General features: G+C 41.4%; 44 protein-coding genes, 4 pseudogenes and 2 CRISPR repeat arrays (1 of these 50 only partly in view). Of the genes and pseudogenes, 22 read left to right on the top strand and 26 right to left on the bottom strand.

Annotation, left to right across the window (positions count from 1 at the left end; translation table 11 throughout):
* Positions 1–17 precede the first annotated feature (17 nt).
* Positions 18–677 (bottom strand): GntR family transcriptional regulator, encoded by a 660-nt coding sequence (locus ACYRY3_RS25440; protein ID WP_460204415.1) that lies wholly within the window; start codon positions 675–677, stop codon positions 18–20.
* A 97-nt stretch (positions 678–774) separates the two neighbouring features.
* On the opposite strand from ACYRY3_RS25440, the gene ACYRY3_RS25445 reads away from it, so the two are divergent.
* From ACYRY3_RS25445 to ACYRY3_RS25455, 3 genes are all read left to right on the top strand, one after another.
* Positions 775–2,394 (top strand): 2-isopropylmalate synthase, encoded by a 1,620-nt coding sequence (locus tag ACYRY3_RS25445; RefSeq protein ID WP_460204416.1) that lies wholly within the window; start codon positions 775–777, stop codon positions 2,392–2,394.
* Positions 2,395–2,799: 405 nt separating this feature from the next.
* Positions 2,800–3,219, top strand: a complete 420-nt coding sequence (locus ACYRY3_RS25450) for an ATP synthase subunit I (RefSeq protein ID WP_460204503.1) — start codon at positions 2,800–2,802, stop codon at positions 3,217–3,219.
* A 289-nt stretch (positions 3,220–3,508) separates the two neighbouring features.
* Positions 3,509–4,261 (top strand): GDSL-type esterase/lipase family protein, encoded by a 753-nt coding sequence (locus tag ACYRY3_RS25455; protein ID WP_460204417.1) that lies wholly within the window; start codon positions 3,509–3,511, stop codon positions 4,259–4,261.
* 14 nt (positions 4,262–4,275) lie between these two features.
* Here the strand turns inward: ACYRY3_RS25455 and ACYRY3_RS25460 are convergent, their stop codons facing one another.
* The gene (locus ACYRY3_RS25460) at positions 4,276–6,636 is read right to left on the bottom strand and encodes a putative PEP-binding protein (RefSeq protein WP_460204418.1); all 2,361 of its coding nucleotides are present in this window, start codon (positions 6,634–6,636) and stop codon (positions 4,276–4,278) included.
* Between the two features lie 454 nt (positions 6,637–7,090).
* Here ACYRY3_RS25460 and ACYRY3_RS25465 point away from each other — a divergent pair, with 454 nt between their 5' ends.
* A complete protein-coding gene (locus ACYRY3_RS25465) occupies positions 7,091–7,339 on the top strand; it encodes a hypothetical protein (RefSeq protein ID WP_460204419.1) in 249 nt (82 codons plus the stop codon).
* A gap of 261 nt (positions 7,340–7,600) precedes the next feature.
* Here the strand turns inward: ACYRY3_RS25465 and ACYRY3_RS25470 are convergent, their stop codons facing one another.
* From ACYRY3_RS25470 to ACYRY3_RS25480, 3 genes and pseudogenes are all read right to left on the bottom strand, one after another.
* Complete coding sequence (locus ACYRY3_RS25470) at positions 7,601–8,020, bottom strand: hypothetical protein (RefSeq protein ID WP_460204420.1); 420 nt, start codon at positions 8,018–8,020, stop codon at positions 7,601–7,603.
* A gap of 65 nt (positions 8,021–8,085) precedes the next feature.
* Positions 8,086–9,219, bottom strand: coding sequence for a DNA replication/repair protein RecF (gene recF, locus ACYRY3_RS25475; protein WP_460204421.1), 1,134 nt, complete (start codon positions 9,217–9,219; stop codon positions 8,086–8,088).
* 86 nt (positions 9,220–9,305) lie between these two features.
* A pseudogene (locus ACYRY3_RS25480) lies at positions 9,306–10,070 on the bottom strand (cation transporting ATPase C-terminal domain-containing protein); the annotation flags it as partial.
* Positions 10,071–10,486: 416 nt separating this feature from the next.
* Here ACYRY3_RS25480 and ACYRY3_RS25485 point away from each other — a divergent pair.
* From ACYRY3_RS25485 to ACYRY3_RS25495, 3 genes are all read left to right on the top strand, one after another.
* Complete coding sequence (locus tag ACYRY3_RS25485) at positions 10,487–11,914, top strand: sensor histidine kinase (RefSeq protein ID WP_460204422.1); 1,428 nt, start codon at positions 10,487–10,489, stop codon at positions 11,912–11,914.
* 228 nt (positions 11,915–12,142) lie between these two features.
* On the top strand, positions 12,143–12,964 hold the full coding sequence (locus tag ACYRY3_RS25490) for a glycerophosphoryl diester phosphodiesterase membrane domain-containing protein (RefSeq protein WP_460204423.1): 822 nt from the start codon (positions 12,143–12,145) through the stop codon (positions 12,962–12,964).
* 60 nt (positions 12,965–13,024) lie between these two features.
* Positions 13,025–13,642, top strand: a complete 618-nt coding sequence (locus ACYRY3_RS25495; protein WP_460204424.1) for a hypothetical protein — start codon at positions 13,025–13,027, stop codon at positions 13,640–13,642.
* A gap of 6 nt (positions 13,643–13,648) precedes the next feature.
* Here the strand turns inward: ACYRY3_RS25495 and ACYRY3_RS25500 are convergent, their stop codons facing one another.
* The 3 genes from ACYRY3_RS25500 to ACYRY3_RS25510 all read right to left on the bottom strand — a co-directional run bounded on the left by ACYRY3_RS25500 (position 13,649) and on the right by ACYRY3_RS25510 (position 15,650).
* Positions 13,649–14,422, bottom strand: a complete 774-nt coding sequence (locus ACYRY3_RS25500; RefSeq protein WP_460204425.1) for a hypothetical protein — start codon at positions 14,420–14,422, stop codon at positions 13,649–13,651.
* A 145-nt stretch (positions 14,423–14,567) separates the two neighbouring features.
* On the bottom strand, positions 14,568–15,383 hold the full coding sequence (locus ACYRY3_RS25505) for a GUN4 domain-containing protein (RefSeq protein WP_460204426.1): 816 nt from the start codon (positions 15,381–15,383) through the stop codon (positions 14,568–14,570).
* Positions 15,384–15,461: 78 nt separating this feature from the next.
* Entirely contained in the window at positions 15,462–15,650 is a 189-nt protein-coding gene (locus ACYRY3_RS25510; protein WP_460204427.1) for a hypothetical protein, read from the bottom strand.
* A gap of 306 nt (positions 15,651–15,956) precedes the next feature.
* On the opposite strand from ACYRY3_RS25510, the gene ACYRY3_RS25515 reads away from it, so the two are divergent.
* Positions 15,957–16,631: a hypothetical protein gene (locus tag ACYRY3_RS25515; RefSeq protein WP_460204428.1), complete on the top strand. Its 675-nt coding sequence runs from the start codon at positions 15,957–15,959 to the stop codon at positions 16,629–16,631.
* A 110-nt stretch (positions 16,632–16,741) separates the two neighbouring features.
* Entirely contained in the window at positions 16,742–17,248 is a 507-nt protein-coding gene (locus ACYRY3_RS25520; protein WP_460204504.1) for a hypothetical protein, read from the top strand.
* Here ACYRY3_RS25520 and ACYRY3_RS25525 read toward each other — a convergent pair.
* Positions 17,245–18,387 carry an extracellular solute-binding protein gene (locus tag ACYRY3_RS25525; RefSeq protein WP_460204429.1) on the bottom strand — a complete coding sequence of 381 codons (1,143 nt, stop codon included), beginning with the start codon at positions 18,385–18,387 and terminating at the stop codon, positions 17,245–17,247. The two genes, ACYRY3_RS25520 and ACYRY3_RS25525, sit on opposite strands and share 4 nt — an antisense overlap.
* A complete protein-coding gene (locus tag ACYRY3_RS25530; RefSeq protein WP_460204430.1) occupies positions 18,363–18,623 on the bottom strand; it encodes a hypothetical protein in 261 nt (86 codons plus the stop codon). Before ACYRY3_RS25530 ends, ACYRY3_RS25525 begins: the two co-directional genes overlap by 25 nt.
* 242 nt (positions 18,624–18,865) lie before the next feature.
* Between ACYRY3_RS25530 and ACYRY3_RS25535 the strand changes: the two genes are divergently transcribed.
* Positions 18,866–19,246: a hypothetical protein gene (locus tag ACYRY3_RS25535; protein WP_460204431.1), complete on the top strand. Its 381-nt coding sequence runs from the start codon at positions 18,866–18,868 to the stop codon at positions 19,244–19,246.
* Positions 19,247–19,362: 116 nt separating this feature from the next.
* Here ACYRY3_RS25535 and cobT read toward each other — a convergent pair whose 3' ends face one another.
* From cobT to ACYRY3_RS25550, 3 genes are all read right to left on the bottom strand, one after another.
* Positions 19,363–20,487 (bottom strand): nicotinate mononucleotide-dependent phosphoribosyltransferase CobT, encoded by a 1,125-nt coding sequence (cobT, locus tag ACYRY3_RS25540; RefSeq protein ID WP_460204432.1) that lies wholly within the window; start codon positions 20,485–20,487, stop codon positions 19,363–19,365.
* Between the two features lie 67 nt (positions 20,488–20,554).
* The gene (locus tag ACYRY3_RS25545) at positions 20,555–21,178 is read right to left on the bottom strand and encodes a DUF2232 domain-containing protein (RefSeq protein ID WP_460204433.1); all 624 of its coding nucleotides are present in this window, start codon (positions 21,176–21,178) and stop codon (positions 20,555–20,557) included.
* Between the two features lie 88 nt (positions 21,179–21,266).
* Complete coding sequence (locus ACYRY3_RS25550; protein ID WP_460204434.1) at positions 21,267–21,965, bottom strand: Crp/Fnr family transcriptional regulator; 699 nt, start codon at positions 21,963–21,965, stop codon at positions 21,267–21,269.
* Positions 21,966–22,547: 582 nt separating this feature from the next.
* Here ACYRY3_RS25550 and ACYRY3_RS25555 point away from each other — a divergent pair.
* Entirely contained in the window at positions 22,548–27,194 is a 4,647-nt protein-coding gene (locus ACYRY3_RS25555; RefSeq protein WP_460204435.1) for a hypothetical protein, read from the top strand.
* Positions 27,195–27,261: 67 nt separating this feature from the next.
* Here ACYRY3_RS25555 and ACYRY3_RS25560 read toward each other — a convergent pair.
* A pseudogene (locus ACYRY3_RS25560) lies at positions 27,262–27,486 on the bottom strand (carbohydrate ABC transporter permease); the annotation flags it as partial.
* Between the two features lie 285 nt (positions 27,487–27,771).
* Between ACYRY3_RS25560 and ACYRY3_RS25565 the strand changes: the two are divergent.
* The 6 genes from ACYRY3_RS25565 (at position 27,772) to ACYRY3_RS25590 (ending at position 35,286) form a co-directional block, all read left to right on the top strand.
* The gene (locus ACYRY3_RS25565; protein ID WP_460204436.1) at positions 27,772–28,761 is read left to right on the top strand and encodes a CRISPR-associated protein Csx3; all 990 of its coding nucleotides are present in this window, start codon (positions 27,772–27,774) and stop codon (positions 28,759–28,761) included.
* 143 nt (positions 28,762–28,904) lie between these two features.
* Positions 28,905–30,839 carry a Cas10/Cmr2 second palm domain-containing protein gene (locus ACYRY3_RS25570; RefSeq protein ID WP_460204437.1) on the top strand — a complete coding sequence of 645 codons (1,935 nt, stop codon included), beginning with the start codon at positions 28,905–28,907 and terminating at the stop codon, positions 30,837–30,839.
* The gene (locus tag ACYRY3_RS25575) at positions 30,827–31,999 is read left to right on the top strand and encodes a type III-B CRISPR module-associated Cmr3 family protein (RefSeq protein ID WP_460204438.1); all 1,173 of its coding nucleotides are present in this window, start codon (positions 30,827–30,829) and stop codon (positions 31,997–31,999) included. The genes ACYRY3_RS25570 and ACYRY3_RS25575 overlap by 13 nt, the downstream gene beginning before the upstream one ends.
* Before the next feature lie 75 nt (positions 32,000–32,074).
* Positions 32,075–32,902, top strand: a complete 828-nt coding sequence (locus ACYRY3_RS25580) for an RAMP superfamily CRISPR-associated protein (protein ID WP_460204439.1) — start codon at positions 32,075–32,077, stop codon at positions 32,900–32,902.
* 7 nt (positions 32,903–32,909) lie between these two features.
* Complete coding sequence (locus ACYRY3_RS25585) at positions 32,910–33,371, top strand: hypothetical protein (RefSeq protein ID WP_460204440.1); 462 nt, start codon at positions 32,910–32,912, stop codon at positions 33,369–33,371.
* A gap of 163 nt (positions 33,372–33,534) precedes the next feature.
* Positions 33,535–35,286 carry an RAMP superfamily CRISPR-associated protein gene (locus ACYRY3_RS25590; RefSeq protein ID WP_460204441.1) on the top strand — a complete coding sequence of 584 codons (1,752 nt, stop codon included), beginning with the start codon at positions 33,535–33,537 and terminating at the stop codon, positions 35,284–35,286.
* 139 nt (positions 35,287–35,425) lie between these two features.
* Here ACYRY3_RS25590 and ACYRY3_RS25595 read toward each other — a convergent pair.
* From ACYRY3_RS25595 to ACYRY3_RS25615, 5 genes and pseudogenes are all read right to left on the bottom strand, one after another.
* A pseudogene (locus tag ACYRY3_RS25595) lies at positions 35,426–36,241 on the bottom strand (ThiF family adenylyltransferase); the annotation flags it as partial.
* A 145-nt stretch (positions 36,242–36,386) separates the two neighbouring features.
* On the bottom strand, positions 36,387–36,872 hold the full coding sequence (locus tag ACYRY3_RS25600; protein WP_460204442.1) for a hypothetical protein: 486 nt from the start codon (positions 36,870–36,872) through the stop codon (positions 36,387–36,389).
* 177 nt (positions 36,873–37,049) lie between these two features.
* Positions 37,050–37,256 carry a hypothetical protein gene (locus tag ACYRY3_RS25605; protein ID WP_460204443.1) on the bottom strand — a complete coding sequence of 69 codons (207 nt, stop codon included), beginning with the start codon at positions 37,254–37,256 and terminating at the stop codon, positions 37,050–37,052.
* 106 nt (positions 37,257–37,362) lie between these two features.
* Positions 37,363–37,737, bottom strand: a complete 375-nt coding sequence (locus tag ACYRY3_RS25610) for a hypothetical protein (protein ID WP_460204444.1) — start codon at positions 37,735–37,737, stop codon at positions 37,363–37,365.
* A gap of 178 nt (positions 37,738–37,915) precedes the next feature.
* On the bottom strand, positions 37,916–38,488 hold the full coding sequence (locus ACYRY3_RS25615) for a LabA-like NYN domain-containing protein (RefSeq protein WP_460204445.1): 573 nt from the start codon (positions 38,486–38,488) through the stop codon (positions 37,916–37,918).
* A gap of 212 nt (positions 38,489–38,700) precedes the next feature.
* On the opposite strand from ACYRY3_RS25615, the gene ACYRY3_RS25620 reads away from it, so the two are divergent.
* The gene (locus ACYRY3_RS25620) at positions 38,701–39,669 is read left to right on the top strand and encodes a LabA-like NYN domain-containing protein (RefSeq protein ID WP_460204446.1); all 969 of its coding nucleotides are present in this window, start codon (positions 38,701–38,703) and stop codon (positions 39,667–39,669) included.
* An 80-nt stretch (positions 39,670–39,749) separates the two neighbouring features.
* A CRISPR array of direct repeats spans positions 39,750–41,005; the repeat unit is 36 nt; unit sequence GTTTCCAACTAATCCGATTTGACCCAGTCGGTAGGG.
* Positions 41,006–41,707: 702 nt separating this feature from the next.
* Positions 41,708–42,330: direct repeats of the CRISPR family, unit length 36 nt.
* A gap of 323 nt (positions 42,331–42,653) precedes the next feature.
* Here ACYRY3_RS25620 and ACYRY3_RS25625 read toward each other — a convergent pair.
* Together ACYRY3_RS25625 and ACYRY3_RS25630 are read right to left on the bottom strand one after the other, a co-directional pair.
* Positions 42,654–43,247 carry an HD domain-containing protein gene (locus tag ACYRY3_RS25625; protein WP_460204447.1) on the bottom strand — a complete coding sequence of 198 codons (594 nt, stop codon included), beginning with the start codon at positions 43,245–43,247 and terminating at the stop codon, positions 42,654–42,656.
* Between the two features lie 29 nt (positions 43,248–43,276).
* Entirely contained in the window at positions 43,277–44,746 is a 1,470-nt protein-coding gene (locus ACYRY3_RS25630; protein WP_460204448.1) for a TIGR03985 family CRISPR-associated protein, read from the bottom strand.
* A 183-nt stretch (positions 44,747–44,929) separates the two neighbouring features.
* Between ACYRY3_RS25630 and ACYRY3_RS25635 the strand changes: the two are divergent.
* Together ACYRY3_RS25635 and ACYRY3_RS25640 are read left to right on the top strand one after the other, a co-directional pair.
* Positions 44,930–45,217, top strand: a pseudogene (locus ACYRY3_RS25635) (malic enzyme-like NAD(P)-binding protein); the annotation flags it as partial.
* Positions 45,218–45,579: 362 nt separating this feature from the next.
* Positions 45,580–46,959, top strand: a complete 1,380-nt coding sequence (locus ACYRY3_RS25640) for an RNA-guided endonuclease InsQ/TnpB family protein (RefSeq protein ID WP_460204449.1) — start codon at positions 45,580–45,582, stop codon at positions 46,957–46,959.
* Positions 46,960–47,053: 94 nt separating this feature from the next.
* Here ACYRY3_RS25640 and ftsH read toward each other — a convergent pair whose 3' ends face one another.
* Positions 47,054–49,000: an ATP-dependent zinc metalloprotease FtsH gene (gene ftsH, locus ACYRY3_RS25645; RefSeq protein ID WP_460204450.1), complete on the bottom strand. Its 1,947-nt coding sequence runs from the start codon at positions 48,998–49,000 to the stop codon at positions 47,054–47,056.
* Positions 49,001–49,619: 619 nt separating this feature from the next.
* Between ftsH and ACYRY3_RS25650 the strand changes: the two genes are divergently transcribed.
* The gene (locus tag ACYRY3_RS25650) at positions 49,620–50,165 is read left to right on the top strand and encodes an NADPH-dependent FMN reductase (RefSeq protein ID WP_460204451.1); all 546 of its coding nucleotides are present in this window, start codon (positions 49,620–49,622) and stop codon (positions 50,163–50,165) included.
* 79 nt (positions 50,166–50,244) lie between these two features.
* Here ACYRY3_RS25650 and ACYRY3_RS25655 read toward each other — a convergent pair whose 3' ends face one another.
* The 3 genes from ACYRY3_RS25655 to ACYRY3_RS25665 form a co-directional block, all read right to left on the bottom strand.
* Positions 50,245–53,481: an efflux RND transporter permease subunit gene (locus tag ACYRY3_RS25655; protein ID WP_460204452.1), complete on the bottom strand. Its 3,237-nt coding sequence runs from the start codon at positions 53,479–53,481 to the stop codon at positions 50,245–50,247.
* 178 nt (positions 53,482–53,659) lie between these two features.
* Entirely contained in the window at positions 53,660–54,004 is a 345-nt protein-coding gene (locus tag ACYRY3_RS25660) for a hypothetical protein (RefSeq protein WP_460204453.1), read from the bottom strand.
* 110 nt (positions 54,005–54,114) lie between these two features.
* A complete protein-coding gene (locus ACYRY3_RS25665; protein WP_460204454.1) occupies positions 54,115–54,495 on the bottom strand; it encodes a hypothetical protein in 381 nt (126 codons plus the stop codon).
* Between the two features lie 242 nt (positions 54,496–54,737).
* Here ACYRY3_RS25665 and ACYRY3_RS25670 point away from each other — a divergent pair, with 242 nt between their 5' ends.
* Entirely contained in the window at positions 54,738–57,275 is a 2,538-nt protein-coding gene (locus tag ACYRY3_RS25670) for a hypothetical protein (protein WP_460204455.1), read from the top strand.
* A 190-nt stretch (positions 57,276–57,465) separates the two neighbouring features.
* Here the strand turns inward: ACYRY3_RS25670 and ACYRY3_RS25675 are convergent, their stop codons facing one another.
* Positions 57,466–57,671 carry the 3' end of a ferrochelatase gene (locus ACYRY3_RS25675; RefSeq protein ID WP_460204456.1) on the bottom strand. Its footprint extends 910 nt past the window's final position, so the window shows 206 of its 1,116 coding nt (coding positions 911–1,116); its start codon lies beyond the right edge, outside the window; its stop codon occupies positions 57,466–57,468.

Consider the following 57,671-nt stretch of genomic DNA (forward strand, 5'->3'; position numbering starts at 1 on the left):
AGAAATAAACTAAAATATTAACTTCTTGGCTGTAGCTGGTTTGCAGCCAAGTCAATATGTCGCTTCAATATCCTGACAGCAGCTTTTGTATCTTGTTGCCGACAGGCATCCAAAAGTTGATAGTGTTCCTTTTGAGATCGTTCCCAGTCATTAACCTGCCCTATATGTTGGTGAAGGTAGCGAAAAAGATTGGTGTGCAGGTTTTGAATCATTTTGAGTAATCGAGGACGATTTGCTGGGGTGTAGAGTGCTGCGTGAAATTCCCAGTTCTGTTTTGCCCAATGAGTGACATCTGCTAGCTTATGGGTTGCATCCAGGATTGTAGCGGCTGTTTCTAAATCTGATTCAGTTAGGTTGGGAATGGCGATTTGAATTGCTGTCACCTCCAAGGCGCAACGAATCTCGCAGATTTCCTGTACTTCATTTGAAGAAAGTACCGATACCATTGCCCCGCGATTGAGGTGAAATGTCACCAACCCTTCTGCCTCTAGTTGTCGTAGGGCTTCTCGTACAGGGATGCGGCTGACTCCAAATTGAGTGGCAATTTCATCTTGTCTGAGGGACTGTCCTTCCTGAAGAATTCCCCGAAGAATTGCTTCCCGTAAGGTGTCCGCAATTAAATTCGGTGTACTGCGTTGTTGTTGCAGCACGTTGGCTGCTAGGTCATTTAAATCCATAATCTTTTTTATGCATAATGTATATTGTATACGATTTTTTGTATACAATATACAAAAGTTACTTTTCAACCGCTTATTGGCACTCTTGGAGTCAGTTATGAGCATTTCCTCTACAGATCGCATCATTATTTTCGACACAACACTCAGAGATGGGGAACAATCGCCCGGAGCAACACTTAATGTAGAAGAGAAACTAGCGATCGCTCATCAACTGGCTCTTTTAGGAGTTGATGTCATTGAAGCGGGATTTGCGATCGCCAGTCCCGGAGATTTTGAAGCGGTCAGAACCATAGCCGAAAAAGTAGGAGTGGCAAACGGACCCATCATTTGTAGTTTGGCAAGGGCGATTCGAGAAGATATTAAAGCTGCTGCACAAGCGCTACAACCGGCGGCTCATCCTAGAATTCACGTCTTTCTCTCAACCTCGGATATTCACCTGAAATACCAGTTGAAAAAGACTCGAACTGAAGTATTGGCGATCGCCGAAGAAATGGTTGCTTATGCCAAATCCTTTGTAAAGGACGTGGAATTTTCACCAATGGATGCCAGCCGCACCGCTCCAGAATTTCTGTATCAGGTATTAGAGAAGGCAATTGCTGCTGGTGCAACGACGATTAACATTCCCGATACCGTTGGCTACTGTACCCCTAAAGAAATGGAAAAGCTGATTCGGGGTGTTCGGGAGAACGTACCTAACATCGAACAAGTGATTCTTTCAGTTCACACTCAGAACGATTTGGGCTTAGCTACAGCCAATGCACTTGCTGCTATTGAAAACGGCGTGCGTCAGGTAGAATGCACCATTAATGGTATTGGCGAACGAGCGGGCAATGCTGCATTAGAAGAAATTGTCATGGCATTACAGGTTCGCAAACCCTATTTCAACCCCTACTTTGGTCGCCCAGTTGAGAGCGAAGCACCACTGGTAAATATCAAAACTCAGGAAATTTATAAAACTTCTTGTTTAGTTTCCCAATTAACAGGCATCTTAGTGCAGCCAAACAAAGCGATAGTTGGTGCTAACGCATTTGCCCATGAATCTGGCATCCATCAAGATGGTGTGATCAAGCATCGCGAAACATACGAAATTATGGATGCTGCCGATATTGGTATGCCGGAAAATCGCATAGTGTTGGGTAAACATTCAGGTCGCAACGCATTCCGAACCAAGCTGCAAGAATTGGGGTTTGACCTCAACGAAGCAGATTTCAACAAAGCCTTCATCAGGTTTAAAGAAGTTGCGGATAAGAAAAAGGAAATGTCCGATTGGGATATTGAGGCGATTGTCCGAGATGAAACACAAATTAATGTAGAAAGCGGTTTTCAACTGGAACACGTGCAAGTGACCTGTGGTGATTGTACCTGCCCAACAGCAACTATTACTATAGTGACGCCAACTGGAGAAATTTTGACTGATGCAGCAGTGGGTACGGGTCCGGTGGATGCAGTGTATAAAGCGATCGCTCGCATGGTACAGCTTTCCAGCCAATTGATTGAGTTTTCCGTGCTATCGGTAACGGAAGGAATTGATGCTTTGGGAACTGTTACTGTGCGCTTGCGCCATCAAGACCGCATCTTCTCCGGGCAGGCTTCTGACACTGACATTGTTGTTGCATCAGCTTACGCTTATATCAATGCTGTAAATCGTCTCTACCGTTACTTACAATCCTCGGTGGATAAGTCGCAGTACTCCTCTGATTCTACTGTCTTTCACTAAGGGATTTCCAAGAAATAAATGCCCTTGGAATGTGGAACGGGCGTCCTCGCCCGTCCTGTATGACTGGCGGGCTAGAAGCCCGCACCACAAGAAATTTTGGGATTTCTTTACTTGGAAGTTCCCAAACACCTGTATCTTAATCTTTGTGTTCTATGCACTTGAAGCCCACAGAACACATATTGGTAGGCAAAATTTGTAAACTAGATAATACAAGCACGTAGTAAGCCCTTTACCGATTCAAAAAACACCGAGGAAATTATGTTAAGACTCCACAGCGCCATGCTAGAGCGCTCTTCATTAATTGAGTTGGATGAGTTAAAACTGGAGGGCTTTTCTACAGTTAACACAATTCCTACAGAGCCGGTTGCAAATTTTGTAAGCAGCACTGATGAAGCTACTCAACAAATGCCAGCAGAGATTGAGCCAGAAGCTCAATCTGATTCTAAAAACACAGAAGTAACTGGTTCCTCAATGGCAGAGTTCTACCAACTCGTACAAGAGTTATTGCTTATAACCCTAGCATTGATAGGAATTACTTTTACCTGCGTGTGGATTTTTTATTCCCCCAACACTGCCTTAAACTATCTGATTGGGGCATGCACGGGGTTGGTTTACTTGAGGATGTTGGTTAAAGATGTAGAGGGATTAGGCAGAGGAAAAACCCAACTTAGCAAAACTCGCTTGGCTTTGTTGATAGGGTTGATTGTAGTAGCTAGTCGATTGGAGCAACTGCAAATCCTACCCATATTTTTGGGTTTTCTCACCTACAAAATTACAGTCCTGCTTTATGTAATAAGAACTTCATTACCCTCTTTGTCTCGCTGAATGACTACTTATTAAGATCGTGCTAGGCAAAACGTGGAGTGCAAAAGTACACAGGCTGACTGCAACTTCTTAATATGAGAATGGTGGGCAGTGCCCACCCAGCTCTTTCAATACTAACAAATGAACTAATTAGCAGATTCTAGAGAAAATAAGTACTTTCAACTAATTTTTTCTCAGAGTGAATACTCATCGTAGCAAAATATTTTTTGTATACTTAGTTGCTACTATTGCTACTACAAGGAAATGGAATTTGAAGGGGTCAATTGCTTTGCGATTATTTAGTAAAAAAATGCTTCAGGGTCAGTGGGGACTTGCAGGTCTAGCCGCAACAATGCTGTGTTTTCTTCCAGTTAGAGGTGCCAGCGCCGCTACTAAGGTGATGTCCTTGGGAGACTCGCTGTGTGAAGGCAATATTGCCGTCCTGCGGAGTATGGTGGCACGCACCAAACTTAGGTCTACCATAGACTGGGTAGGAACTAAAAAAGACGCTTCATATCAAGACCCCCATCATGAGTGTCATGGTGGTTGGTCGGCGGCGCAAGTATTGCAACAACGGGGTACAAATGTTCGTCTTCCTTCTTGGGAGGGTAAGCCGGGAAGTATTCGGGACTGGGTACAAGCGACCAAGCCTGATGTGGTGCTGATGATGCTCGGCACTAATGATTTCTTTGGTAGTGATGTGCGGGGTGATAACACCTCAGCCTTTCTCACAAAATCCCTGGAAGGCATTATTGATGAGATATTGTTATTACGTCCCAATGCCAGAATTGTGGTTGCCTCAATTCCCCCCTTTAAATGGGATATTCAAAAGGGCGTTGATACCAGTCAACCTAAAGCTACAATCAACAAGTTTCTTAAGGATCGTGTCAAAAAGCTATCTGCACAAGGCAAACGAGTTATCTTTTTGGATATGCATGCAGCAATACTTGCTCGATTTAAACAAGGGGATATTTTTAGTGGCGATGGTCTCCACTTTAATGATGAGGGCAATAAGTTTGTAGCTGAGCAGTGGACTCGCGCTCTTAAAGCGGTACTTCAATGAGTAGATTGGATTCATTAATGCGGATTTAGCTGACGCCGTGCTGCTTCCAAAATGACCCTTTGTTCGGCACGGGCAATTGCTTGATATGTTCGTTCTACAGCTTCCGGTTCGACGGAAATGGAACTTATGCCCCATCTCACCAGTTGGTCAATAATTTCAGGATAGATCGCTGGTGCTTGACCGCAAATAGAACAAGGAATATTGGCATCTTGTGCCATTTTGATAAGTTGCGCGATCGCATTCATCACTACTGGATGGCGTTCATTAAATGCTTTGCCAAGGTGTCCTTGTTCTCTATCGACTCCTAAGAGGAGTTGGGTTAGGTCATTAGTACCAATTGAAATTCCCTGTACTCCTGCTTTCACATATTCTGGCAGCAAGAACAGAATACTTGGTACCTCTGCCATAATCCACAGTTGAAACTGCCGTTCTTGGGTTAACTTTGCCTGTTCGACTTTTTCCTGACAAAAGGAAAATTCTTTGACCGTGCGAACAAAAGGGAGTAAAAGATGGATGTTGCTGTAACCGGCTTTCTGCACCTCTGCCAAAGCAGCCAGTTCTATTTCAAAAATAGCGGGATTCCTGACGTAGCTAAAGGTACCTCTTTCTCCCAACATTGACTGTGCGGAAGTGAGCAAGCTGTCTTGAAGTGATGGAAGTTCGTGCGATCGCCAATCTAAAGAACGATAAAAAACAGGTTTTGGTTCAAAGGCACGAACAAATTGTAAAATCGCATCGCGCCAAAGCTCCAATAATCGTGCCTGATTTCCTTCCCGCAGCCAGATATGGGGGTGCTTTCCCTCTAGTATGTTGAGAACCATCAGTTCTGACCGCAATAACCCCACACCATCCACAGGTAAGTTCTGTGCTTTTTCGATGGCGCTTGGCTGGCTCAAGTTAACTAGCAACTGAGTTGCAATGATTGGTAATTGAACCGAGAGCGGGAAGTAGGGAGTAGCGGGATGGGGAAGGGGAGGAGAGTTCTTTTCCATGAAACCCGTCCCCATGTCCTTGCTTCCTTGTATCGTTGCCTCCTTGTCTTCGTGTCCTATCTCCTCCTCTTTTGGGACACGATAAATTTCTCCCCGCTCTCCATCTATCTGCAGCCGATCGCCCGTTTGAATTATACTTGTAGCATTTAATACATTGACAACTGCTGGAATACCCAATTCCCTTGCAAGAATAGCGGCGTGGCTGGTTAACCCTCCTTGTTCTGTCACAATACCAGCAACATTATGCAAAAGCGGTAACCAATCAGGCGTGATTGTTGGTAACACCAGGAGCCCGCCTTTAGGTATTTGTTCTGGTTTTTGTTTTAAGTTGACAATAACATGGGCAGTTGCGATCGCATATCCTGCTGCTGCCCCCAGTCCTTTAAGCGATTGGAAATTGGGAACTGCAAATTGAGGGGCGCTGACTTGTGTCAGATAAAGTGTTTTCGTTGCAGTTTCATGAGATATTGTCCACTCTAGTGTAAAGTTTTCTCCAATTTCTCTAACTAGTTGGCTGGCTAGTTGAGTGAGTTGTTGTAAAAATTCCTCTGGTAGCGCATATTGTTTTTGTTGGTCTTCATTTAAGAAGTCAGTTACCAGGCAGGAATCTTTTTGTACTAATACCGATCCTGCATTGGGTATCCGATAAGCTATTGTTTTATTGCCTATCTGTTGCTCTCGCACAACACCTGTTTCTGGCTGGATGTAGTAAACATCTGGCAAAACTTCCCCCTGAGATATTGTCTTTCCCAATCCCCAAGTTGCCAGAATTTCCCACGTAGAAGAATTGGCACACAGTAAACCACTCGCGATCGCACTTTGGATAGGTTGTACTATAACTCCTAAATTGATTTCTCGCAGATCTATTCCTGCCCATTGCCAATAGACTAAGCTTTTAGCTCGAAACACCTGGCTCCAAGCCTGCTTCAAAGCAAATGCAATAGCTTGTTCGTCATATTGACATATCTGGGATTCTAGCAATCCAGATATATTCCCCAAACCGTTTCGCGCCGTTGGTACTATAACAGAGGGTCGAAAAATCAGGCAACTTGATTTTAGTTCTTTGGCTGCTTCCAAGATTGTACTTAACAAACGCGGGGGTAAATTGGCTTTGATAATTTCTCGGCGAAAGCGCCCTGCCACTTGTTGAAGTTGACGCCAATTAGCAACATCCAAGTGGAAGGAAGAATGAGGTAAGTCAGCGACTAACGCTTCCGAACTGTTGAGAGTTTCTAAAAATTCCTGCAAAACTTCTGCTGAGACTACAAAACCAGGTACCACTGGATAACCACGCTGCATGATTTTGCTTAAATGAAATGCTTTCTCACCAACCTTGGTGCGGTCTTGCAGTTTAATTTGATTAAGCCAGTAGAGTTTGTCCACTCAATTAATTAGTGATTAGGTGTCATTGGCTGGGGCATAATACTGCTGTACCCTTGTAATAGCGACAGCACATTCTAATCATAGGTAGCAGTTATCCACTGACTACCCAAAATCATGACTTGCCACCATTTAAGTTTAATTATGCCAACCCCAGAAAGGTAGTAGTGGTTCCAAAATAAGGTGAAAAGCGCTTTCAATGAAAAATTTATATATCGGGGTACTATTACCAACAATAAAAGAGATTGTATATTAATCTCTGTATATTGAAAAGGATTGAGCATTGACCAGCACTTACTACCTTGCGTCAAATGATTGGTTAGACCTTATCTTTAGACTCTGCCTTGCTTTGCTTCTTGGGGCAGTTATTGGTATAGAACGCCAAATCACGCACAAACCTGCTGGTTTTAGCTAAAACCAAAAGAAGCCCCACGTCTTACACAAAGTGCAGCGTGGGATGAATTTTGGGGTAATCAGGTTGCGTCAAGCGACCCTACGGGTGAGCAGTCGCTTCAAGTCGGGGAACCCGCCCAACGCGCTGCTCACCTATGTTGACCGTCGGTCAACGCGTTCGGGGGGACAGCGACCCTTACGGGTATGTGCTTTGCACACGCTACGCGAACGCCAGTCGCTTCAACCGGGGTTCCCCCGGCAACGCGCTAGCTCACCTGATTACCAATGTCTGGGGTTGGTAACGAGTCAATAAAATCTTCAAGTATTTGGGTCATAGTTTTATCTTTCCAAGCTGAATATAACCGTAGCTTATTTAATCTGCGTTCTGATATCCGCAAGTTCAATGTTTTATTTTTCATACGCCAGTACAATGTCGTTACTTTTATGCTAGCATATGTGTAATAAAGGAGGTGATTAAAGTGTTGAAAGCAATTAAAGTAAGACTGTACCCGACAAGTCATTTTTACTTATTAGTTTGACGAATATATGTTAGTCGGCAGGAATAAGCTTCACTTCACCTCTCATGAAACAATCCTAGTGCCTTAGCAAAAATCTCTTCATTTCCTCGTGCTTGGAAAATAGTTTTTACTAACTCAATAAAATTCCAATTTATTTGAGAATCATTCTCTATAATTTTACTAGCTGGATAAAAAATTACATTATCAATACTCAATTCATTTGTGCTACCTGTTTGCAACCCATTTTTTTTACTCCAAGAAAGGGAACTACCCCGTAAAGTCACTTGAAACCAAACAATATCCTCATTTTTTAATTCAAAGAAAACATCAAAATAAGGTTCATCTCCCTGAAACCAAATTCTCTTTGTTCCCTGATGATAGCCCGGTTTAAGAATCTTTTGCTCAATGGCTCGCAATGACATTCCAAGGGAGACGATCTCCTTCATCTCTAGCATTTCATTATTATGTTTAGGCATATTAATTGTTGATAATATAAATACAAGAACTGCTTATTATATTTTTAATAACCAATGACAAATGACTAATGACCAATAACCACCTTCGCTATTTTTCCAGTATTAACGGAAAGAACTTGAGAGGAATTAAGCCATTGGGCATCAAAAGAACCCAAGTGAGTTGTTGTAATCAGAGTTTGGAAACGGTCTTGAATAGCATCTAGAAGTTGGTTTTGTCGAGATGGATCTAGCTCAGCTAAGACATCATCAAGCAAAAGTAGTGGTGGTTCTCCAACAACTTCTTCTATGAGTTGCAATTCTGCTAGTTTAAGTGCTAGTACCAAGGTTCGCTGCTGTCCCTGAGAACCATATTGACGAGCAGGTGTCTGATTAATTGTCAATTCTACTTCGTCTCGATGGGGACCGACAAGGGTAGTACCTTGGTGCAACTCGGCAACTGTTCTCTGTTGAATTTTTTCTAAAAAAGCTTGCTGTACTTTTTCTGGATTGTTCTGCTCTAAAGGGACATTAGGCGAGTATTTCAGTTGTAAAACTTCTGTGCTGCCACTGATGCTAGCATGCCACGTACTAGCAATGGGAGCTAGTCGTTGAATAGCACGATCGCGCCGTCTAATCACTCGCGTTCCTGCGGTAGCTAGCTGTGCATCCCAAAGAGCCAATTCTGAACTTATAGACGAGAGGTGACGCGTTTCTAAATTCGTTTTTAAAAAAGCATTGCGCTGTCGCAACACTTGATTGTACTGGTGTAGTATGTGAACGTAGACAGGTTCAAGTTGGATTAAAAGAGTGTCGAGCCAATGACGGCGACCTTCAGGACCCCCGCGCACAAGCTCCAAATCCAGACTGGAAAATTGTACTGCATTGAGGACACCGAGAAAGTCCATATGACGCCGGAGATTCTCGCCATTCAGAGAAACGGTACGGCGTCCATTGCGACGTAGGGTTAAACTTAGATCGCTGACCCCCGTTTGCCGCTCTAAGGTAGCACTAAGAAGAGCGGTTTCTTCTCCATCTTGAATTAAATCGCGATCGCGTGCCATACGGTGCGATCGCAATGTTGCTAGCAATTCCACCGCTTCCAACAAATTCGATTTTCCCTGGGCGTTATTACCTACCAATATTGTTTTAGGAGCAGTAAATTCAACCTGCTGCTCCTTGTAGTTGCGAAATTGTCGGAGAAGAAGGGTTTTTAGATACATAAAAGAATTTGTGCTACCACCTAGCAATTGAGAAACCCGGTTTCTTGAAGAAACCGGGTTTGTGTATAGTCACAATTTACTCGTCACTATACTGTTTTCCTGCCTGTGAATCGGAAGAACAATTTCTCCATTTCAATCCATACAAACATTAAGGCACTAAAGCCCAGGCAAATTAGTAATTCTATTGGAGCCAAGTAGTGAGTCCCAAAGAAAGCTTGTAGGGGTGGTACGTAGACCAGCAACAGTTGTAAAATTGTTGTAAAGACAACAGCGGCTAGCACGTAAGGATTTGACATGGGATTCATTTCTATTGTCAGCTGGGTGTTAGAGCGAATTGCGAGTGCGTGACCCATTTGAGCGACACAAAGGGAAGTGAACACCATGGTCTTCCATCGGTCTGGACTTAGGTTTGGACCTGTAACTGCTTGGGCATAATTGTAAGCCCATGCCATGAGAATAATGGTGATGATGGCAAATATAATTCCAATCCGAATCATGTAAGAACCCAATCCCCTGGCAAAAATGCTTTCGCGAGGACTGAAGGGCGGGCGTTTCATCACCTCAGGTTCAGCGGGTTCTACAGCCAATGCAAGTGCCGGTAAACCGTCTGTCACAAGGTTCATCCACAAAATTTGCAATGGGCTGAGGGGAACTCCTCCCAATCCCATGATGGGTGCCGCAGCAATTGTGATAACTTCGCCAATGTTACTACCAAGAATGTATTTGATGAAGCGGCGGATGTTGGTGTAAACAACCCTACCTTCCTTTGTTGCTGCGACAATTGTAGCGAAGTTATCATCAAGTAGCACCATATCACTAGCTTCTTTGCTGACGTCGGTACCGGTAATACCCGGTTGGGGAGCCACTGCGTTGTGGGGGTTCCCCCCATTGAAGCAAGTGGCGTTTGAGGAACGAAACCCAACATTTAAAGTATGAAGGATGAAGGATGAAGTATGAAGGATGAACGTAGGTTGAGTCACGAAACCCAGCACAATCCACATAGCCAATCAATCCCCGCCCATCATCTCTAATTTGGGTAAAGTACGTCCAAACATATTGAACATTAGTATTTCCATTGATAAACATACAAAAATTCACTATATCTTTATCTTTTTCCTAAATCTTTAGTTATATGCACTCCCTTTTATCCATTTAAAAAGGAATTAAAGAGATTTCTTATAGGGCTCCAAAAAAGAAAACAACTATTACATGTACTAGTTATGATTTTGCGCTTATCTTAGATAAACAGTATATACTAGACAATTTAATGTTCGAGCTTTTGCAAAATCTTTTTGTTTCCAGTGCTTTTATTCCTCACGGGCACTGCTATCTTTGGAAGCCTCAATTGGTATGGCTTCATGTCCTGTCCGATGGCTGTATTGTACTTGCCTATTACTCAATTCCAATAGCCTTAGTTTACTTTGTCTGCAAGCGAACAGATTTGCCCTTTTCGTGGATTTTTTTGTTGTTTGGAGCATTTATTGTCACTTGTGGAACCACCCATGCTATGGATATTTGGACGCTTTGGTACCCAACTTATTGGCTGAGTGGATTGCTTAAAGTGATAACTGCAATCATGTCGATGTGTACTTCACTCACTCTGGTTCCGTTACTTCCTCAAGCACTTGCTCTTCCCAGCCCAGAACAACTTAAAAAAATTAATTTAGCACTAGAACAGGAAATTGCTGAGCGCAAGCAAATAGAGGAGGCTTTGCGCCTACTGTCGCAGCAAGAAAGAGAGAGAGCAATGCAGTTAGAATTTACCCTCAAAGAACTCAATCATACTCAAGGTTTATTAATTCATAATGAGAAAATGGCAAGTTTGGGTCAGTTAGTTGCAGGTGTTGCCCACGAAATTAATAACCCTGTTAGCTTTATTTACGGTAATATTACTCCTGCTCAAGAGTATGCTCATGATTTGTTAGCTCTACTAAAGCTTTACCAACAACATTACCCCACACCCATAGCCAATATTCAAAAACAAATAGAACTGATTGAACTAGATTTTATTGTAGAAGATTTCCCAAAATTATTATTTTCAATGGAAGAAGGTGCTAAGCGGATTAGTCAAATTGTGTTATCTTTGCGTAACTTTTCCCGCTTAGGTGAAGAAGAATTCAAAAGAGTGGATATTCATGAAGGTATAGACAGCACACTACTCATCTTGCAACACCGTCTAAGACAAACCTCAAACTTTGAAATTGCAGTCATCAAAAACTATGGTAAATTACCTGATGTAGAATGCTATCCCAGTCACTTAAATCAAGTCTTCATGAATATTCTTAGTAATGCTATTGATGCTTTGGAAGATTTAAAATTTGAAGATTGTTTCAACAATCGACAAGATGGTTGGCAACCAAAAATTGAAATTAGTACTTTTATGAGAAGCGATAAAATTCCAAATATAGATGGCAATGACATTGAAGAAAAAGACTATGTTGTGATTAGCATTTCTGATAATGGTTCTGGAATAGAATCCGAAATTCAATCAAAAATATTTGACCCCTTTTTTACAACAAAGCCTCCAGGAAAAGGAACAGGTTTAGGACTATCTATTAGCTATCAAATTATAGTCAACCAACACCAAGGTATTCTCTCGTGCAATTCAGACATCGTGCGGGGAACGACATTTGCGATCGCGCTTCCTTTGAATCAAACTGAATCACAGCAAAAACTCAAATACAGTTTTTCTTGATTTTGTAATGAATCTTTAAAGATATTAACTCAATTTCACGTTGGTTTCACGATTTTTGTAACTAAAATCTACTAATTTTGTTATGAAAACTTGGCGTTCCTATGATATCCTCAAATTCTCAGGATAATCGTTATAAAGCTTGCATGAAAAGGTTTGGAAAGGTTAACCCATTAGTCTATTGTGGCAAAAACTCTGAAACCTTTGGGTCAAAACATAAGTCACCAAAAAATGAGACCCGAAGACAAAAGAAAAAATGGCAAGCCGCAACTCGATAAGCAGCACGAACCCATTCCAGTGAAAAGCAAAGTTTCTTATAGGTGGGTAGAAGCACTCACCACTGTAGAAAACCTTATTATTGGAGATCTACTTCAAGTGAGTCAATTGAGGATATCAGCAAGGCGATTACTGTTAGATGCATTTACTTATGTTAAGCCTGTCTACTTTTCTATGTTGGCTTTTTTTGTCCCATCGTTAATTATTACACTCATTTCGCCGACAATCGCATCTCCTTCAGCTAGTTTTTTGCTGTCGTTTATTGATATAGTATTTTTAACTCCGTTTATGACCGGGGCATCAATTTTTTATGCACATCAAAATCTAACCCGGAGGGGTGCAACTGTTCCCCTTTCCCTACAAGCAGCAGGTGAAAGGTTTTTTCAACTTTCTCTACTCACTCTTCTGGTTATTATCGTTCTAATTCCCGCGTTTGTTCTCTTACTGATTCCAGGCATCTATCTAAGTATTCGATGGTCGTTTGTGTTTTATGCAATCATGATTGAAGGCTACTCTGCGTCTGACGCACTAAGCCGAAGTTGGAATTTAACGCAAGGGCATTGGTGGTTAATTGGTCGTACTGCTCTACTTTTTATATTAGCTTTCATAGTGCCAATATTCTTTCTAAGTTTCATTCTTGTTGCGATTTTTGGTTCCGATATGCCTGGTTTTTTTGAATTAGTAGGAGGTATTATTGGCTGCTTACTTGGTCCACTGTTCTCGATTTACTACGTTCTACTATTTATGAGCTTAGTTAATATGGCAGTGGATGAATAAAGGAGATAGCTCAAATGCAAATTTATCGATAAGTCATTAAAGCAATAAATTTGGACAGATATGACTAGCAAAAAATTTCGTATTTCTTACATTGTTCCATCTTATCTTGTCATTTTCTGCACCATACTACTTATTAATGGGTGTGAAACTATAGATAGGGAGATTTTTAATGCTAAACCTACACCCACGGACTCTGCATCCACTTCCTCACCAACCGATGCTACGGCTTCTCAATTATCAACATTTCAACCTGCTGATTCTGAAACTACAAATAATGATGAGCAGTTAGATCGGCTAGTTAGAACAAGAAAATGTCTTCCTCCTAACCAGGCTGAGTACATTAATGGAACTTATAAATTGCGATGGACGATAAGCGGTTCTAGTTACGAAGGTTTGCTTTATATGGAAGGTAGAATTGGCAAGATGAGAATACAGTATTTTAATGAAGTAACAAAGAGTACGGAAACAGTTGACCAAACTATGCTACTTGCTTCTTGCACAAAAGGTCTAGTGATGTTTGGTTTCAATCCTGTTGTTGCTGGAACCGCTCAACAACATCCGACTTATGCTGCGGATAACTTGATTTTTAGACGCGAGACAAATGGTGATGTAACTATAATTAACTATGACGATCGAGGAGTAACTGCACTCGTAGAAATTGAGCCAGCTTCTCAATAGTTAATACTATTTTTCATCAACTTGCATTTGATCGAAAGTTATTCCAATAACTACTCTAAATGGCACTTCAAATTCCGAGCTTTTGTCATCTTTGAATTTAATTAATCCATGTTGCCACAATCGCTTCCATTGGAAGAATACTCGTAACTTTGTGTATGGAGGTATCTGAATAACAATTTCCTCACCATAAGTTTGCTTGCTACTTTCAGAAATTGAATATTTCTCCTTTAAATTATTCTGAGCAGTTAACTTGAAGTTGTCAAGATTGAGATTAAAATTTTGCAAGTTTATTCTTCCCTCTGTACCACAAATTGTAGTGTTTTCATACTCAATTGTATAAGATTGTGACCATTCCTTTGATATAGCAAATTTCCTAATCAAATTCGTTGCACCATTGGAATTGTTAACCAATCGCTGTTCCGCTCCCCAAAATTCTTCTACTTTTTCGGTTTCTAAAATCGTTAAGCTAACAATCCCAGATGCAATTAATTGCTCTTTCTCCGTTAACTTTTCTGGCTGATTAGATCGTACAGTCATTATTTTTGTTTTCTGCCTAATCATTCCAGGTTGAGATTCAGAAAAAACCGCCCATCTTTTTTTGCACTTAGGACATTCTGCAATAGCTGAACGATCCATTTCTGCATAGGGAGTCTTAGGAGAAATCGGTGTTTCATCGAGCTTCAAATATTTGGGTACAATGGGATATTGTCTACAAAGTGGGCATCGCATCAACGAGTAAACTTGCTCCTCCTCCTTAGAAAGCCCAAATGAGTTAGTCATAACTGTGGTGCGAATATCTGTAAATGGATGCTCTCTAAAATCATAGGTTATCCAGTATATAATTGTGCTTTTTAAACAGCTCTGCTACTCTTCTAGAAAGTAGCACTGTAAAAAATTATTTACAAAACTCGGAAAGCTTTAAAGGTTACCATCTACAGGTCTCAATGCGATAAAACAGATGTACTAGCGACATACCCACAAAAGATGTCTCCAAAGATGTCCCTGCCCGAACCTGCAATAGCAACGCGCTCGTAAATACTGGTAAATGTCCCCTTGATGCACTGGTATTAAAAGTCACAGAAGAGTAAGATAGCCAGCTTTTCTCCACCCTCCATCCTACTCGATCGCCAAATTTATCCCAAGCTTCTTTGTAGAATTTACCATCCGGCTTGCCACCGACTTCCAGGTAAATTTGTTTCTGGATGTTGAAGCCAAAACGCCCATTGCTGTATTTTGCCCACAAACTATCAATAGTGTAGAGGTCGATGCAGGGAAAGTTTAAAAGTTCGTCTGGTCTAATCCAGTCACCTCTTTCTCGTCCCACAGCTTGGAGCATAACTAGATAGGTTTCGCAGTCGGCTTCTTTCCACTGTCCTGCTTTTAGTAGCTTTTGTAGTTCAGTATAGTTTATACCGCAATCACTCTTAAGTTCACTTGGCTCAGGGGAAGTAACCAAAGGAATAGGAGGTGTGTGCAATGACAGTAATTCACGAGCGATGGCTTCCAACCGCACATTTCCAGGATTTTCTTTTCTTGCAGCCCTAACTAAATCAAGAAGCCATCCTTGAGATTCTGCTACTTGTATCAATTGAAAGCCAACGTGTTGTAAATCACCGGCTTGAGTAATTTGATTTAATCTTTTACCTAGCCCAAAATATAATAATTGCTCCAGTAATTGGAGATTGGGAAACGCATCAATGAGAGCATCTCGTAACTGTTTACACTGCTGGGGAGTTGGCATTATTTTCTAATAAAATTTAAATTCTTAAATTATTTAGGTAGATTTCAGCACTGACTACTGACTTTTCATCTCAGCCTCCTATACAGCCAATCTTTCCTCGACTTCCATCAGTCTGCGTATCAACGGCACATTATCAGCACAACCTAAGTAGTATGTCAAAACATCAATCATGACCTTAGTTTTTGTCGTACCAGCCTGCTTGACATAGTCCTTAAGTCGTTCGTCTAGTTTCAGTAAGATGCGGATACTAAATTGAGGTGAAGCCATATCAGCAACAAATTAGTATTTTATACGAGACAGTATAGCAATACATTAATTGCGTGATAGTTATACACTTTTCCTTAATTTTGTAACAAATTTTTAAATAATGTGGTTTGAATTCACGCTAGCTTTACATTTCCTTTAAATAAAATCTACTTATTTTGTAGTGAAAACTTGACATTGCTATAATTTTCTCAAATTTCTAGGATAATCCTTGTGAAGCTTCCATGAAAAAGTTTGGTGAATATTCCGTAGAAACACACTTAGGCTTTAAACGTTATGCAAAAATGACCTGTTGAAAAGAGATCTTTTATGAGAACAGGAAAGATGTTGTCAGAGGTCATCAAAAAACTGTCAATAGGAGCATCTATTGCATTTATTGCTCTTAGTACTCCAGAAGCGGCTAATGGGTTTCAAATTTTTAACACTCGCGAGGAATGGCAAGCTGCTTTGTCCAATCCAAGTACAACTTTTGACTTTTCCGGTTTAGTGGGAAATCAAGTACCAACCGGAACTGTGCTGCCAAATGGTTTGTCAGTTAATTATACTCAAAGTATTGATGGCAGCCCTGGTTTTACAGGTGTGGCAACCAATACAGGATTGTCTTTTTCGCGATTGCCTCGACCAACGAGTCTGGATTTGAACCTTGGTTTTCCATCTCCTGTAGAAGCCTTTGCATTGGAAGCATCAGCTATACCCGGTGGAGCCGTGGAGATTATAATTCCCGGTATCACTCCTAGTTTTCCACCTACTGTTCCATTTTTAGGATTTTTTGGATTTATCGCCGATCCAGGTACTCCTGTCAGTAATGTAATCATAACCTGTCTGGCTCGCTCGTGTGTTGGAACTGGAACTGTAACTGTGAGTAATATCAGCATTTACACGCAAACCATACCCGAACCCCCTTCAACATTTGCTCTCAGTGTTTTAATAGGTATAGGTCTATTATTAAAGCGCCAACAGAGAAAGACAAAATTCGTTAGATAAGTTCTGTATTATACTTGGGTGGAAACTCATATCAAAAGCGACAAACCCGCTTTGTGAAAAGTCGTGAGTTTTGTAAACATCTCCCACCTGCTTTCGCCACTTATTCAAAAATGCGCCAGCTAGCACTACTGTTGGGTGTCTGCTTGACAGCATCTCTACTACCCAACCAACCCTCATTTGCAGAAGCTGTACCAATTCCAGCAGCTTCTGACAAACCATTGGAATTAAATTTATTGACTAATCCTACAGGGTCTGTGATTACAGCAAACACCATCCATCAGGAACAATTGACTGTTCCCAGTTTATGGTGGGCAAAGGAAAATTCAGAAAACAAACTTCTGGATAACTGGATAGCACATCCAGCTTCTAATGTAGAACCCGCTAGAGTTGACTTGATAGTCAATCAACAAATTTGGAGCTTGCTAGACTATCTAGAACGTTATGATTTTGTGAATCGTTTGGGAACAGTAGCACGTGATTCCGGTTATAATCTCCGTGTTTTCAACTATCGAAAAGAACGCTTGGCTACATACACTTGTAATTTCAGTACTAGCCCAGCGACCTGTAGAATTGATATGAATATTCAAACTAGACTGGGTTTACAAAGTAAAAATTAACTCTTAATTCGCTCGAATAACGATTGATACTGAGCAATGGCTGTTGAGGATAGAGGAAGCAAAAAATCACTCTTATCAAAAACTTCAACATTCATCTGTAATAAGTTGCGTAAGGCAACTTGACTCTCAGACTTGGGAACAGTTGTGAGAATTGGTGAATTAGTTTTGGTGAGCAAAGATATTTCTTCAGAAATTTGAGGAGTGAGACAAAAGTCTATCCATCTATAGAGCAAATCATCCTTTTCTTTTCCCCCAGGGCTTACCCAAAGGTCTGCCCACAGCGCTGTTCCAGACTTGGGAACAACTGCGGCTAGTTGGGGGTAACGGGGAAGCGCTTGTACAACATCATTTAACCAACCAACTGCTAGGTATGTATCTCCCGAGAGCAGGGGTTCTAAATATTTGGTGGAACTGTAAAATTTTACCTGTTGGTCTAGTGATGCCAGTTCTTTCTCTAAATTTGGAACTTTATCTAAATTTTCTGTGTTGTAAGATTTACCTAGCTTTTTTAAAACTAAACCAATAGCCTCTCTTGGCTGTTCCACAATAGAAATCTGCCCTCGCAATTCCGGACGCCATAAATCGCTCCAATCCGAGGGTATCCATCCCAATTCTTGGAACTTGTCACGGCGATACACAATTATCGTGCTTCCCCAACGGTAAGGAACAGCCCAAACTTTGCCTTCAGGATCGATCTGACCTTTTTCGTTGCGCGTCACCAAGTTTTGCCACCGTTTGGGTAAAGAAGACCATTGCTTGATTTTTGCTACTTCCAATGGTTGAATGAGTTTTTCCTGAATTGCTCTCTCTATCCAGAAATCTCCCATCGTTACCAAGTCAGCATGAGCAGATTTTTGATTGGACGTGATGAAAGGTATGGAAATACCCCATTCAGGTTCCTTAGTGTTTGCTTGCTTTTGCCAGACTTTCAATTTCTGAAATAAATCCTGTAACTGCTCTACTGGAGCAAACTTTAACTGTGCATCTAATCCTTTGCCAAATTGACTTACCACCTGACCGGGGATAGAACCTTTTAACAGCTGCACGTTGAGTTCTACCTGATTATTTCCAGCACATCCAACCAGCATTTGTGAGAGTGCTAGCGTACTTGTACCTAGTAAAAAAGACCGTCGCTCCATTGATTTTTAATTTGAGAGTTTGAACTTTGAGTTAAAAAAGCCTTGTCAGTTAGCAGTTTCAGCAAATTCAAGTTTAGCAACAATCCAGCAAAACGGTTTAAGCTATCCCCGGTCTCTTGTCGGTTTACAGCCAATTGAGTGCAATTGTTAGCGTTTATCAACAAATTCTCAATATTTGTCATGGGTAACAATAGTAAATATTTTCTTAAGTAATGACGCTCTGTTGGTTTTGTCATCGTTATACGCCTTGTGTAGAGGCACTTAGAGAAACAATGTCTCAAAAAAACTACAAGGTTTTCATCTTTCTATACATAAATCTTCGGTCGTGCTTTCATCTTATATGTAGATATATTTCCAAGTTCGGACTTAAGTATTGCATTTCAACAGAACATATTAAAAGTTAAAAAAATCATAAGTATGGTTAACATTGCCAAGAGATTTAATAACATAGAGGAAAGTAAGCGGATGAGGGTATTAAATGGAGCCATTACAAAAGCAGGTCCTGACATTGAGTCAAAAACTTGATGCCCTCTATCAGGTCATTGAGCAGCTGGACACTAAGGTTTCTCAGGCTTTATCAGATTGCAGCATCGCTCAAGCGCAAGAGACAAGAGACCATTTTCAGGACAATGGCAACGACCGTCGTTACCAGTTAAAAGGACAGATTAGTTTTAATTCAGAGCTTGAACATAAGGATGTCATAGCAGATGGAGTTTATTCAGATAGTAATCTTCAAGGTGGAGATAAACAGATAACACCAGAAATTCAAATCCAACGCCTGACAGCGCAATTAACAGCAGCATACAACCGCATTGCTGCTTTAGAAGAGCAATTACTTCTTAAAAGAATTCATTCTTAATTTAAGTAAAAGCACCTAGAAAAAAATAGATTGTAAGGTTGCTAGAAGTAAAAATCAAAAATCAAAAGAGCTTTTTATTTTTGACTTTTAACGGACTCTCCTACATCCCAAACTTTCTAACTCTGGTAGTAAATATCTAGCTGTTTTTCAATTGCCTGCAAAAGTTGGTGTTGTTGCCAGCCTAGGTACAGATGAGCTGCAATACAAGACCCGCCCGCGCCCACACCTTCTTTGACAAAACCTTTTTCGTAAGCCCTGAGTTGCCCATAACGAGAATTAGCAAAACTGAGTCCAGTCCCTAGTAAGGGGGGACCTACCCTATCAAAAGCAACACTGCTTCTGCCAATCAGCTGGGCTAATTCAATAGTGCCCCCCGTTGAGTCTTCTGCTACCCACCGAGTTGTTCCTACAGCAACTTCTGTTGCTCGCCAAGGTAAAGCGTAAGCTTGTGCGATCGCACAACTCAAAGCATACACTGCTAACATTTGTGTGCCACCTGCTAGCAAAACGCCACAACTGCGACTGAGAGCAATAGTCATTCCAGCAACTGTGACTTGCATGGGATCGCCCACTGCAGCAACAAGTTGGAGGGGATCGCTGAGGCAGGATGGCATCTTCTCCAGCCCTGCAAGTACAACTGCCCACTTTTGAGCGTGATTGCAAACAGGGTGGCTGCTGTTGACTTTTCCCATTGCTGGTATACCCAAGCCAGTTAATATTGCTAAAGCAGTTGTCGTTCCTCCAACAACACACTCGCTTAAAACGTAATACCTATTCTTGTGACTGGTAGCCAATCGTTCGCCCCACAGCATCCCCTGCTTAAACAGGTGATGTACTGTTTCTATGTCCATAGCTTGACCTTGACTTAAACACTTAGCAGGAGAACCGCCAAGCGCGATCGCAGGAACAGCTGGGGGCTGAGGCAAACCAGCATTAAAGATGTAAACTGGAATTTTTAATGTCTCAACTACAGCACGGGTAATAAATACAGGGGACGCCCCAGCAGAGAGTGGGGGTAAGGGATATTTCGGCTTCAAGAAAGCACCATAGTATAAATACTCTGCATCTGCACAAGCAGTGTACTTTCTATCCTCTGGTGTCGTACCAGCAGCAGAAATGCCTGGAATCAAACAAGTATCAGTAAATCCTAAAACGCAGGCAAATACAGGCAAAGAACCACGATACTTAGCTATCCATGCCGATGCCTGCTCAGTTTGAGTATAAATACGAATAAATGTCATTGGTCATTAGTCATTGGTCATTAGTTATTCTAAGGACAAACAACAAAGGACAAATGACACTGGACTATTATTCATAATCCAAAATAACTTGAACCCAGCGTGGAGGACGAGGGATAGGATTTCCCAAGCGATCCAATAGAAGCCATGCGCCTAAATGCACGACAAACAAATAAATTAAATTGTTTAACACAATCAAGGATATTGCTCCTACCTGAATCCACAACACGCTAGGAGTAGCCAAAATTCCAAATCTAAGAAATAGCCACTCAATAACATCAGTTACCTGATTGATGACATAAATCCAGAGGTCTTCATTCGATAATACTGACAACAACCACACTCGAAAAAATATACCCAAAGTCCCTAATAGCGCACCCAGACTAATGGAAACAATCCAAGGAACGTGGCGATTCCAAGTTGCTCCCAAAAGTACACCCATAAAAGCAAAGGGCATAACAAACAGCAAACTGCGGACTGGTCCCATCAACACCGAAAGTAACAAACCAGAGGTAATAGCTGCCATCCATGCTGCTCTGCTACCCCAACGAAGATAGACTAGAGCAATGGGTACCGGGAAAAATATCCGCAAAAGAGGACCGAGTGGAAAGTAGAAGTTAATAAACCAAATTAAGCTAGCAGTACTAGCCAAAAACGCCGTTTCCACCATTCTTAACGGCGCTTCCAGCTTCATAGAGCTTTTATTTAAATCTTTTTGTTTTACCATCGGTTGAAAACAACTGAAAGTTAACAGTTAACCGTTGACTCGTGACCCCAGAGTCTTAAACAATCATTCGTTCTAAAGCTGAGAGATCGGGAATACATATAACGTCTTGCTCGCGTCTAATTAGACCTTTTTTTTCTAACCTTGTTAATACCCGTGTGACAGTTTCCCTCGCTAACCCACTCAAACTGCTTAATTCCCGATGGGGTAAGTTAGGAATTTCTGTTCCTGCTTGAGCTTTCTTACCCTGTCCTTCAGCCAGAAAGAGTAACGTATCCGCCACTCGCGATTGGCTGTCAGACTCTCGCAATCGCAAACGCCGATTGACTTGGCGCAATCGACGTGCCATCAATTGTGATAATCGAACCCCTGCCATCGGTTCTGTGTAAAGCAACTTGAGAAAATCTTGTGATGGCATACTACCAATTACTGTAGAAGTCAGTGTAATCACATCAGTGGAGCGAGGTACTTCGTCGAGAGCAGCCATTTCACCAAATAATTCCCCTTTTCCAAGAATATTTAGCGTTACTTCTTTACCCTCTAGATTATAGGTACGAATTTTAACCCAACCCTCAATGATAAAATACACAGAACCGCCCCAGTCATTTTCTAATAGAATAACTTGATTTGCTGGGTGAGTGCGGGTCACAAGATGGGTGAGAGCAGGTTCTACAACTGTTTCCGGCAGCCCCTGAAAAAAGGGAGCCAAGTTCATCCAGGAATTGCCAGGTGCTTGTACGCTATACCTTTCTTCCATTACAACATCTTCAGTGTACTGTTAAGCAGCAAAATATATATAGTGCCTCTGTAAGCATAAGCTATGAAAGCACAACCCAGGAAATATAAAGCTAAATTATGTTACACGATATGGCGGGCGAAAAAACTTTGATAAAGAAATTTACCCAATATTAAGCTGCTACGCATTTTACCTCCCTATGTAGCCAAGAAAGTTCGCCTGGAGGGATAGGGACGCTACAACCGCTATTACTTAATACTCCCCATACGTAACATAGTAGAAAAATTCTACTAGATAATGTTCAAGATAATTTATTTTTGCTAACCTAAAATACTTAAAAGCCACTAGAGACCCGTTATGGCAGCATCATCAGCCACCCAGGCACAAGCGAAAGAACCAGTGAGGGACGGGAGATCCGATACACTTGCCGATTAAAAGCACTTTTTGTGTACCTAAGTTGCACAGAACTGCTAAGCTAATGTCTCAAAGTAGGCACATTTTTAACACGTATTGATAGACCCCTATCTAGTGAATAACATAATTGCAACAGTTGTACAAATTCATATACCACCAACTTTACAGTTCTAGTCAAGGTAAATAAACGTGACTTCCCGGTTAACAGAAACTCAAAACTTAATTGCAGATATTGACCGCTTACTGACTAACAAGCGCCTTTCTAGGTTTCTCAACAGTCAAGCCTCAGAACCACGGCAGATTTTAGAACAACTTCGCGGTTTCTTGATGAGATTGGCCCAGAGTGATGAGCGCGATGCGGAAGCAGCTGCCAGTAGCGGCAGCGAGCAACAAATACAGCAATCCCGTTTGCTGGCGAGATTTGCCGGACAGGAACATTCCCCATCTCAGCCAAACGAACTTCAACAGGAAGGAGGTACTCCTGTTGTTAGGGGAGAAGAAAATAATCAATTTTCTGCTTTTTTGGCACCTTTGCAAGCAGAATTGCAAGCGCTGCTGCAAGAACGGACAAATCTTGTCGAGGAAATCAGGCAATTAGAACAAAAGCGGCTGCATAACTACTCCTTAGCCCAACAATTGGCAAATCAGGAGCAAATGATTTCAGAATTTTTGCAGGTGCTCAAGAGCCGTCTTGTCTCTAATACAACACCTCAAATACCGGAAACTGTTACAAATCCTCAGGAAAAGCAGATTCCAACAAATACTGAAACTGCTTCTGCTACGCCTAGTGCTAGTAGCTATGTGCAGCAACAAACTGCTTCCGAACAACCTTCACTGGAGTCACTCGATCGCGTCGAGCAGATTTCAAGACTTGCTCGGGAGCTGGATCAAAAGATACTAGCACTTGATGGAACGGTGAATGTTGTGTTTGACTCTCTTCAACGCAATATTCACACATATCATGAGTCTTTGTCGCAAGCCCTTTCAAGAATGCACAGTCAAGGAGTGCAGGGAGAACAGTTACTCACAAGCCTAATTAATAATTTGACAGAGCATTTACAGGAAGCGACTTCTGAGAGACAATCATCTTCCATACACGATGTCCAAGAAGAAACCCCAAAGCCGCCCCTGTCCCAACAGCTGACTCCTGAGTTACCCCAACCCAAGCAAGTAGAAAGTTTGCCCTCACCCACAATTATTAATCCACAAGTTAGCGATCGCGAAGATGAGGATACTGCTACCACAACAAATTTAGATGGGGTACTTTCTCCACTCAATCAAGATACCCAAACACCCTCAGTTACTACCGATAATTTACCACCGGATAGCTCTGAGTTAGGAAGTGATGAAGTAGACCAACTGTACGCAAGTTTATTTGGGAACACAGCAGTAGATGAGGTAACGGATGTCACAAGTGCCGGAACAGTCACTCAAAACATTGCTCATGATAATGTATTGAATGTTACCTTAATTGAAACAGCCACTCAAGATGTAGCTACCGATGAAGTAAAGGATGTTACGTCCACTGGAACAGTCACTCAAGATGTAAGCACTGATGAGGCATCAGACGTCACAACTACGGGAACAGTAATTCCAGATGTAGCTAGCGATGAAGTAACGGATGTCATAGGTACGGAAACAGTCACTCAAGATGTAGCTACTGCTGAAGTATCAGATGTCACAGGTACGGAAACAGTCACTCAAAATGTAGCCACCGATGAGGCAACAGGTGTAAAGGATGATTTAGCTGTTGATACCCCGATTACACCTGTGATTAACCAAGCACAACCAGAAGTTGCCTCTCAGGAAGGCACTGTGGAGACCAAGCAAGTCAAGAAGTTCAAAAACTTTTTAGACGATTTATTCATCGATGTCACACCGTACCCATTCATCAACACTTCACTACTTAGAACAAATCCACTTCCAAAAGTTGTTCCGCCAGAAGTGACTTCTGAGGGAAAGGGGTCAACAAACTTCATAGATGAGTTATTCATGGATGTCAGGTCATCCCCATCTACCGCAATTCCACCACAGACAACAAATCAACAAAATTTAGATTCAGAAACTTTCCTGCATGAAGTGGTTTTTGAAGCACCGAATGTCCCAACGGATCTGCCAGCAGATGAAGTAAAAGGTGTAACGGATGAGTTATCTCTAGATAATACAAGTTTACCAGCAGACCAAACAAATCAAGAGCAGTCTGATGATTCTGCTGCTTCCATACCAGATCCTTGGATGGAAAGTGCGGTTTCTCACGTTTTAGAGGGCAGCCATACTGTCGCTGGGGATAGACAAGACGTTCCTGTGGAAAATACTGGTATAGATATTGTCAGCGATGAGGCAGACCTTCTGGTTGATATACCCCCAAGTGCTGATACAATTTCAGCGCTAACCGATTTGTTGTCTGAGATAAATGAAGGTGAACAATCAATTGAAGTATCATCTTCTGAGAGCTTAGCAAGTACAGGGGTTGTTACCTCAGCAACTCAAGCTTCACTCGTTGTTGTTGACAATCGCGATGTAGATTCTTCCCAAGAAATCTATACTCCTGCTTCTTTAGCAGAAAATTTACTATCACAAGAGGAAAATAATCCTTCAGAGGTAGCTGATATTTCCTTAGAAGAAGCACAGTTACAGCAATTGGAACAGGATTTGGCTAGCTTTGATGGAGAACTCAATTCTCTGTTGCAGCCTTTAAATGATTTAGACAATCGAGAAAAAACACAAAGTCGGCTGATTCCTCAAGAAGCACCATCACCAGCAGCTGAACCTGGTTCAAGTGCAGAAAAAGAATTGGTGGCGGAAACTGAAAAAAAAAATGAGGCTACTCAAGAACAACTGGTAGGTTCTTTAGTTTCAATTTCTCATTCAACCAATGATACAGAAGTGACACTTGATGCAGCTAACTCAGTTTGGTATTTAGGAATTGATTTGGGAACAACAGGAATTTCTGCTGCACTGTTGAATCGCTCCACAACAGAGATTTATCCTCTTTACTGGACGGCAGAAAACCAACCAGAAGCAACTTCTAAAACTAAATCGTTTCGTTTACCAGCAGAAGTTTATTTACCAACAGCTTCTGTCAGTGTTGGGGAAACAGAAAGCTTACCACAAGAACAAACAACATCTACGGCTGTGACTGAAGAAAAGTTACCTGACGCAGAGGCGGCAAATTCTCAAACCCTTGCGACTCCTACCCACAATCTCTTCTCTGCACAGTTAAAACCCTATCTACAAATAGCCCTTCCGTACAAAAACGAACGGCAAAAATGGGAACCAGTTTTGCAGTTAAATGAATTTTCCACTGTTCCTTTAGTTTGGGTTGTGCGATCGCTCTCAAAATTACTGCTAACATTAATGGCAGATCGTAGCAGCACAACATTAGGTTTAACAGCAGCGGCTGTTGGAATTGACCAAGAAGTTTTCCGCAGCATTATCAGTCATCTGACTGGTGTGATTTGTACTTGCCCATCTAACTGGTCGGAACAGTATCGCTTTAATATTAGGGAAGCCATACTAACAAGCAAACTGGTGCAGCACTCACAACAAGTCTTCTTTGTAGAAGAAGCGATCGCGTGTTTGCTGTCAGAACTTGATGGTGCTAGCGGTGAAATTGTCAAGATAAAAGGTCGCCAAGGTTCCCGCCTTGCAAAAACCAGCGATCGTCCTTTGATGGGCAGCACTCTTGTCATCAGTATTGGGGCTGATGCAACGGAAATGGCGCTGGTAGATTTGCCAGAAAATTTGGAAGACTTAACTCATAATGACTTTATGCTCCACGGCTTTACCTATGCTGGTAAAGGAGTCGAGCAAGATATCATTTGCCAGTTGCTGCTGCCACCAAAATGGCGACAACCACGCACTAACAACCAAGGAGATAGCAAAACCGTAAGTAGCAACCCTTGGCACTGGCAACCAGCCGTTCCTGGGTTGGATCAAATGCAGTTTTCCAGCTTGAGTTTAGAAGAATTCAACCTTCCCCGACCGGGAGAACCCGATGTGGTTGAGCGTGTACGCCTGCAACAGAGGTTGGAAAGTTCTTTGCTGGGAAAAGCAGTTGTCGATGCAGCAGTTGCGCTGAAGCTCATTCTACAACATCAAGAATCTTTTACCTTAGAACTGGCAGACCAGCGATGGGTATTACACCGGCGAGACTTGGAAAGCCATGTGTTTGTCCCCTTTGTCCGTCGTCTCAATCGAGAACTTAATCGATTGTTGGTTGCTAAAGGTTTGCCCACAGAAGGAATCAATCAAGCTATCCTAACTGGCGGGGTCGCTTCTTTGGGCGCAGTAAGTCGCTGGCTGCGGCAAAAACTACCTAATGCCAGAATTATCCAAGATTTGTATCTTGGTGAAAACGGCTCTCCCAGTTGCAGCCGGGTTGCTTATGGTTTGGCTGTGCTTCCCCTGCATCCTCAAGTGTTAGAAGTTTCCAGACAACAGTACACAGACTATTTTCTGTTTACTGAATTACTGCGAATTTTGCCAACTCGACCCATATCTTTTGGTGAAGTTATTCAGTTGTTTGAAAATCGCGGTATCAACACCCGCAACTGTCAGCAACGCCTGCTGGCTTTCCTAGAAGGTGAACTTCCTCCCGGTTTAATTCCTTCTAGCCTCCAAGCTACCTGGCTGACTCAAACTTCATCTGAAAATCCCGATTATAAGGCGATCGCTGCTGCACCAATTTTTGAAAAACAAGGAAGTCTCACCTATCGTCCCAATGCTCAACAACTGCAGTTAATTGCTCGCTATCTGAATACCATCAAAGCAAGTACTCGGCAATCACTAGATGAGCCCTACACGGTTAATTTTGCTTTAGGAGTAGTTCAGTAACAAAAAAGCCGGTTTCTTCATGAAATCGGCTTTCTTACTATGTATTAATTTCTTTTAAGAAAGCCAACTAACCTTTGACACCGCTACCAGTTTCTGTCGGAACAATGTAGCGTTGTAAAAACAGAAATAACACCAATACTGGGGCAATAGAAATGACCGACCCAGCTGCTACCAATCGCCAATCCAGAGAAAATGTACCGACTAGCTTTGCTACACCTAACGGAAGAGTGTAGAGGCTTTCATCTTGAATAACAATTAGGGGCCAAAGAAAATCACTCCAAGAACCCGGGTAAAGACTTATCATTAAGGCAGAGGGGGAGAGGGGGGGAGAGGGAGAGGGGGAGCGAGTTTTCTGGTTTTTGCACAGATTGTTTAATCATAACTAATTAACCGGACTTAATATGAATTAACCTTACAGTGGTGTATCAACTGGAGCATCGGTATAGAAATCATAGAAAACCTTGTGAGACGCGCCATGGCACGTCTCTACTGTATTCTAGATTTAGCAACCCATTGGAAACCCCTCTTTTCCATGCCTATGCGATAGTGGAACTGTTCAATACAGATACAATCATCTATGCATAGCTACCAGCTGAAACTAGAAGGTGAGGTGTTACGAGTTGGATTTAATCGACTTTTACCAGCTCAGGGCGATCGCATTGTGCGCGATGCTCTAGAATTGTTAGAAATGATGATTGACTCTCAGCAAATTAAGGGAGGCGAGTGCATCCTCATTGATGGACCGCAATCTGTTCCTGTAGCTTATATTCTCTCCCACAGACTAGCTCACCTATATGAAGTAGTCGCCGTTCTTGACCCCAAAATCGGCAGAAAGATTGACACACCAAGTGGCGCAGTCAGATACAAAAATTATATAGTAACCATTTCTCATGGCTCCTCAACATATCAAGTAGGGGATTTAATTCAAACAGAAGAACCGCAACAAGAACGATCTATCATTAAAGTGGTTTTGTGCGGACCACCGAAATCAGGCAAATCTTGTTTGCGAGATGGTTTAAAACGGGCGATTTTGGCCAATCTGGGCGCACCTTATCCCTATGTAATTACTGCTTGTCCTGATGGAGAAGGCTCATGGCATCAAGAAACTTATGAAAATAATCAGCCACTAGCCCAAGATATCAAACCTGTGAATAAAGCAGATGTTACCCCAGAATTTGCCCAAGAAGCAGCCCAGTGGGTCAAAAGTGCTAATCAGTTACTCAATATTATTGATGTGGGCGGTAAAATTTCACCAGAAAACGAGACAATTATGCAGCCAGCCACTCATGCAGTTATCTTGTCAGGAGATACAAGCAAGTTTGCTAAGTGGGAAAAATTTTGTCAGCAGCTTGGACTGAAGATTGTTGCTAAGATTCACAGTCAGTTAGATGCAGTTGAAGATCGGGTAGATTTCGTTGATGAGTGGAAGCAGAGAACAAGCGAACTGTTACAGCAAGCCCCATTACTCAGTGGTAGCGTGCATAAGTTAGAACGGGGGCAAAATGTATCAACTCGTCCGATGGTACAAGCGTTAGCTGAGATATTGATTCATTTAACGAAATGTTAAGTATTAAGATATCCTAAACTGTTGTCCAATTGTGACAAAAACGGCTTGTTTAGAGAGTATTATTTCGTAATACTTATCTTAACTGCAATTTTCTCTACCGCAAATATAATTGTTCGGTCTTTTGCACTGAAATATCCTGGTCTATGACGAACCAAATTTACACTGCAATCACCTTCGCACCCGTTCAAGGATTTATCGAGAAATCGCGTAAATTACGTGACTTATATGGGAGTTCCTATTTACTTTCCTTTTTGGCTTGGGCAATTTGTTATGTTGCTGAACGCAATAATTGTTCTGTTGTGTCACCAGCTCTACCCAACGTAACACAAGGAATGCCAAATCAAATTATTATTCAGGGAGATTTCAAAAAAGAAGATGCCAAATTTGCCTTAAATACAGCTTGGGAATGTGTAACGGAAACTTGTCGTGAGTGGATTGAAGAACAAGTTGAATATCGAGTTGATGGGACAAAATGGAACTATCAATCTTGGGAAAGAGTTTGGGGATTGTGGACTAAATATGCTTGGGAATTTTTCTGGGTTCAAGGAAAACCTGGTGAAAGTATTAGCGCTGTTCGTCAACTGTTGAATGAAAAAAAACGCTCCCGTGGCTGGACTGGGATAAACTGGCAAGGAGAAAGCTCTACACTTTCGGGTGCAGATGCAATTGCTTACCCCGGACTTGGTATTCATGAACCAAAAAAATATAATTACCAAGCAGAAAAAACAGTTGTTGCTGAGTTTTACACACAACTAAGTCAGAAATTAGGAGAAAGTTTTATTCATGCGATGGGCTTCGAGTTTTCAGATGCTAGTAGACTTGAGCGCCGCCAAGAATACGGGGAATCTTTTATTGTTGCTAATGAGGAACTCAGCGTTCCAGAGTTGGTGAAACGGTTAATTACACATCTTGCGATCGCACAAAGATTAATCGCACGATTTCAACAGCTTTTTGCAATCGACCAAACCCAGCTTGCAGCAATCAGCAAACAATTTCAAGAGTTATCAGAAGACCTCAAACCCAATTCTTTTAAAGATATCAGCCGACTTAATGAAGACAAGCAAATTGATGATAGCTATCAGCTAGTACGAAATCGGCTACCTTACCAAGGTTGGTTTCAAGGAGATGGTGACAAAGCTGGTAATTACCTCAAAAGTTTTGCAGATAATAAATCAGAAGAAGCAAGCCAAATAAATAAGTTTAGCGAATTAATGCGGAACTGGGGTAAGGACTTTAAAGATTACTTTAAAAATCACCCGCCCGAAGATTGTCGTGTGGTTTACGCCGGAGGTGATGATTTTTTAGGCGTTTTTTATGAAAAAAAACAAACAGGTGAATTGAAACCAAAGCGTTGTGTTGATTTCTTCTCTACCTTCAAAAAAGAGGTGTGGGATAAGAATAATAATCAACCAGAGAAAAAACCAATTACTGTCAGTGTTGGTTTTGTCTGGGCTGCGCCTGGTATCCCGCAACGCGATATATTGCAACATTGTCGTGAGGCGGAGCAATCTGCAAAAGCTAAAGGACGCGATCGCATCGCCTTCCGGGTGCTGTTCAATAACGGTAATTACTTAGAATGGGTGTGTCCTTGGTGGATATTAGAAACAGGGTTGCTGGCGAGTTATCGCGATCGCAACGGCAATTCAGGAAAAGAAAAACAAAACTGGACGCATATATATAATGATGTCGCTGTTTTAGAATCCCGTCATGTTTTTAAAAAAGATAATACCACAGAAAAAGATAATACCACAGAAAAAGATAATACCACAGAAATAGCCTTAGGGCTGTTAGAGATTTATTTCCCAACGCAGGTATCTCTTGATGGCAAACGTCAAGAAAAACAACTAGCCAAAAATACAGAACAAAAATCCTACTGGCGGGATCTAATAGCACAACAGGACAACTGGTGGAATCTCTATGATGCCAAAGAACAACCAATCAAAACCGGAATTTTAGGCGATCGCAAAAATTACTGCAAAAATGGTACCTCAGAAATAGATACTGTCAAAGTCAACCAAGCACTCAATCACTGGATTATTAACCTTGCTAAAGTGGGATTTCACCTATGTCAGCAATAGAAGCGTCGAATTCTGCTACACAATCAAAAGATTCTCATCGCCCGCCATTCAAATATCTCATAGCAATCGAACCCCTGGGTTTACTCTATGGTAGTGCAGGAAAATTTCTCTCACCTGAAAATTTAGTCGGGCGTTCTGGTAGTTATTTTCCTCCCAGTGCGGCTACTTTATCAGGTTTATTTGCCGCTGCCTATACAGATACAGAAATTCAGGATTTACAGTTAGCTGGTCCTTTCTGGGGAAATACAGATGAGTTAACGCCAACCGAGCAAAACTTTTATGTCCCGACTCCACACAACTATTTAGTTAAAGATGGCAAAATCAAGCACAAATTAACTGCAGTATTTCAGTACAAAGACGCAGAAGGCGACAATATTTACCACTGGTTGGATGAGAAAAACAAAAGCCCAGTAGATAAATTTGAAGGTAATACTTGGTTAGCAATCAATCAGTGGGATGAAGCCAAAGAAGTGAAAAAAAATCCTTGGGAGTTTTTACGCCACTTACATCCACGCCTTGAACTAGATGAACGGCGTGTTATGAGACAGACAAACGAGCGAGAAGCAACGCAGGGAAGTTTGTTTCTAGAAAACTCAGTGCAAATGGAACCCGGTAGTTGCTTAGTTTACCTTTCCAATACCAAACTTGAGCCTGGTTGGTATCGCTTTGGCGGTGAGGGACATATAGTAGATGTCAGCTGTCAAAACATAGCTGAAAATATCACAACTTTACTCAATCGCAGAATTGAAAACAGTTTTGCCCTCATTACTTCAGCGGTTTGGGGTTCTAATCGTCTATCTTATCGAGAACCTGTTTATTTGCAAAAAGGCGATCGCCAAAAATATGCACAAGAAAATCCAGAGAGTCACGAGCGAAAAGTTTGGTCAGTAGAAGCCCTGCTCACGGAACGTCCCATCCCCTTTCGATACCGCTTGGGAAATCGCGAGCAGTTATCCGAACGCAACGAACAGGATTCTCAACCGCCAAAACTCTTGTCTCGCGGACGTTATGCTGTTCGTGGAGGTAGTGTCTATGTTGTCAAAGAGCCAATCAATTTATCTTGGCAAGAATGGCCTGATGACTGGTTCCCTAAAGAGGGTCCCTCTTTAAAACGTTGGGGATGCGGTTTAGCACTACCTTTACCAAGTGCGATCGCTTAACCTTTCCTAGTATAAAATTCCTCTCTGCCCTGTAGCGCGAACTTTTATATCAACATAAATCATGGAGTAGTGTAAATGTATCAAAAAGCCTACGGTATTATTGAAACCTTAGCCCCCCTGCATATAGGTGCAAGTGCAGGAGAAGAAACAGGTAATCTCAACCTGATTTTCCGCGATCAATTTACTCAAACTGGGATTATTCCTGGTAGTTCAATTCGGGGTAGATTTCGTGCAGATATGCGTCAAAAAAAAGGTAATGTAGAAGATTGGTATGGGAAAGATGCCAAACTAGGACAACCAGATAGCACCAGTGAAGGCATCATCAAATTTGAATACGCTTCTATCTTGTGGCTACCCGTTTACTGTCCCAATCAACCAGTAGTGCGGGTATCTTGTCCTGCTTTACTCAAGCGATATCAAAAGCTAACTGGCAAACCACCACGTACTTTTGAACCTTACAGCTATTACGGGAAAAAATCCAGCAAAACCTTATTTTTTAACTTAGGATTTTTACACTTAGAAAATGAGGATAAAACACTGGCGGAATATATACCAGAGAATGTGGCTGATAATAGTTACCTCCTGTTAGTTGTTGAAGATACAGATATTTCCATGATTCACGACATGGCACTTTACCGCCAAAGTCGGGTTGCTCTTGATGAGAAGCAGAAAAAAGCTAAGGGAGGAGCATTTTTTAATGTTGAAGCACTCCCAGAAGGAACAGTGATGGTTTTTCCTATTGCACTACGCAAAACCTTTAAAGAGCAACCTGTTAATTGGGAAGATTTTATCAAAGAAACTAGCATGAACAAACCGAAAGAATTGTATTTTGGTGGATTAGAATCTGTAGGTTTTGGTCGTACTGAAATCACAATTAAATTAGTAGAAAATTCACAAGGATAAAAATCAAATGACACAATCGCAAACACCTCAGAAAAAAGGCTGGCAACCATATAATCTCGATTACGATGCCCAAAGATTAGTGTTACAAAATCGTAATAGTAAAGATGTCTTGAATGAATCTCACAAAATGCGAATGGCAGTAGCCTACGGGTTAGAGAGATTTTGGGGAGAGCATTTAAGGCTGGGACGAGAGAAACCAGCCAAAGGCAAATATTGGAAAGCTGTTTGGGATAAACTTGCTGAGATTTTGCATCAAGCAGATATTACTCTGCCTAATGATGATGTTAGTTCCAAACAAAATGACCGGAAGAAGAGAGAAGACGAAGAAACCAAAAAAATTCAAGAGATGGCGCAAAAAATCTGGTCGATGCCACTAGAACATCAGCGAGTTGCCCTCATGGTATTGACTCAATTATGTGATGCTTTAGTTTGGTGGACTCAGCGATACAAAATTAAAGGTGATGAATAGCGTATACAATTCCCTCCCCTTTATAAGGGGAGGGCTAGGGTGGGGTATTTTTGTAAGTGTTTATCCGGACATGATATAACTCACCAGCCAAAGGTTTTGATGGTGAGAATTTGTTAAAAATCAAATCAGATTGCGATAGTTCAACTCTGTATAAATTAAGGAAATGGCTATGATTCGAGGGCTGGGAGACGCTGCAAAAAAACTAGGCATTGCAGTAGTAGAAAAAGGACAAACTCCAGGTAACAAAGGTTCAAAACCTCAAGGTAATTCTCCACAAGAGAAAAACTTAGAACAGATTCCAATGATGTATCGCGCTCAGGTGTTAGGACGTTGTAGTTTACAATTTGCTGGAAATAACGCAGATTTAGAAAAATGGCGGGAAGAGTGGGTTTATCCCAATTCTCAAAACAACAATCAACCTCGCTATCAACACCGCGAACCTCAACTTGGTTTAAATGGTGAAATCTATCGCATCAAAATCCAATTTCCTTTCCGACTGTCGAGTAACTGCGGTCAGGATAGCATCCTTCGTCCTGTCTTGGGGAAAAATGGCATACCAATTATACCTGGTAGCAGCATTAAAGGTTTATTTCGACGTGCTTGCAACCTACAGCAAGCTGTCAAGTATTGTGGAGACGATAAACAGCTAATTCCCGGTAGCTTGCGCTTTCATGGTGCTTATCCCATCAATGATTGGGCTGGGACGAAAAAGGTGACTGTACGCAGACAAGGAGAAAATATTTCTGAGACTCGCTACTGCATAGTCGATGTCATCCATCCTCAACAAAAGCGTCAAGTCGAAGATGAAGATTCGCCAAAAGCACTGGCGATGATTAGCCTTTACCAACCCACTCTCATTTTTGAATTGAGTAGCACAGATCCCGATGTTAAATGGGAAGAAATTGAGACAATTTTAAAGCAAGCAGTACAACAAGGTGTGGGAGGTAAAACTAGCACTGGTTACGGTTTAGGAGGACATACCCCAAATCAATCTCCTAGTTTACCTAGTTACCCGTTAAACGTTTCCTTAAAAGGAATTGGTGTCAGTCCATTATTGCGGAGTGATGAACCTGAGTTCCGTCCTAATTTGTTCAAGGCGACTTTAAGGGGACACGTCAAACGATTATTAGGAGGGGTATGCAATAGTGGAGATGCTATTAAACAGGCTGAAAACAGTTTTTTTGGCAGTTCGGAAGCCCCTGGTATTGTTCAAATTCTCTGGGAATCTCAAATAGAGACATACAACAATCAAGGTAGCAATCCCACTTATGAAACAACTGGAATTTTGCACATCAATGCGCCCCAACGTGACCTAAGATTCCTCGAATGGGTGCTCAAGTTTGCTTTCATTATGGGTGGGTTTGGGAAGTCATGGCGTAGGGTTTTTCACAAAAAATTTTACTCTGATTATGTTAAGCGTAAAGGCATAAATATTGGTTGTCATTGGGAATCTTCTGACTCTAGTCGGTTAAATATTAAAACCTCCGCTGATTTGCAGGAATTCTTAGCAAATTTATATCAGGTTTGCTGTCAACGTTTAGGTTCTAAACCACCTCAAGCAATGAATTGGAGAGAAGCTTGGCACCCGCAACGTGTTGCAGTTTACTGTAAAGTGGTTAATAAATCGGAAGTTGTTGAGTTATTTCATAATGAAACTTTTAAAACAACTCCCGCAATTGGAGGTAGAAATCAAGGTGATAAAAGACCTTTTTTTGTTAGCTCAGTCTGGCATCGAATGTTACCGATTGACAGTAGACAATATTTGGAAATTGTTACAGTGTTTCATGGCGATCGCACATCCCAGTCACCTTGGCAACATAGAACGGAAGGAGACCAACTTAAACCCTTCATCGCAAGATTAGAGCAAGCACAATTAAATTTAGTTTGGGGAACAAAACCAAGTTTTAACAATTGAAAATCCTCTACTAAGTGGGTTGGCATGAAAAAAGGTAACTGGGAATGGTTGTCCTTAGTCATTTGTCATTTGTAAGTTACGTAGGGTGGGCACCGCCCACCACCCCTCATGCCCCTCTCCTTAATCCTTGGCTTGCTGATTATTCTCTATTGTCCGTCGCACAAAAATAACAATCAGGGGTTTCTAAATGCTCTATATTAGTTTTGTGCCAAACAGAACGAGGAAACTCATAAATCCAATCAATCCCAGCATCTAAATTTAGAAAACCGCTCACCATCCCGTGAATAACACCCACGCCTGTGCTAGCACAAATGCTATTTAACCAAAAAACTGCGGGATCGTTGATTCCTTCCAAATAACCTGCACCAGCAGCAATTTGATTAATCTCCAGAGGTGCAGATTCTAAAGCTGCTCTTTGCAAACTAATAATGTTACCACACATTAAACACCAGCCACCTCCCAACGGCGGAACGGTAACGCGACAGTACATCCGTAGTGTATTATCTGATTTTTTAATATCTATGTGAGTCCCAAGACAAACTAAAGGACGCATATATTCTAATGCTAATTCCTGGGCAATTTTGCGAGAAAGGTGATTATCTGTAGCCACGACAATTAAATCTGAAGCAGCAATTTCTTGTTTGGCTAAGCCATTTTCGATTGATGTGGGTATGGTTTTTACACAAGAACCTGTTCGATAAATTTTCTTAATTAAGTACTTGACATAATCTACTTTGTACCATTGCTGCTCAACCATTTTTTGTGTAGCCCCAGGCATTCGATTTAAATTAACTTGTTCTAAACGGTCTGGGTCTATTAATACCCAGTTTTTCACACCTAAACGACCCAATAATTCTGCAAATATTGAACCAATACCACCACAGCCTATGAGAGTAACTTTGAGTTGATTAAGCTGTTGTTGACAAATATCGCCGAATATCTTTTGGCGCATAAATTATCAGAAACGGGGGGAGATGAAGAGATAAGGGAGACAAAGGGGACAAAGGAGATGAGGGCGATGTAGACGCGTAGAAGCTTCCCGTAGAGTGGAAAACAATCAGACGCAGAGAAATAACAAATAACAACTGACCACTGACAAATCACTCATCACTGTTAATGGCGTGACGTGCGGTAATAAATAATGTCGTTAGATTATGTCCTTTATCAACTTGATTGCTGGGTTTCCAAGAATTGAGCCAGACTTCTCGATTAAATCCTCCACCGAGTCCCACACAATACCAGTACCATCCGCGATCGCTTAAAAAGGGCGCTCCATAGTAGCTTTGTCTGGTAAAGTGATGGTCTCCTTCTCCGGTGGTAGTCCAGGGATAGTTAAGATAGCAGCCAATTGGGGGGAGTCGGGGATAATCTGGCGGTAACAAAAATAAAATATCAGTGTTAGAAACAGTGAACTTTTTCGATGATAATGGCATTCCTTTAACTAAAACAGCCGTATATTTCATGTCGCCAACAGTCTTACTACCAACAATAATATTTTTAGCGACTTTTTCTAAAAGCTTGAGTTCTTCTAAAAGTCTTGCAGTTGGTTGAAATCCTGATTTATCTTGATTGATTGTGATTGTCATACTTCACCGTAAATCCGAAATTGAAACAAAATACTAAGCTAGAAAATACAAGATTTTTTTGAATTATGGGCAATTACAGACAATAATAAAAACTTGATTTGGATATGGCTTGTGATTGCCCACCACAGTCTTACTCAGCTAATGTGCCAGCAAAAACAAAATCTCAACTCGAAAATTCTAAATTCGAGAGCCTTTAACAATTTTGGGAACCGTCCATACTTTTGAACCTTCTTTGAGTGCTTCTGTATTTTTCAATGGTCGAGTACCACCAAAACCTTCTTCCATCACATCATCATTACCAATTTCTGGGAGTTTAGCTCTTAAATCTTGTACTGTTGCACCTTCTGGTAAATCAACTAACTTTCCATTAATAACTGCTCTCATTTTCTGTCCTCCTCTTAACGAAAAGTAAAATCTTGATATTTAGCTCGTAGTAGCGCTTTAGCGCATGCATCGCAACTACTAAGCACTAACAAATATTTACACCGACTTACATTGACAGATAAAGTTCGATGAATTCTGCATATTTGTAAGGTTTATTTTTCTGGTATGTAGGTTGATTATTCATCTCAAACCAAAAGTAAAAACCGAATAAGCCAATTATGGTAAACACATTAATAATTACAAATTGGCTGAATTTTCTATTTGTGGCGCTTTCTAAAGAATTCAATCTTCTGTCTAAGTTATGCAAATGCAGTTTAACAGTATTGATTTCTTGTAAATTCTTGGGATGTTGTTGCTGAATTATGGTATTAACTTGTGATTCTAAATGTTGGCAATGCTGAATCATTCTTTGTGTTTGTTGCGTGATGCCGTCTAACTGGTTTGCTTCCTGATTAATTAGTTTTCCATTAATTGTTCGCATGGTTACCTCATGAAATATTTTTGAACTAGTACCAAATGAATCAAAAATAAGTAAGTCGGTGCAAATAAACATAACGAGGTCAAGAAATATTAACCCGCTCTCCAATCTACTTGCTACTAACTACTAACCACTAACAACCCTTTTAGATAGTTAGGCTTTTTCACACTTATCTACTTCCTTAATCAAATACATTAGAATTACCAATTCGATGGTAATTTTGATGACCATTTTGGGCATTAAATTTATCAAATACCTCAATCAAATCAACAACACTATTGGCAGCATTTTTTAATTCATTGCCCAAAGATTGTTCTACAGAAGCAACTTCAACACGCATCCCACGTCTTCTGAGTTTTTCGGCTAAATAAGCAAAATCAGAATCGCCTGTGACCAAAACAACAATGTCTGGTTGAACTTCTAAAGCGAGTTCTATTGCATCCATCGCCATGACGACATCTACATTGGTTTCATAATCATCACCTTTCGCTTTACCTTCTTTAGCAACGACCAAAAAACCATTAGTCTTAGCCCAATAAATGAATTTTTCTTTAGTTTTTCGCTGCTCTTCAAATCGTTCTCTAGCTGGTGGTAAGCCAACATAAATTACCATTTCAATGAGTTCTCTTCCTTCTTTGGGATCGGCTAGATATTCCCGAATTTTGTGCCAGTCTATTTTTCTGTTAAAGCTTTGTGCTGCTAAGAAGGTGTTATCACTGTCTGCAAAAATCATGACGCGACGAGTTGTTGGCATATATTTCACTTGGTGAACTTGGCTGTGCGTGTATGTCGATTATTAAAACCTATGCTTGGAAAGAGTGTTTTCCCCGTTGAACCTTGGATATATGAAATCTTGAAAATGAAGTACACCATACAAATTGCCAAGTACACTCGGTTCGGAATTATCTACTTCCATGAGTTTGGTAGCTTTAGGTTATCAAAATTACCGACTCGAAAACAAAGATTATGATAAAACTAGCTCAAACAATTTCGATTACAGCCACTATCTCTGTTGGATGTATTATTACTGGAACTTGGAGCAATCAACCTGTGCTGCAAGAGATGGGTAAGGTGGCTGGACTGGGTGCTATTTCTACAGGAGTATTGTTGAAAATTCAGTCTTTAGAAGCAGAGAAGCAAAAACAGTTAAGCAAATTTCAGCAAGAAAATATTTCTTTGCAAGCTAAACTTGCTGAAACACAAACTGAACTCACTAAATTGGATAAGAAAATTCAGCTACATAATACTCGTCAGCGTCTTTCTGTGTCTACTCTTCAAAAAATACAGCATCAACAACAAGTTATTTCCAAAACTGTTGCCAATTTTGAGCAAAAGTTAGCCAATAGTGAAAAATCTACGGATTTTAAAACTAATAATTTAAAGTCAAAGCCAAATTTTAGTTCTGTGAAAACTATTGCACAATCTTCAGAACCGATGACTCACGTTTATATTGATGGTAATAATTTAAGTTTTGCCATCGATAGTTTGCAAATTGAACTTAATTATGATGCTTTGCGGATAGAACTCTCTCAAAACGCTGTTCGTACTAATTTTAAATTTTATACTGGCGTGCATTCCCAGATGAGTGAAGGTCAACAGCGGTTTCTGGCTTATTTAGAGAAACTACGTTATGAAGTTATTAAACTACCGATTTTATCTCGCTCTGACAGCCAAACTTTCAAAACTGTTGGTGACGATGTAAAAATTGTGGTTGATATGATTAGCGATGTTAAAAATGGTGATTGTGTTATTCTTGTCAGTGGCGATGGCGATTTTATTCCAGCAGTGACAGAAGTTCAGCGCCGTGGTGCAAAAGTCACTGTAGTTGCTAAAAAGAAAATGTTGAGTGAGCAACTAGCGCAAATAGCTGATGAGGTTATTTATTTAGATGATATTCAATACAATATCGCTAAATACCGCAAGTTAGTGGCTTGACTAATTTATAGCGATGTTATTCGTAAAATTAAAACCCTCCAATTTATGGAGGGCTTTTTTATGGCCAAATAAGTTTTGTAGTTTCCAACTAATCCGATTTGACCCAGTCGGTAGGGAAGAATCAGAAAAAGCTGCTAGCAAACAACTATATAGTTTCCAACTAATCCGATTTGACCCAGTCGGTAGGGCAGATAAATCAAAATATATTAGGAGAAAACCGAAATGTTTCCAACTAATCCGATTTGACCCAGTCGGTAGGGTCGAGAAGGGCGACATCGCCTCGATCCTCACGTGTTTCCAACTAATCCGATTTGACCCAGTCGGTAGGGGCGCAGTGGCTTCTCTCTTACATCCAGAACTACGGGTTTCCAACTAATCCGATTTGACCCAGTCGGTAGGGTTGGTTTGTCTGGAACTAGCGTTCTTGCCCAGGATGTTTCCAACTAATCCGATTTGACCCAGTCGGTAGGGTTTGCAAACGCTAATCCTGTTGCAATCCTTGTTTCCAACTAATCCGATTTGACCCAGTCGGTAGGGGTGACATAAGGCAAAAGATCAATTCAAATTTGGAGAAGTTTCCAACTAATCCGATTTGACCCAGTCGGTAGGGGTTTTATCGGGAGAAAAGCTCTTCCCTCACACCACGTGTTTCCAACTAATCCGATTTGACCCAGTCGGTAGGGCGAAATAACAAACTACAACATTTCGGCTGACAATAAGTTTCCAACTAATCCGATTTGACCCAGTCGGTAGGGGATATTTACTTCCGTGTTTGGAAGGAAGAGCGACAAAGTTTCCAACTAATCCGATTTGACCCAGTCGGTAGGGAAATTATTGACGAACCCCTTGACCAACTTGAGCAAGTTTCCAACTAATCCGATTTGACCCAGTCGGTAGGGGAGATATTAACTCCTGAGCAAGGTCAGCAAACACTAGGTTTCCAACTAATCCGATTTGACCCAGTCGGTAGGGGCTCTGCACTCGCAGATGCTAACTCTAGTAGTGATCAGCGTTTCCAACTAATCCGATTTGACCCAGTCGGTAGGGGACTTGAGTCCTCTTCTTCGTCAAGGAAGCACATGGGGTTTCCAACTAATCCGATTTGACCCAGTCGGTAGGGTATGCTGGCATCAAACACAGGAATCTTGGCAATTAGGAGTTTCCAACTAATCCGATTTGACCCAGTCGGTAGGGTTCCTTCAATGAAAGGAGTATTAGCGTTAGGAAGTTTCCAACTAATCCGATTTGACCCAGTCGGTAGGGATTGAATGGCTCGGCACCATGTTAGGAGGGTATAACGTTTCCAACTAATCCGATTTGACCCAGTCGGTAGGGAGTTCGTCCAGGAGCCTTTACCCAGTAAGGGTTCTAGACCCCAAATCGACGCACCTCTCAAATCATTATAAATCAGCAGTGAAAATTGACCAATACCCATAGCTCAAACCCTTACCCTGTAAGCCATCGACGCACCTCAACGAAAAATATAGGGTTTCAGCGATCCACCGAGGTGCGTCGATAAACTTCTGAAACTGTCCCACGAATGTGCCCAAAACCTAAATAACATAGTACTTTGGCAGTGATTTGGGAGATTCACCACCGATAGTTAACACCCTTGACCGAATTACGAATTGGAGCGAAGTTGTAAGGGCGAACAACCGTATGCCTACGAGCGTCCGCACGCGCCGCGTTGGCGCAGCCTGTCCGCAGGACATACTGCCTCACAGTTAGGTATACTTCACCCACATAAAAAACGCTATATTCAATAAATTTGTCAAATAGGCAGCTTGCAGCAATTAGCAAACAACTTTAAGAGTTATCAGAAGACCTCCAACCCAATTCTTTTAAAGATATTAGCCCACTTATATTTAGATGATATTCAATAGATATCTCCAGAAATCATGTAAGGGCGAACAGCCGTTCGCCCCTACCAAGGGTTTTGATGAACGCATAATGAATTTTCGGAGATGTCTAATACAATATCGCTAAATACCGCAAGTTAGATTTCCTTCAAAAGCTTGTTTCCATTGCTTTAAATGAAGTTTCCAACTAATCCGATTTAACCCAGTCGGTAGGGCCGATCAAGCATCAGAAGAAGAGCTTTTAGAGTTACAGTTTCCAACTAATCCGATTTAACCCAGTCGGTAGGGGCCTCGGTAATGCTGCTTTATCCTGACAGGTAAGAAACGTTTCCAACTAATCCGATTTAACCCAGTCGGTAGGGTACTTGCTCGCATATCCATTAGAGGCAAGAGATTTTGTGGTTTCCAACTAATCCGATTTAACCCAGTCGGTAGGGTCAGCTACTAGAACTTACTTTCACCAGTGGAACTTCAAGGTTTCCAACTAATCCGATTTAACCCAGTCGGTAGGGTTAGCAGGAGGAGATTTCAATTGTTCATTCAATGGTTTCCAACTAATCCGATTTAACCCAGTCGGTAGGGTTTTTCTTCTGTTGTTAATGCATCTGAAAAAGAAAGTTTCCAACTAATCCGATTTAACCCAGTCGGTAGGGATGAGTCTATTGCTCTCCTTGAGCAAAGAATTCCAAAAGTTTCCAACTAATCCGATTTAACCCAGTCGGTAGGGTCTCCTCGTCTGTAGAAGAAAAAATTCAACAGTACAAAAGTTTCCAACTAATCCGATTTAACCCAGTCGGTAGGGAGTTCGTCCAGGAGCCTTTACCCAGTAAGGTTTCTAGACCCCAAATCGACGCACCTCTCAAATCATTATAAATCGGCAGTGAAAATTGACCAATACCCATAGCTCAAATCCTTACCCTGTAAGCCATCGACGCACCTCAACGAAAAATATAGGGTTTCAGCGATCCACCGAGGTGCGTCGATGAACTTCTGAAACGTTCCTAAGAACTGACATCTTGCACCTTCTCAACAACGGGGTGGTGGGCAGTGCCCACCCTACGAAAGAATCAGCTTTTTGGGCTTTGATTTTTGCAATAAGGCGATGCTGCAAGATATGAAAGAAGCTTATTTTTGACTGACGTGCTCTAACACGGTAATTGCTCTGTCTAATTCCTGAGTTAAAAAACTTGTTCCAGTTTCTTGATAGATAGACAACAAACTGCGATAGTACCAGAGTGTTCCTTCTTTACCGCCTTTAAATTTATGCCAAACAGCTTCTCCTTCGCGATACCAGTCGGCTAAAGTTGAACGAATATTGTGCAATTTATCAGCTTGCGAAACTCGTCGGACTTCTGGAGAAGCAGAACGCATTTTTTCTATATGTTCTTGTTTGCGCTGTTTCCAAGGCGGTTTGGGAATGACTTCTGAGTCAGTACATCCATCAACAATAGTGACTACTTTTTCGCCAAATAGTTGACGAATTTCTTCACGAGTTTTGGCTCCTCCTTGGTCTTCTATGGCATCATGAAGTAAAGCTGCGATCGCTTCATCTTCATCACCACCATCTTCTAATACTAATGCTGCTACACTCAACAGATGGCTAATATAGGGAATATCACTACTTTTTCTCACTTGATGAGCATGGAGTCTGGTTGCATAAACTAAAGCTGACTCAAAGCGCGAGCTTAATTTTGATTGTGTTGGTGTATTTGCACTCATCTATTTTCCTGTGGTTATTGATGTTGACTTTAATTTTGATAAAGTTTCCAAGTTGCTTGGATGTCTTTTGCCATGCGTGAGCGTAATTCTCCAGGCAATAATACCTCTACATTTGGACCCCAAGCTCGTAAACGCATAATGACATTGTTATCATTCTGGCGATATTTAGCTTTGTAATAAGCATCCTGGGGGAAGCGCTGCACAATTTCGACTAAATGTTCTTCTTCTGATGAATTCTTTGCAGATTTTTGAATTAGCTCAATTATCTGTTTTGATGATTTTATCATTGTAAATGTTTCATGGCGAAAAGTATCTTTAATGTAGGAGTCATGAAAATTGCGGTGAAAGCGAAGCAACATTAAACAAGCGGGCTGATAAAAATCAAACCCCCACACTTTTTTAATAGCTTCTTGAACTTCCCCAGGTTGAGGTAGATGATTGTTGTGGTATTTGTCCAACAAAAACTGTGGAACACGAGTATCTGACCATTCTAAGAATTCTTCAGATTTAATCCGTTCCAGACGATAGCTATACCAGTTGATATTTCCATCAGGGCTGATACCATAAGCACAAAGATATTTAGCACGTTGAACGTAGTAAATACATACAGGATAGGTCAGACACTCTCTTTCACCTATACGAGCGCTGCAATAATTAAATAAGATAGGTTTTATTTCATCTGAACGCCAATTGTCTTGTAATTTTTCTTGAAAATCATCGGCTTCAATTTGAATATCTTCAGGAACAACATAATCAACGTGTAAAAAAACTCGGCGAGTTCCAGCTACTTCCAAAGAAATTTTATTAGCAATAGGAGCTAGCTTGGGATCTAGGAATGCGATCATGTCTAAAGCCTGAGCTAAATCAGCTAATTCAGTAGTATTTAAGTTGAGGTTACTCATTACATAATCTTCAGTTTGTGGTTGCGGAATTTCTTCTAAAATCCAGTGAGGTAACTTCTCAACCCGCTCAAGAACATTTTGTTTTTTAGATAAAGAATATTCCAATTTTAAACAATGTTTCTCTTTGAGAAAATTAATGTCATTTTGAAGAGTTTTACGAGTTTTGGCAAACAGAGGTTCTTTTAATACCTGCTGCAATATGTTTTCTGGAATGACTATATACTTTTGTAAATTTTGTTGCCATTGCACAACGGAAAAACCTAAAAAAATTATCCAGTCTTTGGTAGTTTTATAACAGGGGCATTGAGGATTATGTGGTTTTTTAATATCCTCAATTTTTTCCAACGACTTACCTTGGGGATGGTTGGATTGATGAGGGGGTTGTAACTTAAAAAATTCTTGACACCACTCATTAAATGTTAATCCTTCTTCCGACTCTACATTATATTGTTGTTCTCCATCTCCGTAAAACCAGTTAATCAATCTCCATCTCCGCATGGCAGTGACTAAATTTTGGCTTTGATTGAGCGGAGCATCGATTAAATTTTGTAAAAGTCGATAGTCAGGAAATAAGGGAAATGCTTTTAAGTTAGACATAGGTGACTTTTTCAAAACCGTCATTCTAATTTAGCAACTCTTTGGAAACCTCCTTTTCCAAGACAGCTATTTACAGAATTAGGAGGAATCAGGGTTTCCCAAGTGATATCATGTCCGGGTAAAGACTTATCATTAAGGCAGAGGGGGAGAGGGGGGGAGAGGGAGAGGGGGAGCGAGTTTTCAGTTAAGGATGATGTTGCTGTCATGGCAACAGGTCGCAGTGAGTACCCCAATCAAATCAATAACGTTTTGGCTTTTCCTGGTGTTTTCCGGGGGGCTTTGGATTGTCGGGCAGCAGCAATTACTACTAGTATGTACTTGGAAGCAGCAACTGCGATCGCCTCCTTAGTTAAACCCTCAGACCTTAACAAAGACCACATCATTCCTTCTGTATTTGACGAGAGAGTTGTGAGTGCTGTAGCAGGTGCCGTGCAAAGCGCTGCACGTCAAGAAGGTATTGCACGGAGCTAATTGCGATCGTATAGATGACGAACACGGATGTAAGCAGGTCTTATAAGTAATCGAGCGAGCCAAAACCATCGAGGTTGAGCTTCGTAGCACGGCGAGAGGCTCAACCGTACTTCAGGCGATGGATATAGGCGAGCGGTCTGTCCCTTTAGGGACAGTGATTGTTGGCTCAGGAAGCAAGTCTATAAGCTCTTCAATGACTTGCGTCATATTCTTGTCGTGCTCAACTGCATATAAACGCAGCTTATTTAAACGTCTATCTGATAAGCGTATTCTGATTGAATTATTCTTCATATGTATCACTATTGTTGCTACGTTAATGCTAGCATATGTTGAGTTGATTAAAACAAGGAGGTGATTAAATCTTGCTAGCAAACTATGTATATAAGCTGCGCCCTAGCATGACTCAACAATCGAAGATGAGTAGTTGGATTGATCTGCTCAGAAGTCATTATAATTGGTGTTTGAATGACAGATTGACTCAATATGCTCAACAATATATTCAAGGTGATTACTGCGATATTAGGACTAAGGCTGGAGCTTGTCCATTAACGTGTTTTGTTAGCAAGAATGGAGCTACAGGAGAACCTTGGAAAGATTCTAATCAAAAGAATCCTAGACGCGGTGCTGGAGATATTCAAATTACTGCATTACCAGAGTTAAAGAAAGCTAGACCCTGGTATTCTAGTATAGATTCAACAGTATTACAACAAAATATAAAACGTCTTGAAATAGCTTACAAAAACTTTTTTGAGGGGAGGGGTTTTCCTAAATTCAAAAATCGTTCTAACTTCACATCTTTTACGTATGTAATGGGTGTGAAAGTTGATGGCAGTAAAATCTATTTACCGAAGTTGGGATGGATGCGTTTTTATAATTCTCGTTCAATACCCAACGGATTCACAATCAAAGCTGCTACAATTCGTAAGCGTCAAGATGGCTGGTATGTTTCTATGAGAATTGAAGATAAAACCGTACCAGACTACGTTGCTAAACCTTTGACCGAGGTTAATAAAGTCATTGGTTGCGATTTGGGAATTACAAAGCTAGCTCATCTTTCTGACAACCACCAATTTGAAAATCCGAAGTTTTCAACCAACAAAAAAACTCAGCGTATCCTCAAGATTAGACAGAGGCGAGTTAGCAAGAAGTTAAAGGGGAGTAAAAACCGAAAGAAAACTGCTAAAAAAGTTGGGCTATTCCACAAGAAAATAACTGATAAACGACAAGCTTACCAGTGGAAGCTCGCAAATAAGATTGTTTCTAGAAATGTTGATGCTATTGCTGTAGAAAACCTCAATGTTTCTGCCATGAAACGTCGTTGTAAACCCAAGGTGGATGAGAAAACTGGTAGATTCTTAAAGAACGGACAATCAAGAAAGAAAGGTTTAAATCGCTCTATCTCTGATGCGGGTTGGGCTGAGTTAATTCTTAAGATTGAGTATCTGGCTGTGAAGCAAGGAAAAATTGTAATTAAGGTTAACCCAAAACACTCGAGCCAAAAATGCCGCAATTGCGGTCATATTGATGAGTCGAATCGTGATGGTGAGAAGTTCATTTGCACTCAATGTGGTTATATGACTCATGCTGATATTGGTGCTGCTAAAACCATCAGAGATAGAGCATTTTCTATAGTACGGGGGGACTCCTCGGAACTTATACGCCCGAAACAACGTCAGGAGACATCAGCACGCCCACGCGGCAAACGTGTTGAGCCTGGGAACCCTAGCGCGATAGGGATATAAAGAGCGAAATCTCTTTAGAATCCCTGACCCTTTAGGGCAGGGAGTGTCAACAAGAGCAACTGCGTTTATCCGCGTTCATCTGTGGTTAAACTTTCTACACCAACAATGTTTGCATCAAAGGCTTATCCTCAGATAACTTCCCAGTCCGCAACCATTCATTCAGTTCTGCAGGTACTTTTGCCCGAGCAAGGCGTTCCCGCAGTTGTGAACCTTCCAGAATTTCTTTTTGCAACAGTTCCTGTGCTGTTTCCTCCAACAACTCACGATTTTCATGCAGGATGCTCAAAGCAATGTGGTGGGCGTTATCCACAATTTGCTTCACCTCACGGTCAATTTCTTCTGCGACTTTAGGGCCGATCGCACGACGTGGGTTACTGTAGCCTTCAAGAAATTGTTGTTGAATCTTCTCAAACGCTACAGGACCTAATCGATCGCTCATCCCATATAAGGTAACATAGCGTTCTGCAAGGTCAGTTGCTTTTTGGATGTCGTCACTAGCACCAGTAGACACCTTACCAAAAACAGTTTCTTCTGCAGAACGTCCACCCAATAGGGTTGCGATGCGTCCTCGTATTTCGTCTTCTACCATTAAAAAACGATCTTCTTCAGGCATCTGTATAGTGTATCCCAATGCTCCTACACCACGAGGCACTACAGAAATTTTCTCGACTTTACCTGCTCCTGGCATCAAAGCACCAATAATGGCGTGACCAACTTCATGATAGGCAACAGTCTTTTTCTCAGTTTCATTAAGGATTCGAGAGCGTTTTTCCAAACCAGCAACTAGCCGTTCAATAGCTTCATTAAAATCAGCCATTAGAACTGCTTGCCGATTCTGGCGTGCAGCAAGGAGTGCAGCTTCGTTGACGAGGTTTGCTAAATCTGCCCCAGCAAATCCAGGTGTCTTAATGGCGATAGTACCCAAATTAACGTCTTCAGCCAATTTGACATTTCTAGCATGAACTTTGAGAATCGCTTCACGACCAACTTTATCAGGGCGATCGACAACAACTTGACGGTCAAAACGACCCGGACGGCGCAGTGCTGGGTCAAGAACTTCAGGACGGTTGGTAGCAGCAATGATAATAACGCCAGTGTTGGCATCAAAGCCATCCATTTCAGTTAATAACTGGTTGAGAGTTTGTTCTCGCTCATCGTTACCGCCAACAAAAGAACCAGGACCACCACGAGACTTACCCAATGCATCTAATTCATCAATAAAGACGATACAAGGGGCTTGCTGTTTAGCTTGTTCAAAAAGATCGCGAACTCGTGCAGCACCCACACCAACAAACAGTTCGATAAATTCAGACCCAGAAATGCTGAAGAAAGGCACACCAGCTTCACCAGCAATGGCTTTCGCTAACAGTGTTTTACCTGTTCCTGGAGGTCCGATTAACAAGACTCCCTTGGGAATGCGTGCGCCAACAGCAGTAAACTTTTCTGGCTGTTTGAGGAATGTAACAACTTCTTGCAGTTCTTCTTTAGCTTCTTCAATACCTGCTACATCATCAAATTTTACTCCTGTTTTCGCCTCCATCTGGAAACGAGCCCTAGATTTGCCGAAATTCATGGCTTGACTCGAAGCGTTAGTCGAGCGGCGCAAGAACAACAGCATTAAGGCAACCAGTGGTAAAATCCACATGAGGTTAATCAAAAGACTGACAGCAGCTCTACTATTAGCAGAGGAGACTTCCTCAAACACAACGTTATGGTTTTTCAGTTTATTAATTAACTCTTGGTTTTGTTCTAAAAGTCTCACTTGCTGTGGGGGTGTATCTGGCTTTTGGTCTTTGAGATACACTCTTGCCACCTGTTCGGTTTCATCAAGCTCTACTCTTTTAATATCGCCCTTCTGTACTTTCTGGATTAAATCTCCGTAAGACAGGGACTGAGGATCGCGCTCTACCTTCTGCCCCAGAGCAGGACCTCCCCCTAGCAAACCGGGCATCACCATCAAACTGGCAGCCAGCGCTCCAGTCAACGCTGCTCGCTTTGCTGTTTGTTGTTTCATCAATGTTTTTTTCTCAAATTTTTTCATAATAATTACCCTCGATGTGCTGGCACAAGCTGAGCGCTCATAATTTATGGCTGTTCTTCTAGCAAATAATTTTTTGGTGTCTAACTCTCTAGTGTAGCTTCCACAAAAAACCATTCCCAAGTTTTTCCCTTTGATCCTTTTGATTTCCTTCAAAGCATTTACTACTTACAATTTTCTCTCATATAAACGCATACAAGGTTGACGAGAGTATGGGGTGCCAAGGTGCCCTATGGGAAATAATTCGCCCCCAATAGCAGCTGAGTTTTTCACAAACGAGAATTCAGCCTCATAGCAGAAAATTTTTTGTTTTTTGGAGTTTGACATATTATGTCACAATTCGCTACACTATAAGTGTAGTCGTAATGAGTCCGTTTTGCAAAAAAAGAAAACGGTTCAGTAGTGAACTTTTTATTAAGGGATTTCCAAGAAATAAACTCTTCATTTTGTGGTGTTGAGAGCAGCGCCGTGCTCTGGTTCCCAGAGTTAAGGCGACTGTCGGGCATCTCCGCCCGTCCCGTACAAGTGGCTCTCTAGAAGCCTGCACCACAAGAAATATTTGAAGACTTTTTTATTTGGAAGTTCCTAAAGCTAGTTAAATTTGAGAACTTGTGGGTTAGCTATGGTAAAAATTGTTGGAATTGGCGGCAGCTTAAGAACAGAGTCTTACACTCAATTGGCGTTGAACTTAGTCGCGCAACGAGTAGAAGCCCTGGGTGCAGAGGTTGAAATTCTCGATTTGCGGCAAATGCAACTACCATTTTGTAATGGTGAACAGGAATATCCAGATTTCCCAGATGTTCAACGGATGCGTGATGCAGTAGGTAATGCTGATGGTTTAATTTTGGCAACACCAGAGTATCACGGTGGCGTGAGCGGTGTCCTAAAAAATGCTTTGGACTTGATGAGTTTCGACCAATTTTCTGGCAAAGTGGCGGGACTGATTAGCATTTTGGGAGGACAGCCCAACAGTAACGCATTAAATGACTTGCGAATCATCCTTCGATGGGTTCACTCTTGGGTCATTCCCGAACAAGTTGCTATCGGGCAAGCGTGGAAAGCTTTTAGCCCTGAAGGTAAACTTCTTGATGAAAAGCTCTCCCAACGCTTTGACCAATTTGCTCAGAGTTTGGTTGAAAATACGCGCAAGTTGCGAGGAGTGAATTAGAACCAGATTAGGAGAAGAACATATCCGTAGGAAACTTCTTTGACAGGGAGGAGTTTCCCTATAATTGGTTTGCGATAAACTACTTGCTTTGCTCAACGTGCTCAACAGGACTTCCACTTGATACTGTTGTGAGATGGGGTTTTTGCCGAAAACGAGCTTCCGCAGTCTTAATAATGATATACAAAATTGGGATGACAAATAGACTCAGCACAGTAGCAACGCACATTCCTCCAAAAGTTGCAGCTCCCAAGGATTGACGAGCAGCAGCTCCAGGACCCGTTGCTACCATAAGTGGAATGCCACCAGCAACTGTTGAGAAAGCTGTCATCAAAATGGGTCGCAGACGCTCCTTAGCCGACTCGATCGCTGCTTTTGGAATACTCAAATCCTGGTCGCGGAGTTGGTTGGCAAATTCCACAATCAGAATGGAGTTTTTACTTGCCATACCGATGAGCATGACAAATCCGACCTGAGTATAAATATCATTAGCAGAGCCTTTGATCAAAACAGCAATTAATGCACCCAAAATTGCCAACGGCACAGTTAGTAGGATTATGAAGGGATCGACAAAGCTTTCATATTGGCCTGCCAGCGTGAGAAAGACAAAGATAACACCCAAAGCAAAGATGAAGATGGCTTGTCCTCCGGATTCAATTTCTTCCAGAGAAAGCCCAGACCACTCATAGCCCAATCCCTTAGGGAACGTTTCTTTGGCAGACTCCTCCATTGCTTTGAGGGCTTGACCTGAACTTACACCAGGAGATGGGGAGCCATTAATTTCAACAGAGCGAAAGAGATTGTAATGGCTGATGACTGAGGGAGCAATAATTTCTTTAATCGTTACTAAATTGCTCAGTGAAATCATTTGACCTGTTTGGGAACGCACGTACAGCTTTTTAATATCTTCTGGATTTGAGCGAAACTCTTGGTCTGCCTGAACGTAAACTCGATACGCCCGATTGAACTGGTTGAAGTCATTAACATAGGTTGAACCAAGAAAGACTTGCAGGGTGTTGAAAATATTTTCAACAGGAACCTGGAGCGCATTTGCTTGGGTGCGATTGACCTCCACGGAAATCTGGGGTGTATTGGCGTTTAAATTGGGGCGCAACCCAGTTATTTGAGGTCGTTCGGGAGATGGGTAGGTGCTGGCTCGACCAATAAAGTTGTTGAGGATTGTACCGATCGCATCAAATCCCAAATTTGCCCTATCTTGTAGGTGAAACTCAAAACCACCAAAGTTACCAACACCGTTAATAGCTGGCAGGTTAAATGGAATCACAGTTGCTTCCTGAATGCCCAGCATTTTAGGGAATAACCCAGAAGGTTGTGGGAAGAAACCGCCAATAATGGCTTGTAAAGATTGGTTTATTTCCCTGCGCTCTTGCCAAGGTTTTAAGGTTGTAAATATCAAACCGTTATTAGGTGTTGAACCACTAAAGCTAAAGCCACCCACCGCGAAGATTTGCTGGACTTCTGGCACTTCTTTCAGAATTGCCTCAGCTTTCTCCAAAACCTTTTCAGTATAGTCAAGAGACACACCCTCTGGCGCTTGAACGATGGTGATAAAGACGCCTTGGTCTTCATCTGGAATAAAACCTGCTGGCACCAAATTGTATATCCAGTAGGTAAGCACCAATGCACCTGAGAAGAGCAGTAAAACAATGCCTTTATGCCTGGTTAAGCCTGCAATGCTGCGACTGTAAACCAGTCGAGTTTTATCGATCGCCCAGTTAATACTATTAAAAAACCCGTTATTCTGTGCCTGACCTCGTTTGAGTAAAACGGCAGACAGCATTGGGGTAAAGGTAACAGCGTTAAAGGTAGATATAGTGATAGAAAACGCAATTGTCAGCGCAAACTGCTTGTAAAGCTGTCCTGTTGTACCGGGGAAAAATGCGACTGGCACAAACACTGCAATCAATACGATAGAAGTTGCAATTACAGCGCTAAACAGTTCGTTCATCGATGCGATTGCGGCTTCCACAGGTTTTAGTCCTTCATCCTGAATTCGGCGAGTAATATCCTCTACAATGACCACCGCATCATCTACTACCAGACCCGTTGCTAGCGTTAAGCCGAATAGAGTCAGGGTATTGATAGAGAAATTCAGGAGTTTAACGAAGATAAATGTGCCAATGAGGGCTACTGGCATCGCCAAGGAAATAACCAATGCAGCCCGCCAATTCTGTAAAAACAGGTAGACAATGAGGACGACCAAGCCGACTGCTTGGAATAAAGACACAATAACTTCTTCAGTTCCTGCTTCAATAAACGTGGTAGTATCGAAAGCTACTTCATAACGTATGCCGGGTGGAAAATTTTCAGCTAATCGCTTCATTTCCTCTTTGACTGCTGCTGCCGTATCCAGCGCGTTGCTACCAAATTGCTGGTTAATCCCCAATCCCACTCCTCGGTGCGTCACGCGGTCTTTAGAAGTAAACCGCAGCAAAGAGCTGTAGTTTTCTGCTCCCAATTCAGCCCGACCCACATCCTTCAGCTTAATCAGCAAACCCTCTTCAGTCGTTTTAATGACAAGCTCGTTGAATTCCTCAACGTCTTTGAGTCGTCCTTGAGCATTGACAGCGTACTGATACTGCTGACCGGATTTAATTGGAGGTTGTCCGATCTGTCCGGCACCAACTTGCAGGTTTTGTTGCTGAAGTGCTGTAATGACATCTTGGGGAGTCAAATTCCGGCCGGCGAGACGACTGGGGTCAAGCCAAAGACGCATGGCATATTTCCGCTCACCAAATATCTGAACATCACCGACCCCTTTGATCCGTTTAATAGCATCCGCAACAAAAAGGTCAGCATAGTTGCTGAGATAGGTGTCGTCATAAATATCTTGCCCTTTGCTTTCATCGCGTTCGGAGTAAAGCCCAATTGCCAGCAAAAAGTTATTGTTAATTTTTTGGACTTGTACACCTGTTTGAGTCACAGGTCCTGGTAACCGCGATAGAACCGTTGACACCCGGTTCTGTACATCTACCGCTGCAATGTCTTGGTCTTTCCCCTGGTCAAACGTCAGGTTAATACTACTGGTTCCATCATTAGCACTAGTAGATTTGATGTATCGCACACCCTGAATACCATTGAGTTGTTGCTCCAAAATATTGGTTACAGTAGATTCCACGACTTCCGCATTTGCCCCAACATAGTTTGAAGTTACGCTAACTTGAGGCGGAGCAATTTCAGGATACTGAGCAACTGGCAACGTTGGGATACACGCAATTCCCAGTAGTGTAATGATAATAGAACATACCGTTGCAAAGACAGGTCGTTTAATGAAGAAGCCAGAGAGGGAAAAAATCATAAAGTATATCTCACCTGTCGTTGACAAGTTAAAAAAATTTTAAAGTAATAAATCTAACTGTGATTGAAATTTTGTACTTTTTAACATTTGAAGGATAAAGTATAAAATAAATTAATTTTTTATACTTCATCCTTGAGCCTTTATTCTTTTTTATACTTCATCCTTGAGCCTTCGTTCTTTAACGACAAGACTCGTAAATTACAGCAATTGCAAAAAAACAGAAGATAAAGACTGCAATACGGAAAAGCCATTCCCATACAATCGAGGCTAGAAGTATTTGAACAATTGTGGAAGCTCCAAAAACTTTAGATATGACATATGCGATCGCAAAACCAAGCAAAATTAACAGAAAATATTTTAGACCTTTACAAGCCCACTTAAACAGCAGATTGCGATCGTTAGTTAGATTAGTTTTCATGATTTTGCCCTTTTTGAGAATTAAATTTTGCGATAAATTGCCAGAAACAAAAAAACGGATGCGCGAAGCTGAAGCTTCAGTCGCAACCGTCGTGGTTATTGCCATCGATAGGTTGTTAACAAAGACTTATTAGATTACCCAAAACCAATCTCACGTTAGGTGAGATTCAGCTTAAAAATGCATGAAGTGGAACTATGCTGTTCTCACCTCTAAGATTAAGGCTTTAATCCGTGAACTACCGATAACAAAAGCTGGAACCCGTACCGACCATCATGTCCGCGATGCACGATCGTAATAGTTGCATAGCCTTGTTGCAGACAAAAAGTCTCAAATAATGCACTGTTAAGCTTTGCCAGAACCTGTTCGAGAGTTTCTAAGGTTTCTCGCTGTCTGGGTAACGCTGGTGTCTCCCAAACATCTAAGTCTTCCGGCGCTATCGGGAAATCTTGGAAATCTCCGCAGCGGCACTCGACTTTATAATGACTTTGATAAGGACAGCATCGGATTTCTATCAGCCCAGTGTCATTACATTCGTGAAACCTATTTATTTTTTGTTTGCAGTAGTCGAGGATTTTCTCTACTGCTTTGGGAAGCATAATTTAGCTGGTTACTGTAAATTGAGTAGACAATGTTAATTGTAATCACGTTTTTATTAGTAAAATGTATTTAAATATACAAAAAATTAAGATTTTTTGACTAAAGTTGTTAATTTAATTTACAGTTTAATAAAATAGACATATATTTTTCTTTTTTATGTATATTTTAACACAAAAATAGAATTGATAAAAATTATAATGTAAATTAAATTTACATTTATATTTTGCATAAAATAAAGGGAATGAGTAAAGAAAGCGTTGGAGATCAAGAAGCACTGCGCGAGATGCTCCACTTCTTCCTAGATAAAATGGGAGCAACACAGGTAGAGCTCTCGGAAGGAATGGGCGTTAGCCGACCAGTTGTTATCGATTTTTTAAATAAGGAAAAAGAACGGTTGCCAGTCGATCGCGAGGGGTTGATTCAACTGTGTAAAAATCTTCGCAATCGCAGGGCATCTAAAAGGAAATTAAAAAGAGAGAATGAAAAAACTTCACAAGAAATAGAATCTAATCCTGACGAACTACGAAAGTTACTGGGAGACACCGGAGCTGATGAACTACTGGAGTCTGCTGGTTTCTTACCTGAGAAAACAAAGATTATCCGGGTAAGCTCTGAGAGATTTTTTCAAATTGCTCAAGTAGCTGCATTGCTTGAGTTGTTGGAATTTGAAGATTTATTATCTACAACTCAAGAGTTCGTGGCAATTGCAAGCAATAAACTTGCGATCGCAAGTAACAAACTTTTTTGGAAATCCGGTTCCTCTCAGGAAAATGACTCCCTGGGGTATCTCATTGAAAGCCTCCGGAACTCTCATCCAACATTTCTGGGTTTAAAACTAAGATTAGAGGTTATTGAGAAACTAGGGCGAACCTGGGAAAGACTAAAAGCTGGAGGAAAAACAAACTTCTCTCGCCAAGAGGCAATTGCGCTTTTCCTGAGTATTACCATTAAGGAGCAAATGCTCAAATATCCAACTAACCTTCATCTTAGAGTTCAAAAGTTGGAATTCAAAACTTTATCGCGAACCATTCATCAGGAAAAGGAATATAGCGAACTATACCATAGATTTGTACAAATTAGTCATCAGGCAGAATGCGAGCTGAAGACTCCAGGTATATGCCCACCAACAAAACTAGAAGCACAATCCCTCCATTCGCTCAATCCCGTGATTATGGCGGTAGTTACTTGTAGCTTTAGTTATGATGGTAAATCTCATGAATTTCTTGAATGGATGTATACCTCTAGCAACACCATAGTAGAGAATGCGATTGGTGCTTGTAGCTTACACATGGGGTTGACTGAGGAGATAGCTAACGTTACCCTATCAACAAAAACCTTGGACAGCAGCGTTGATTCTTTGGTTGAAACAACAGTAGTTTTGGGAAATCAGCAACAGTATCAAGGGATTTGGGTTGACCGAGACTCAATGATTACTATACTGCAAGCAATTGTCTCTGCTGCAAAGCAATGGATATCAGAGCGGAGTTGCAATGGTGAACTCAACTTGGAAATTTATAGTTCAGCATGCAAAACTCTCTCTGAGTTGAGAAGGAAATTAACCAAAGTCAGGATGGCTTTTCAAAATTTCCAGTTCCTTGATGAAGAGTGCGAATCTACTCAAATTAAGAGGATTGCTGATACAGCTAGAGATGAATTGAAAAAAATTCCTCAAGAAAAAATTTACTTTTCATATCGTCTCAACTTTTACCGCTGCTATTTCCTTGCAAAACGACTAGAGTTAAGGCTATCAAATTTTCAAGGTAACATCAGTAACGCAGAACTGCTGATTCAAGAAATTAAAGAAACTCTTGAGGAAGACTGCAAAGTAAAAGAAGAGCTAGTTCCCATTCAAGCTCTAATTCAATCAGAAATTTATTTGTATGAACTTTCTTGCGGACATGAGGTAGATTTATTTGAACCCAGCCAGAGGAAAAAGTGGATTGGATTAACAAAATGGGACACTAAAATTAAAGAGGCAATTAGAGTAGGTTTTTGCTACAAAGACCCTGGTTTAGATATTTATCAAGCCTTATCTGAAATTTATGGAAATGCAGCGCGGATAGAATTCTACCTTTCTAATGACAGAAATACACTTGAAGAAACTGCAGCACATTTTCTGAGAGCAGCTCATTACGCATCACGTATTGGTTTAACTCAGCGAATGGTTCGATGGCTAGCTTTAGCAGGACGAGTGTGGGTCAGGCTTGGAGATGGTAAATTGACAATACAGGCATTAAGTTTTGCCAGGAAATTTGCTAAGGCAGACCTAACAACCGGTCACAGTCATAATTTCTGCCAAGCAGTTCTTTCAGAAATTAACTTGCTTGATGGAGAATATTCACTTTTCATTAAAAATGACCCTACCAGAGCGTTAGAGAGTTTTTTAGAGGCACTGAAGGGGTCTGTATACCTAGGGTTGAACCGTCGGATATGTGATGCGCTTGTCAATATTTCAAGGTGCTCGAAGAAGCTTGGCAACTTGAGTGTCAAGGAGGGACTTAGCAGAGTTTTTAAGGAAGAAGATCGCTTAACTGAATCAAACAAACGTAAATTGAATTCAATGAGAAACCATACTTCCGAGAAAGTTTTAGATTTGCTCTGCAGTCTGTCGAATGGAGAAGATAATCCTACCTGGTTCCAAGTACGGGGTGAGTTTTCCAAGCTTGCTGCCGAGACTTGGCAATTATGGCATCATAATACATCTAAGACTGGAGGGAAAACAAAACACCCCATCGCCGAGCTGATTGAAAGTGAATCTTGGCTTCGTCAAGTTAATTAGAGCGTCGGTACAGTAGTCAAAATGAAAGTACAAAACACATTTTTTCTCGGCTGACATTTCATGAATGTAGAGACGCGCCATGGCGCGTCTCTAAAAAGAACTTGCAATATAGGGCTGTTACTTCACTCCTTCAACCTTGATATTTCTCCTGCAAAGACGCTACGCGAACAACCTTTTTGTACTAGTCCGTTTAGTGATGGTGGTGGTGATGTCCTGCAGCTAGCTGTGGATTAACCGTCACCGCGTCTTCTGACAGCAACTCGCTGATATGAGCATTTGCCCACTCTGCTGCCATTGCCAAAAATTCAGGACGATCGTTGACGCAGGGCATTTGCAAGTAATTGATGCCAGAGTGTTTTTTATCTAAAGAGTGAATAATGTGATGTACATCCAGCA

Source organism: Scytonema sp. NUACC21 (assembly GCF_054684315.1).

Bases quoted from the DNA above. Each gene is read 5' to 3' on its own strand.
- ACYRY3_RS25440 (WP_460204415.1), bottom strand. From the start codon at position 677: ATGGATTTAAATGACCTAGCAGCCAACGTGCTGCAACAACAACGCAGT.
- ACYRY3_RS25445 (WP_460204416.1), top strand. From the start codon at position 775: ATGAGCATTTCCTCTACAGATCGCATCATTATTTTCGACACAACACTC.
- ACYRY3_RS25450 (WP_460204503.1), top strand. From the start codon at position 2,800: ATGCCAGCAGAGATTGAGCCAGAAGCTCAATCTGATTCTAAAAACACA.
- ACYRY3_RS25455 (WP_460204417.1), top strand. From the start codon at position 3,509: ATGCTTCAGGGTCAGTGGGGACTTGCAGGTCTAGCCGCAACAATGCTG.
- ACYRY3_RS25465 (WP_460204419.1), top strand. From the start codon at position 7,091: ATGAATTTTGGGGTAATCAGGTTGCGTCAAGCGACCCTACGGGTGAGC.
- ACYRY3_RS25470 (WP_460204420.1), bottom strand. From the start codon at position 8,020: ATGCCTAAACATAATAATGAAATGCTAGAGATGAAGGAGATCGTCTCC.
- recF (WP_460204421.1), bottom strand. From the start codon at position 9,219: ATGTATCTAAAAACCCTTCTTCTCCGACAATTTCGCAACTACAAGGAG.
- ACYRY3_RS25485 (WP_460204422.1), top strand. From the start codon at position 10,487: ATGTTCGAGCTTTTGCAAAATCTTTTTGTTTCCAGTGCTTTTATTCCT.
- ACYRY3_RS25490 (WP_460204423.1), top strand. From the start codon at position 12,143: ATGAGACCCGAAGACAAAAGAAAAAATGGCAAGCCGCAACTCGATAAG.
- ACYRY3_RS25495 (WP_460204424.1), top strand. From the start codon at position 13,025: ATGACTAGCAAAAAATTTCGTATTTCTTACATTGTTCCATCTTATCTT.
- ACYRY3_RS25500 (WP_460204425.1), bottom strand. From the start codon at position 14,422: ATGACTAACTCATTTGGGCTTTCTAAGGAGGAGGAGCAAGTTTACTCG.
- ACYRY3_RS25505 (WP_460204426.1), bottom strand. From the start codon at position 15,383: ATGCCAACTCCCCAGCAGTGTAAACAGTTACGAGATGCTCTCATTGAT.
- ACYRY3_RS25510 (WP_460204427.1), bottom strand. From the start codon at position 15,650: ATGGCTTCACCTCAATTTAGTATCCGCATCTTACTGAAACTAGACGAA.
- ACYRY3_RS25515 (WP_460204428.1), top strand. From the start codon at position 15,957: ATGAGAACAGGAAAGATGTTGTCAGAGGTCATCAAAAAACTGTCAATA.
- ACYRY3_RS25520 (WP_460204504.1), top strand. From the start codon at position 16,742: ATGCGCCAGCTAGCACTACTGTTGGGTGTCTGCTTGACAGCATCTCTA.
- ACYRY3_RS25525 (WP_460204429.1), bottom strand. From the start codon at position 18,387: ATGGAGCGACGGTCTTTTTTACTAGGTACAAGTACGCTAGCACTCTCA.
- ACYRY3_RS25530 (WP_460204430.1), bottom strand. From the start codon at position 18,623: ATGACAAAACCAACAGAGCGTCATTACTTAAGAAAATATTTACTATTG.
- ACYRY3_RS25535 (WP_460204431.1), top strand. From the start codon at position 18,866: ATGGAGCCATTACAAAAGCAGGTCCTGACATTGAGTCAAAAACTTGAT.
- cobT (WP_460204432.1), bottom strand. From the start codon at position 20,487: ATGACATTTATTCGTATTTATACTCAAACTGAGCAGGCATCGGCATGG.
- ACYRY3_RS25545 (WP_460204433.1), bottom strand. From the start codon at position 21,178: ATGAAGCTGGAAGCGCCGTTAAGAATGGTGGAAACGGCGTTTTTGGCT.
- ACYRY3_RS25550 (WP_460204434.1), bottom strand. From the start codon at position 21,965: ATGGAAGAAAGGTATAGCGTACAAGCACCTGGCAATTCCTGGATGAAC.
- ACYRY3_RS25565 (WP_460204436.1), top strand. From the start codon at position 27,772: ATGCATAGCTACCAGCTGAAACTAGAAGGTGAGGTGTTACGAGTTGGA.
- ACYRY3_RS25570 (WP_460204437.1), top strand. From the start codon at position 28,905: ATGACGAACCAAATTTACACTGCAATCACCTTCGCACCCGTTCAAGGA.
- ACYRY3_RS25575 (WP_460204438.1), top strand. From the start codon at position 30,827: ATGTCAGCAATAGAAGCGTCGAATTCTGCTACACAATCAAAAGATTCT.
- ACYRY3_RS25580 (WP_460204439.1), top strand. From the start codon at position 32,075: ATGTATCAAAAAGCCTACGGTATTATTGAAACCTTAGCCCCCCTGCAT.
- ACYRY3_RS25585 (WP_460204440.1), top strand. From the start codon at position 32,910: ATGACACAATCGCAAACACCTCAGAAAAAAGGCTGGCAACCATATAAT.
- ACYRY3_RS25590 (WP_460204441.1), top strand. From the start codon at position 33,535: ATGGCTATGATTCGAGGGCTGGGAGACGCTGCAAAAAAACTAGGCATT.
- ACYRY3_RS25600 (WP_460204442.1), bottom strand. From the start codon at position 36,872: ATGACAATCACAATCAATCAAGATAAATCAGGATTTCAACCAACTGCA.
- ACYRY3_RS25605 (WP_460204443.1), bottom strand. From the start codon at position 37,256: ATGAGAGCAGTTATTAATGGAAAGTTAGTTGATTTACCAGAAGGTGCA.
- ACYRY3_RS25610 (WP_460204444.1), bottom strand. From the start codon at position 37,737: ATGCGAACAATTAATGGAAAACTAATTAATCAGGAAGCAAACCAGTTA.
- ACYRY3_RS25615 (WP_460204445.1), bottom strand. From the start codon at position 38,488: ATGCCAACAACTCGTCGCGTCATGATTTTTGCAGACAGTGATAACACC.
- ACYRY3_RS25620 (WP_460204446.1), top strand. From the start codon at position 38,701: ATGATAAAACTAGCTCAAACAATTTCGATTACAGCCACTATCTCTGTT.
- ACYRY3_RS25625 (WP_460204447.1), bottom strand. From the start codon at position 43,247: ATGAGTGCAAATACACCAACACAATCAAAATTAAGCTCGCGCTTTGAG.
- ACYRY3_RS25630 (WP_460204448.1), bottom strand. From the start codon at position 44,746: ATGTCTAACTTAAAAGCATTTCCCTTATTTCCTGACTATCGACTTTTA.
- ftsH (WP_460204450.1), bottom strand. From the start codon at position 49,000: ATGAAAAAATTTGAGAAAAAAACATTGATGAAACAACAAACAGCAAAG.
- ACYRY3_RS25650 (WP_460204451.1), top strand. From the start codon at position 49,620: ATGGTAAAAATTGTTGGAATTGGCGGCAGCTTAAGAACAGAGTCTTAC.
- ACYRY3_RS25655 (WP_460204452.1), bottom strand. From the start codon at position 53,481: ATGATTTTTTCCCTCTCTGGCTTCTTCATTAAACGACCTGTCTTTGCA.
- ACYRY3_RS25660 (WP_460204453.1), bottom strand. From the start codon at position 54,004: ATGGCAATAACCACGACGGTTGCGACTGAAGCTTCAGCTTCGCGCATC.
- ACYRY3_RS25665 (WP_460204454.1), bottom strand. From the start codon at position 54,495: ATGCTTCCCAAAGCAGTAGAGAAAATCCTCGACTACTGCAAACAAAAA.
- ACYRY3_RS25670 (WP_460204455.1), top strand. From the start codon at position 54,738: ATGAGTAAAGAAAGCGTTGGAGATCAAGAAGCACTGCGCGAGATGCTC.